The following is a 57,671-nucleotide window of genomic DNA, read 5'->3' on the forward strand; positions in this document are numbered from 1 at the left end:
ATGTGGTTTGTTCTCATCATCTAATTTCATCAACCGTTGTGCTTCGCTTCGTATTTGTTTGATCAGATCTTGTATCGGCACTTTACTGGTTACATTTATATAAATAGTATGCGATGGAAAACTTCCGTAATCTTTCAATTCAATTTTTACGGGATGAAACCCCATGGCAATTGTTTTCAACCGATTGACGATCCGCTCTTCCAGCATACCGTATTGCGTAAAAGTTACCAATGTGAGATGCGGCTTACCGCCTACAGCTGATGCTGATTTATATTTATCATGAAAGGCTTGTTTTACATGCTGTATCTTATTCCTTAATTCTTCGTGAGGATTGAGTACCAACAGATATTCGTACACCCTGTAACCGGGCATGCTATTGATCGTATTTTTCATAACAAAGGTTTTGTGTTAAAAAATTTTTTCGCCAATATATTTAGCATAAATTTACTAAATAATTTAGTTAATTCAAAATATTTTTTATGGAGATAGAACAATTTTTTACCAATAATTATAGTGGTAGCAAAAAATTTACTCAGCAACAGGTGCCTACCGCTAATGCCACCGGATTCGGTGCTGCTGCAGATGATTACATGGAACGTGGTATAGACCTGAATGAACAATTGATCAAGAACAAAGCAGCTACTTTTTTTATGAGGGTAAGCGGCTCCAGCATGATCAATGCAGGTATTGGCGATGGCGATATTGTGATCGTTGATAGAAGCATAAAACCTGTGAACGGAAAAATTGTGATCGCTGTTATTGATGGCGAAATGCTGATCCGTCGGTATGAGCAAACATTCAACAAATTAAGATTGGTTCCGGAAACACATAACCTTTCTCCGATTGAGGTGAGTGAGTTTATGGATTTTAAGGTGTGGGGAGTTGTTATTTATGTTATTAGATCCCTGGGTTGAAACCCAGGGTAAGTCATGCGGAGTTCATAAATTATTTATGGATTTTGAATTACGGGATTTCAATCCTGAAACATGTAAAATAAAAATTGATTTCTATGCCAATGATTAAAATTTGGATTCATTTGGTTTGGTCAACAAAAAATAGAGCACCTTTTCTAACGAAAGATATTAGGCAGAAGGTGTTTACGCATATCAGAGAAAATGCCAAAGAAAAAAAAATCCATATAGATTTTGTGAATGGATACGTTGATCATGTCCATTGTCTGATTTCTTTGGAACAAGATCAAACAATTTCAAAAATCGTACAATTAATAAAAGGCGAGAGTGCCTTTTGGATCAATAAGAATAATTTATGTAAAGATAAATTTGAATGGCAAGGTGAATATTTTGCTGTGTCTGTAAGTGAGTCAGGTCTAAATAAAGTAAGAGATTATATAAGGAATCAGGAGATACATCATAAAAAGAAAACATTTCTGCAAGAGTATGATGAATTTATGGAGAAATATGGATTTGAGATTATTAGGTCCTCGGGCTAAAGCCCAAGGCAAGTTATAGTGCCCTTAACAATTAAAGACTCTGAATGAATTGCTCGGGGCTTCAGCCCCGAGATAATAAAAAAATCATGAAAGCCATTGTAGATTGTAACAGTTTTTATTGCAGTTGCGAACGATTATTTAAACCGCATTTAGATGATCAGCCGGTTGTTGTGCTCAGCAATAATGATGGTTGTATCATATCCAGAAGTGATGAAGCAAAAGCTTTTGGTGTTGAAATGGCCGGGCCTTATTTTAAAGCAAAGCCTTTGATTGAAAAACATAATGTCGCTACGTTTTCATCTAATTACAATTTATATGGTGATCTGAGTTGGCGTGTGATGGAAACATTACGGGTGATATTGGGAAAAGAAAATGTAGAAGTATATTCTGTTGATGAAGCATTTTTAGATCTCAGTGGATTTAAAGAACATGACTTGTATAAAGTTGGACTAGATATAAAAGATACGGTAGAACAATGGACCGGCATAAAAGTTTCTGTAGGGGTGGCTCCTACCAAAGTGCTGGCTAAAGTTGCCAATCATTTAGCAAAGAAAAATAAAATTGCTACCAACTGTGTAGTGGTACTGGATAATAAGGAAAAAATAGATCAGGTATTGATGGCCACTCCTGTAAAAGAAGTGTGGGGTATCGGCTATCAGTCAGCACAAAAATTAACAGAGATGAACGCAGTGTTTACTGCCTATGACCTCACAAAAAAAACAGAAGAGTGGGCACGTAAATATTTAGGAGGTGTAGTAGGCGTGCGTTTGTTGAAAGAATTAAAAGGTGAAGCGGCTAAGGATATTGAGAAAGAATTGACCGTAAAAAAAATGATTGCGACTACAAGAATGTTCGGCAGTGCTGTGAATGATATAAAAGATATTAAAGAAGCAGTAGCCACTTACACATCAAAAGCTGCTGAAAAATTACGCCGGCAAAATAGTGCTGCAAACATTATTAGTGTTTTTGTGGTTGCAAAAGAACAGAATCATAATGTGAGTTTTAATCGTGGGGCTACTATCAGTTCTTATACCACTTTGCCCATTGCAACTGCATCTACCAACGAATTGATAAAACCTGCGGTCAAACTGGTTGATAAATTATATGAAAAAGGAAGATGGTATAAAAAGGCCGGTGTAATGCTCAGCGGATTGGTACCCGATGAAACCATACAAGGTAATTTATTTGAAGAGCAAAAAAACAATAACCGTTCATTGATGAGTATGGTTGACAATGTAAACTTTGCCATGAGAGATGACATCATAAAATTTGCAGCATCCGGCACCACAAGAGATTGGAAGATGAGGATGGAAATGAGGAGCCCAAGATATACTACAAGATGGGAGGAATTGTTTGTAGTGAAATAAAATACCCTCCGCCCCCTAAAGAGGGAACCGGAAGAGTCGAATTCTTCAGAGAGATTTTTTTACTCATCGATAAAACTTTATGCTCAGATTTTAAAAGAGCTCTAAAGTTCCCCCTTTAGGGGGCGGAGGGGGTAAAAATGTCGGCTTGATCAAATTCAATCCTAATTCTTTATTCATTTTATCAACCAAATAGACAGTCAACTCAGGCGAAGTAGCTTCATCATGCATGTGCATGAAAAAATAAATTTCTTCCATGCCATTTTTTAGCCACCCTTTCATTCTTTCGAGCCAGGCATCGCATCTTGTATAATCTGTCGGATGTAAACTATTTCCAACATAACGAATAAATGCTTTTGGAACAGTAAGATGCATATGTGCACAATCTCTTCTACCTGCAGTATCAGTGATTACTGCTCCCATATTCATTTCCTTTAGTTTGATGAACATCTCTTCTGTTATATCATCTTTTTTAAACCAATCGGGGTGACGTACTTCTAAAAAAAATTGCAGATCGGTAGGCAATGTTTTCAAGTAATCAAACAATTCATCTTTTCTTTTTGGAGAAAATGCATCGCTAACCTGAATAAAAATTGGTCCGAGAAATTCTTCAAATGCAACTATTCCTCGGAAAAATTCATTCGTAATAAATTGTTTATTAGTAAGGCTTCCACGATGTGTTACCCCTTGATACATTTTGGGGCAAAATTTAAAATCCTTGCCTTTAGCTTTCTCAGCCCATTTACGAATGCCGGCATCGCCATATACCTTATAATGTGTAGCATTTAATTCTATGCTATTGTAATGATCCACATAATAATTCAGGAAATCTTTTTCTTTTGCTTTGGGTGGATATATCTTTCCGACCCATTCTGTTCTGCCCCATTTAGCACAACCGAGATATACTTTAGGATCTTTTGCAGGTTTACCTTTCAATGTGTTTTTATTGAAAGCTGGTTCTGCAGGTAATGAAAAATCAATGCTGTTCAATTCCGTTTCTGCTACTCTTCCGAATTCCATACACTATTTTTTAGTCCTTCGTAAATTACAATATTCAGCAATATCAACAGCATTCCATAAAATGTGTCTTCAAAAGGAATCGAAAGAATTCGGATGCCTAAGTTTTCTGCATTATTATAAATAACTACAGGAATAGAAGTTAAAAATCCATTTACAATTAAAAAAGGAATCAACATTACTGAATAAGAAACTAAAAACGAAGCAGCATTAAATATTTTAAAGTATTTTTTTGAAAAACTTACAATAGCAATAAAAAAGGCTGAAAATATGAATGTCCATGCTGTATATGCATGATCATAAAAAACAATTCCTATAATCAGCAAGAGCGCAGCAAGAAGTTTCAAAACCTTATTGCCCCAATGCATATTTTTTATTTGCGGAAAATATGCTTGCATACATTCATAAATGAACACACAACAATAAGGCACAATAAAAAAGAATAAAATCTCTTCAATTGGAAGGTTCTGAATTTTTATTCCGATTATATAATCTTCATTAAAACTCCAGACTCCCTTTGCTGTAAAATAAATATCCCATACAATGTATATAAAAGCAGGAAGCAGCATTGCCGGGAAAAGATATTTCCACTTTTTATAGAATGCTACTTTTTTATCAAAACTTAAGCATAGCGGGCCAATCAACGAAGCTGCTAAGATCAGGAAATAGGTATAATGACTATTCATCAGGATTTCATATTAATGGATAGCTTATCCTTTTTTACTTTATCCCAATATTTTTTTGCAACAAACAACATTCCGAAACTCTCTCCTTCGTGTTTATCTAAATGCTTGTGATGCATTTTGTGTGCCCAGCGAATGGTTCGTATATAAACATTATTACTTCTTGTAAACCATTTGAATCGCTGATGAATGATCACTTCATGCACAATAAAATATGCCAGGCCATATAGCGCAATACCAAAGCCGATTGCAGCAACCCAGTAAATTTTGTTTTGCAACCCCAACATAATACATAACCAACTAGGAATAGCAAATATTAAAAAGAAAGCATCGTTTTTTTCGATTTTGTGCCCTGTTGGCTTATGATGATCTTCGTGCAGGTACCAGAGAAACCCATGCATGACAAAACGGTGTGTAAGCCAGGTTATCCCTTCCATTAGAAAGAATGTTACAAGAGTAATTAATATGAAGATCAACCAATGCATTATTTCATAAATGTTCTGAGTATAAGAAAAAACATAGCTTGTATCAATAACAGATGAACGGCGAATTTGTTTTGCTTGTCAAATTTACAAAATTGAAAAATCGTAAGCAACAAACAACTTATGAGAAACCAACTTAAATAATTAAAAAAAGGGACGGTCCCATCTCCTCCCCATTTCCACATTCCTAATTTTATGGCTACGGGCTCTATCAATATGTCGAGTAAAATTGCCAAGGTAGCTCCATCAATAATAGTTGACAAAACTCTCAGTTTACCTGTGCCTTGCGTCGAATTTGGTCGATACTTATTTAATAAATTTTTCAGGAACATATCCAGGCATACTCCACAACAATAAATAATGATAAACCAATTAATACCTATGATCAGCGGAACATTCAGAACCTTTGGGCCTAACACTGTTCCGTATGTATAGTTGCCAAATAATTTGCCTGTATTCACTCCAATAGCTTCTACAGTAAATCCTATTGTTATTGTTATTATTAAAAAGGTCCAGAAAAAAACATTCCTTTCCTTTTGTGTCCAGATGAGCAGTACAAGGGATAACAAAAGATTGATCGGAGTAGCATTCGCAAAAAATGAATTATTTGAAAACAAAATACCTACAACTCCAATTGCATGAAAAAGAATCGCTGTAGCAGTAGCGATCTGGTATTTGGAAAATTTTTCTATCATTTTTGATCTTGTATTAACGCACTCACAATTTTTGCACTTTTTAAACAAAGTGGAATACCTCCCCCGGGATGGACGCTTCCTCCACAAAAATACAACCCTTTAATAGCATTACTAAAATTTGCATGCCGAAGAAATGCCGCAAATTTTGAATTGGAACTTGTACCATACAGAGAACCCATATAAGAAGCAGACTGTTTTTCTATCAATACGGGATCTAATGTATGCTCTACTTCGATCAAGGGCTCTATATCTTCACCCAACATCTTACTTAGCTTTAGTAAAACGTTTTTTTTGAGTTGCTTTTTTAATGTATCCCAATTCTGACCAATATTTGTCGGAGCATTAACCATCACAAACCAATTATCTTTTCCTTCAGGAGCTTGTGTCGATTCTACTTTTGAGGTGATATTGATATAAACCGTAGGATCGTTTGATAATGTTTTTGCCTTAAAAATATTATCGAATTCGTTTTCATAATCATCACTAAAAAAAATATTGTGCAATTGCAGTTGAGGAAATTGCTTTTTTATCCCCCAATAAAAAATAACAGCACTGCTGCTGCGTTCTTGCTTTAAAAGCTTTTGAGCCTTTAAATCTTGTTTCAATAAATTTTTATAGGTGAAATAAATATCTCCATTACTTACAACTATATCTGCGTTAAGTGTTTCTCCATTTACAACCACTCCGATAATTTTTTTTTGATCATGAATGATCTTTTCAACAGGTTTGTCAAAATAAAATCGAACTCCCTTTGATACAGCAAGCCGATACAAAGCATTTGTAATACTTATCATCCCCCCTTGCGGATAATAGGTTCCCAGGTTTTGTTCCAGATGAGGGATCAAACTAAGCATAGCCGGCGCTTTGTAAGGACTGCTACCATTATAAGTTGCAAATCGATTAAATATTTGAACCGTTTTAGGAGATGAAAAACTTTTAACATTGAAACGATTCAATGATTTAAATAAATACGAAAGACGTGTAGCTCCTAAAGCTCTTAAAATGCGTTTATGAAGCCAGGTATTCCAATTATGCAATGAATGATTCAGAAAAACTTTACCGATGTTATTATATGTCTTTTCAGAATTATTGAGATATCTAATAACATTCAATGGATCTTCATTGAATTGCTCTTTTAGTTCCTCGGCAAATTTATTTTTATCTGTAAAAGCATTTACCGTTTTTCCATTCTCAAAAAAATATTTACAGGCAATTTCTATCGGTTTATAAGATAAATATTTCTCAATTGGCTCGCCTGCCAATTCAAATAATTCTTCAATATTTTCAGGTTGCGTAAAAAGTGAGGGGCCTGCGTCAAAGCGATATCCATTCATTTCAAAAGCAGTAAGTTTACCACCCGGCACCGGATTCTTTTCGTATATCGCTACGTCAAATCCCTCTGAAGCAAGGCGTATAGCCGTTGCCATACCGCCAACACCACTACCTATGATGATGACCGTTTTGTTATTTGATAAAACTGTCTGCATTAAAACTATGTAGCAACTTTGAAAAGAGGAGTAAGATAATGCTCTAATTTGGGAAAAGCTATTTTAAACCACTCAGTATATGAAGCCGGATAATTATTTAATGCTTCATTAATTTCTTCCATTGTCTTGTAAGAATAATCACCTACTTCCATACAATCCGGTATAACCGGACCATCATATTTTCCGATGAATACATGATCAAATTCATGTTCAGTAAGCCCATTATCAAACGAAGCTTTATATATAAAATCGAATATCTTCTCCAATGGTGTTTCAAAACCCATTTCTTCTTTCAATCTTTTTGTAGCCGAATATAAAAGATCGTTTCCGGGTTGTGGGTGGCTGCAGCAGGCATTAGACCATAGTCCGGGACTGTGATACTTAGAGTCGGCTCGTTTCTGCAGCAGCATTTCTCCTTTACTATTAAAAATAAAAACACTAAAAGCCCTGTGCAGCAGTGCTTTTTGATGAGCTTCTATTTTTTCCATAGTGCCGATCTGTACATCATTTTCATCAACCAATATTACCTGCATATATTTTTTTTATAAAATATTCAATTGACTTCTTAATCCTGCCTTTGCAACAATAAATAGTTTACTAAAATTAGGAATACGTATTCTTTGTTCGAGTATTTTTTCGGCATTTGTTTTTTGTATTTTCTTAAACAGCGACCAATAGTATTTGTAAGCAACATATACTCCAAATCTGGCTTTTACAGGTAATTGTATAATTCCTTTGTAGGCTTTTTCAAAATCATTTTTAATATCATCTTCAATCTGTCTTTTCATAGAGGGTGTAAAGTTTGTAAAATCTACCCCCGGGAAATAAGTACGACTTAACAATTGATAATCGGCTTTCGCATCTCTTAAAAAATTCACTTTCTGAAATGCAGATCCAAGTAACCGGGCATAAGGTTTTAATTGCTGATATTTTTCTTTATCGCTATCGCAAAAAACAAAGAGGCACATCAAACCCACAACTTCAGCACTACCGTAAATATATTCACAATACTCCTTATCATTGTAAGAAACTTTGTTAAGATCCATTTCCATGCTCCTGAAAAAAGCGTCAATAAGATCATGGGAAATCTGATACTCATTTACAGTTAACTGAAAACTGTTTAATATCGGATTAAGGCTAATACCTCTTTCAATTGCTACATAAGTTTCCCTTTTAAATTCAGCCAATAGTTCCGATTGGTTATATTGATGAAACGTATCAACAATCTCATCTGCCAAACGAACAAACCCATATATGTTATGTATAGGCTTTTGAATGGATCGATGCAATAAATTAACTGCACTATTAAAAGATGTGCTGTAGCGCTCTGTAGTAGCTCTGCTACAATTGTGACTTAATTCATTAAATAAGTTTATCATACTTATACTTTTTAATCAAATTGCTTTAAGACAAATTCTGCCACCACTTTACCGCTAATCAGGCTTGGTGGTACTCCCGGACCAGGCACTGTCAACTGTCCGGTGTAAAATAAATTTTTAATTTTTTTACTTTGACAAGATGGCTTTAAAATAGCCGTTTGTTTCAAAGTATTTGCTAACCCATAAGCATTCCCTTTAAAGGCATTATAATCATTTATGAAATTGCTTACGGAGTAAGATTTTTTATAAATGATCGATGATTTGATTTTTTCACCGGTCTTTGCTTCGAATCTACCTACTATTTTCTCAAAATAAGCATCTCTCAATTCCTCCGTATCTCCTTTTAATCCAGCTGCCACAGGTATTAGAAAAAAAAGATTTTCGCAACCTTCTGGTGCCACTGTACTATCTGTAACTGATGTTGCACTCACATAAAACAATGGCTCTGTCGGCCATTTAGGATCAGTATAAATTTCATTTCCATGTACTTCAAAATCTTTATCAAAGAATAAAGAATGATGCAACGTGTTTTTCAGTTTTTTATTTATACCAATATAGTATAACAAACAACTCGGCGCCATAGTTCTTTTACGCCAATACTCATCGGAGTAAGTTCTGCAATTTTCCGGCAATAATCTTGTTTCCGTAAAATGATAATCTGCCCCACTTATAACAACATCTGATTGATGCAGTATACCGTTTGCAACAACCCCTTTCGCAATACCATGTTCTATCTTTATTTCTTCAACGTTGTGATTAAAATAAAACTTTACGCCTAGGTCTTCTGCAAGGCATTGCATCGCTTTTACCACTTCGTACATTCCACCTTTAGGATACCATGTACCAAGTTTAATATCTGCATAATTCATCAAACTGTACAATGCCGGTGTGTTTTGCGGTAAGGCACCCAAAAATAAAACAGGAAATTCCATTAGCTCCTGTAGTTTTTTATTTTTGAAAAACTTACGAATGTGTTTTTTCATATCAGTTAACACATCTAGCTTAAACACACCCTTTATAATGTCCCAATCAATAAATTCGGTTAGCGATTGCCCTGGTTTATACACCAACTTATTTATACCAACCTCATATTTAAATGCAGCTTCTTTTAAAAATTGATCTAATTGTACGGCACTTCCGGGTTCTATGCTTTCGAAAGTTTTTTTCAATGCCTCATAATCAGCAGGTATATCTATATAATCATGTTGGTAATAAACTCTGTAAGAGGGGTCTAAACGCTGAAGTTTGTAAAATTCATCTACCCGTTTCCCGAACGATTGAAAAAAAGTTTCAAAAACTTCCGGCATCCAATACCAACTCGGGCCCATATCAAATGTGAACCCATTCTCCTTCAACTGCCTTGCTCTACCACCGGCTGTTTCATGTTTTTCTAAAACAACAACTTGCCACCCGGCCTTTGCCAAGTAACATGCTGCAGATATACCTGCAAAGCCACTGCCTATAATGATTGCTTTTTTCAATGCTTCAAGATACAACTATTGCAAACTAAAATCTCGTTAATTGCTCTTTCAATAATTTTCTTGCAAAATGTATCCTGCTTTTAACGGTTCCAAGTGGCTCATTTAAAATTTTAGCAATTTCGTGATATTTATATCCTTCAAAATATAACACAAAGGGTTGTTTAAAAATTACAGGTAGCTTATGAATTGCTTGTTGAATATCTTTTTGCTTTAAAATATTTTCTGCCTCATTTGTAACAGCCGATTGTTGATGATTCAGCAAAAATTCATTAGGCGTTTTATCCAACACCGTTTGCTGTTTTACTTTTTTCCTGTAATTATTTATAAAAATATTACGCATGATGGTGTGTAACCATGCTTTGATATTTGTGCCTACATTATATTTATCTCTGTTCTTTAAAGCCCTGTAAACAGTTTCCTGTATCAGATCCTTTGCTACCTCGCTATCTCTTGTAAGAGAAACCGCAAATGGCTTTAACAGTTCTGTATTGGTTAACAACAACTCATCAAACTCAAAAACTGACATAATATTTTGTTTAATTTTTTATACAGTAAAATTAAACAAAATATTTAAATACACAAACTTCCACAGTCATTTTTGCATCATTTTTTTGTTAAAGCAATTCTATGAACTCCATCATGGCCGAAAACGATCTTTTAAGGGAAATTTTGGGGGGTATTTTCTTTGTATAGGAACTAGTAAGCCTACCGGATATTACAGTTGGCGTTTGAGATATTTTACTAGATAATGCAGACAGAAACTTGTCGAAGTTGAAATTTTTGCTAATTGCTGTAAGGTGACAATAAATAAGATCTGGTTTTTTTAATTTTATAACGTATTCAACATCTACCACAGGTATATTACTACCGAGGTAGATGGTATTTATTCCTTTTCGTTTCAATAGATAAGTTACAAAGAGCAATCCCAATTCATGATGCTCACCCTCTGGTAGAAAAAGTAAAACTGTTTTACCCTTTTGTGTTGGCATTGATATTTGATCTATTCCAACTATTAATTTTTGTCGAATAATATTGGAAACCAAATGTTCTTGTGCCGGGTTGATATTATTGGTTACCCAAAGGATTCCAATTTTTTCAAGAAATGGAAATACAATTTGAGTAATCGCCTTTTCGATTCCGTATGAGTGAATGTATTTATTCAATAACAATTCAAATTTGTCAATATTCAGATCTATCAAATGCCCTATGGCTTCATTGATAAGCCTTTCCTGTTTGGCTTCTGTTTGCGGAAGTGACAATATTTTTTCATTCACTTCATGCAAGTTCATCTTATCTATTTGAGATATTTTGAACCCGTATTTATTCAATAAAGCAATATTCAGGATTTTCTTAAGTTCATTGTTACTGTAATATCTGATATTGGTTTCGGTACGTTCAGGTTTTAAAAAATTATAGCGTTGCTCCCATATACGTATAGTATGGGCTTTTATTCCAGATAAATTTTCCAGATCCTTTATTGTAAAACTATTCATTGACTATATTTTCTTTTATACAAAAAACAACAAGGTTTTGTTTAATCACAAAAATATAAATACATGGAAAAAAGTGAACGAAAGTAAAAATGTCTACCCGATCTTACGGATAACATCAATGTATTGTTGATGATTATTCTTTTCATCAAACTCCTGTATAGCTTTTTGGCGACTATATTTTCCCATTTCAATACGCTGTTCGGGAGAAAGGTTGATGATCTTTTCCATTGCAGAAACAAGTGCATCAACACTTTTAACAGGTATTAGAAAACCGTTCTTGCCGTCATCGACCGTTTCTTTACAACCTACATTATCGGTTGTTATTACAGGCAAACCCTTAGATAATGCTTCTATCAAAACCTTAGGAATCCCTTCCCTATAGTAGGATGGCAGCACCATTACGTCAACTTTATCAAAAGTTACACTCATATTATCTGTTGAGCCCCAGTATTCAATTATGCCTTCGGCATTTAATTGTTTAACTATTTCTATTGGTATTGCGGAAGGATTATCGGCAACAACACCTAACAATGCAAAATTTGCATTCGGATATTTTTGTTTGATGATCTTTGCTGCTTCCAGATACTCGCCGATACCTTTTTCCTTTATTAACCTGGCTGATAACAAGAAAGTGATCTGCGATGTAGAAGTGAAATTTGTTTTTTGATAAAATTCCGCCAGATTAACACCCGATCCTCTTACCACATAAACCTGTTGATTGCTTTTGATGATCTTGGATTGAATAAAAAATTCTTTATCATCTTCATTTTGAAAGAAGACAGCCGGCAAACCACTGAAAGCAAAGCCGTATAATTTTTTTACAATGCCTTGCAACAGTTTTGATTGCCCTTCATTAAACACAAAACCCAATCCATTAATGGTTGCAATACCTTTGGTTTTGGAAAATTTGGTAGCAATGCTTCCAAAAATATTTATTTTAGGCGTGTAGAATAATGCAAAGTTGATCTTGTTCTTTTTGAAATATTTTTTCAATTCCAGCGTAAGCAACATTTCCTGAAAAGGGTTTTTCCCTTTGTTCTGTATTTGTTTAAGTTCAATAAAAGTGCAGCCAATCTCTTCTATCTCTTTTACGAACTTATCTTTAGGAGCAATTACAAAAACGCCATAGCCCAATTGTATCAATTCGCTAAGGAAGCCTTTGCGAAAATTATACACATACCAGGATGTGTTGGATACTATGGCTATATTTTTCATTGTGCGGTTAACCAATTTTTAAAGTTAACGATTCCTTCTTTAAAATTGGTTTTGGGCATATAGTTCAGCAGTTGTTCTGCTTTAGATATATCAGCAAAGGTAATGGGAACATCTCCCATTTGTTCAGGCAAATGCTGAATTATTGCTTTTTTTCCCAGCACATCTTCTATTGTTGTTATCATTTCCGATAATGAAACGGTATGGTGATTTCCAAGATTGAATACTTCAAATGGCGTTCGGGTATAATGAATGGCATTGAAAATGCCTTGAACCGTATCTGCCACATAGGTATAATCTCTACGAGTACTTCCGTTACCGAAAAGTGTGATTTTTTCGTTGTTCAATATTTTCTTGCTGAATAAATGTATGGCAAGATCTGGTCGCTGTCTGGGACCAAAAACCGTAAAAAATCGTAACGCAATGAATCTGATGCCAAATAAATGGCTGTACACATGCCCTAAAAGCTCTCCCGAAATTTTCGTGCTGGCATAGGGGCTGATAGGATTCAATACTGCATCGCTTTCTTTCCATGGAAAGTTTTTATTGATACCATAAACACTGCTAGAAGATGCAAAAACAAACTGTTTGATATTTTTACGCCTGGCAAACTCCAAAAGATTTTGGGTACCTTTTACATTTACATCCTGATAAGCGATGGGATTTTCAATGGACGGACGAACACCGGCTTTGGCTGCCAGATGTACAATTACTTCATAGTTTCCTAAAAGTTTTTGATGAAAGGCCTCCTCATCTAAAATATCTACCTCAACAAATGTAACTAGCGGATTATCAATGAAAGCAGAGATATTTTTTTGCTTTATTTCCTTTGAGTAGAAAGGATCGAAATTATCAATAACTGTTACAGCGTAATTATTTTGAATCAATTTCTCTACCAAATGACTTCCTATAAAACCTGCCCCTCCCGTTACCAGTATTTCAACTCTTTTTTCTTGCATAAAATAACCTTACCCTTAAATTGCCCCAAAAGTAAATAAATAAACAGTACAATTACTATTGGTTGCTCCTTTAGTTGTTTTATAATAGTAAAAGGTTGCGTGGGTCCCAAAAAATCATGTGTTTTTTCCACCAATATTGAAAAACGATCAGTTGCCAGATAACGGCATGGCTATCTTCAGGGTTAGATGAAAATAACTGCTTCTTTATTTTTTGGATAGATGAAACTTCAAAAATACCTTGTTCGGCTATAAAGTCATCGTTCAGAAGATTATCATTAATAAGTGACTGTAACTCATTTCTAAACCAATTTAATAACGGGACTTCAAAGCCTTTCTTAGGTCGGTTATATAATTCTTCCGGAAGTATACCACGGAAAGCATCCTGCACAACCCTTTTCTTTAAACTATTATCAATTTTGTAAGATGCCGGTAAAGTAAATGCATAATCAACCACATCGGCATCCAGGAAAGGACTTCGTACTTCAAGACTGTTTGCCATACTCATCATGTCTACTTTAAAAAGCATATTACTTACAAGCATCCCATTCATATCGGCTTGTAATAGTTGATTAAAGTCTTTATCATTTTGGATATACCCGGTAATGAGATTCTTTCTTTTTATAAAATTATTGAGATCGATATTTTGCTGAAATGCCGGAGAAAACATTTGCATTGCTTCATCGGGTGTACTGATACTACACCAACGATAATACCTGTCTTGTTCATTTAATTTACCACCCTCTGCAAAACGATGTAACTGACGAAAAAGATTAGATAATTTTCCGTTACGGGATTTTGGCAATAACTGCCACAGCCAATCACTATTTTTAACGATGCTGTTAACCAACGATTGTTGACGCATTTTATGTTCTGCAGCATGTTTGTTGTAACCGGCAAAAACCTCATCACCTCCATCGCCACTTAACGCAACGGTTGCCTTTTTTCGGGTATGCTTGCATAAAATATAGGTAGGTAGGCAACTACTATCAGCAAAAGGCTCATCAATATAATCCAGCACTTCAAATAAGTGCTGTAAAAAATCATCATTCGACAAAGCAAAAACAGTATGGTTGGTATTGCATTTTTTTGCTACCAGATTAGCATACTTCGTTTCATCAAAAAAGGGTTCATCTTTATACCCAATAGAAAATGTATTCAGATGGTTTGTGTGCCGAGATGCTAAGGCAACTACCACACTGCTATCTATACCGCCACTTAAAAAAGCTCCTAAAGGAACATCTGACAATAATCTTCTTTGTACAGCCACATCCATCAATTCCGTCAACTTCGTTTGTGCTGCTTCGTAGCTGATCTGTTCATTTATTGAAGGTTCAATAGAATAATAAGCCGCTATGCTGAAAATATTTTTTTTGATGGTAAGATAATATCCTTGCGGAAGCTTGCTTACATTCAAAAAAATACTAGCAGGCGACGGCACATAATTCAATTGAAAATACTGATATACCGAAGCATGATCTATTTGTCTAGGGATATCAAAAGCCAGTATTGCTTTCATCTCCGAAGCAAAAATAAACTTATCGGCATCTTTATAATAGACCAAAGGTTTTTTCCCAAATCTGTCTCTTGCAATAAACAATTCATCTTCCGCTTTATCATATATAGCTAATGCAAAAAATCCTTTTAACCATTTCAAACACGCTGCCCCATATTGAATATAAAGTTGTAACAATATCTCTGTATCGGAACTTGTTGAAGCTTTATAATCGGGAAGTTTGTTTTCTTTAAGTTCTTTGTAATTAAAAATTTCGCCATTATAAATAATATGATACCTGCCCGATGCATCTATCATTGGCTGGTTGGCCGCTGCCGATGTATCAATTACAGAAAGCCGGCGGTGTGCAAAGCCAACATGCTCGTGATAAAAGAACCCTTCGGAATCGGGGCCACGGCTGCTTATTGCACGGGATGAGAGCGGAAGTTTATTGATGTATTGTTTACCGTTATCATTAAAAGCATAAATGCCCGAAATTCCACACATTGAGGTTGTATTATCCGATGTAAAAACCAAAGTTACTACATTTGTCAAATGGTGTTCTTAAACCTTCCAAATTTTACGGATTTAGACTATAACTTCCAGCGAAACATGCTGGAATATTATGAGCTGATATTGGTACCGATATACTGGATCTTGCTCACAAAGATCAGTATGGGTATTTTAAAAAGAAGAGGGGAAACAGAAATCAAACTTGCCAAAAGGAGTCTTCATTTAAAATTTATTGGAGCCATTGTAGGTACAACTCTTTTTAATATTTACTACCCGGGAGGAGATACAACTGCTTATTACAATGATGGCAGATTATTGAATTCTATTTTTTTGCATGACCCTGTTATAGGATTAAAAATGTTCTTCACAGGAGGAGACCCGGATACATGGTCTGAAAGCCTTCGCCCTATCATTGAAAACTTCAGGTTTGCCATTCCTGCCAATACTTGGCTGGTTTGTAAGTTTGCCGCTTTTTTAGAGTTCTTTTGTTTTAGAAGTATGCTGGTTACTACCATGCTTTTTGCAAATATTTCTTTCTTTTGTTTGTGGAGATTTTATAAAAAAATAAATGAGATATTTCCGCAAATAAAAAAATACTCACCCTGGGCAATTTTTTATGTGCCGAGTTTAGTGTTATGGGGCTCCGGAATACTAAAAGACACTATTTGTATTTCGGCTCTATCGCTTTTGTTTGTAAGCATCCATCAAATACTGTTTAAAAAAGAAAAGGTTTTAAAATGGTTGATCATTGGCTTATACAGTGGTTATTTGCTGGCTGTTATCAAGTCTTATATACTACTTAGTTTTGGGGGCTCAATAATGATCTGGGTATTGTTTTCTCTTGTTGAAAAAAACAAAAATGTATTTGCACAATTATTTGCAAAAGCATTGATCTCAATAGGTATACTAGCCATTTTTGCAATTGGTATAAGTCAGGTAGGTGCGGATATTATAAAAACAGAAGTTGAAGACGTTTTAATAGAAAGTACGATGACGGGTAAATACCTGAAATGGGTAGCCGAAAAAAATGATGGGTCGGCCTACGATATAGGGAATGTTGACGCCACCATATCGTCGTTTGTATCAACAATGCCGGCAGCATTGAATGTTACATTCTTCAGGCCATATTTATGGGAATCTCGTAAACCGATCATGCTGTTTTCTGCACTGGAGAGTACAGCAGTATTTATTTTATTTCTTTATGTATTATTCAAAGCAAGGATATACCGTTTTTTTTCAATGGTAATCAGAAATTCTTTCATTACATTTTGTTTTGTGTACTGCGTAATTTTCGGAACGTTTGTGGGTATCTCTTCTTTTAATTTCGGAACACTGGTACGATACAAGATCCCATGTTTCCCATTTTTTTTACTGATGTTGTTTTTGATACTGGCAGAATGTAAAAAGAAGAAATTACCTACGTCTGAGCTTGTTCAATAGTTTTTTTGATGGGTTTTCCACCAACAGGTACATGAGGTAAGAAACTCCCAGGCAAATAAATACAGCGGGCATCCACAAGAAGAAATTATTAAGATCGGGAGGTGTTAGTTTTACTACAGAAAACAAAAACCACACGATGGCTGTAATTACACTGAAGTGCACAACATAAAGCGTATAACTGTACTGTCCTATTTTTTGAAGAAATTTGATCTGGATGTTTTTCTTCAGAAAAACTACCATCATGGTAACACAACAAACAGCAGCTATAATAAAAGATAAATTGAATCTTTCTTTTATCAAAGACTCTACTCCAATCATAGCAGCATACATGATCAGCAAGGCCGGTATCCAGTAACTACTATTCATTATTTTCATTTCTTTTAGTCTTTCCAGATTATGATAAGTATAAATACCTATCATAAAATAAAAATTATATCTAAGAATAAATTTCAGAAAGATACTGTTGAGTTGCAATTGAGGCATGGTTATTTCTATCACTATCCCTGCGATAAAAAAAATGACACTTGCCCAATAATACCATTTTAGGTTTCTTACAAAGAAAATTGCAGCTACATAAAATATCACTTCGTACACCAACGACCAATATGGCGTAATAACTGTGCCAAGTAGGGGCTGATATAATAGCGTGTTAATAATAGTTTGAGGTTCAAATAACACTACGCTGTTTTTAAAAAGATCGAATGTATGTGTTTCGTATCTTCCTGATAAATACAGATCATAATTAGTTTTCAATAATACCACAGAAAGCAGTGCCAGCAGGAACCCCAAGAGATATGGCGGGTAAAGGCGAATAAACCTTTTGAGTAGGAACAACTTAACCGATGGCTGCGATTGCAGACTATGTGCAATAGAAAAACCCGAAAGCACGAAGAAAAAAATAACGGCTTCGCCGCTTAATTTTGTGAGAGACATAGATAACATCACGATCCAATCTTGTATATTCCACGTATTGAAAGGATGTTGCTGAAGATACTTTTCACCTCCTATCCAAAGGTTACCCCGGCAATGGGCTATACAAACATACAAAGAAGCTAACCCCCGCAATGAATCGAGAATGGCGAAATTGATTGCTGTTTTGCGAAGTGGTAATTGCGTCAAAATATTTTTTTTGAATGCAAATATTAATCTAAATACCCCTGATAATAATTATCGATATATTCTTTTAAACAGGTCTTCCAATCCCTGATAATATTGCATTTCCTTAAAATAAGTTTTGCATTGATCAAACGCTCACTTGCCGGACGATGAGAAAAGAATTCTTTTTTAAAATAATCGGAATCTACGGCAGTCAATTTTATTTCGTTTTCCTTTCCTAACAATTTTAATAATTCTTCGGCTACCTCAAACCTTCCGGTTTCTCCTCCACAAACTAAATTATACAAACCCCAGTATTCATTTTCTAAAAGCAATTTTACATTTCTGGCAAAATCATGTGTATAGGTTGGGGTTCCTAATTTATCATTTACAACAAATAATTCCTTTTTCCCTTCCTTAAGCTGTGCCATTAATTTCTGAACAAATTTTTTGTCTTTTTTCGGACCGGCCCCCATCATCCATCCTGCACGGCAGATAATGTGTTTCCCTTTGTTCTCTTTCACATACAACTCCCCCATGTATTTGCTTCTTGCATAGTGGCCAAGCGGATTAGGTAGGTCCCAATCATCATAAGTTTCCTGCTTACCATCAAAAATACCTGCTGTACTAATGTATAACAATGGAATGTTTAATTCATTACTTATATGTACTGCATTCTCTACAGCCAATGTATTGGTTTCGTAAGCGTCGTCCGGGTTCTTGTCGCAGTATTCAAGACTTGTATGTGCTCCAAGGTGAAATAAAAAATCGGCCTTATATTCTTTTACCTGTTTTTTATACTCATTAGCATCTCTAAAATCTAAATATGATATCCAGGGCTCATTTGTATCGATATCTGTAATTAGAAGATCGTATTCGTCCTTAAACACCTGATAGAATCCTTCTCCAAGCATCCCTCCGCCTCCGGCAATAAATATCTTCTTTTTCATTCAAAAATTTTTGCAAAGATAAAGCACAATTAATTAACAGAAAACCACTGATTTATGGTGGAAATATCACGTAGAAATAGTGTTTCTAAGCACCGCTAAATATTGTTTTTTTACAACATCAGTAGAGAATTTCTCCAAAACTGTTCTTCTGGCATTTTCGCCAACCCGTTTTCTGGTATCGGGGTTATCTATTAAGTTAACCAATGCCGCAACCCATTCTTCATCTGTTGTTACTAAAAATCCGTTTTCATTATTTCTTATAAATCGTTGTACGGTGCTTACGTCGGTTGAAATACAAGGCAATCCGAAAGACATATACTGAATAGCTTTCAATCCGCTTTTTCCCATTACCCAACTATCGGTTGGCAGCGGGTAAACTCCAATATCCATTTTTTGCAGATCTTCTACCTCTGTTTCGGCAGACCATTGTAGTACTTCGATATCCATTTCCGGGAAAGAATATTCAAAATTACCTATCACTAATAATTTAAAATCACGGATTTTTTTTAATTCAATAAAAACCGGTCTTAATAGATCGAGGTAGGGCCTTGTACTAAAAGTACCAGTCCAACCAATAGTTATTTTTCGATCATTAGAATAAGTATTATTGGGAACAAATCTTTCTGTATTGATGGAGGATGAAATGTAGGTACATTTTCTTTTTCTGTTCAGCTCCAAACAAAAATCATTCAAAGCAGGAGAGCTGGTAATTACATGATCTGATTTTCGAACAAGATAACTGGTCTTTGCAATACTCCTCAGCAATTGTGCAATACCGCTGGTTTCTTTACTTGCACCTAAAAATCGATTATCTTCCAGATCAAAAATCATTTTTTTTGATAATACCCGATATATACGTTCAAAGAAAGAAGTGCCAATAGGCGTAACATACATATGAACATATATCAGATCGTACTTTCTTAATTTGAATATTTCAAAAGCTCTTTTGAATATTCCTTCAACCGTATATAAAATCTTAGAGAAATGATTGCCGCTTTTGTGAACAATATTCCACATGGGCATACGCATGTATGGCGAAATATCTATCTGATAGCCATTGGCCTGCCAGTCGCCGATGTACTGCTCGTATTTTAACCTTTGCCCGGCGGCTACCCCTACCGGATAAGGACATATAATAAGTATTCGCTTATTCTTTTCCAATTAAGCTGATAGTAAAATTTTGTAAATAGAATTATATTTAGTTATACCTTTTGATAAGTCAAAGTAATCCAATGCTCCTTCTCTGATCTTATTATGGTCAAAGCTACGGTTTAAGTAGTTTAAAATTGCATTTTTGTACGCTTCGGTAGAAAAATCGTTAACAACAATACCCGAATCATACTTTTCTACAATTGAAGCCGTATCTCCCCGATCTAAATTTGTAATGGCCGGAATACCCATTGCCATAATTTCTCCTTGTTTTGTAAGACTGCTACTCATTTTACTATAAGTAGGTTTTATAAAATAGATGGTCAATGTGCTTAATGACACATAAAGCGGCACTTCCTTTCTCAAAGCCTTACGCACTACTATTCTTTCTGCAGGAATATTTTTTTCTGCTGCCGCATCCCATATCTGTTTGTTATCATTTGCCGTAACAATTAAAAATTTGGCATCGGGTTTAAATTCCAGCAGTACTTTAAAAAAGTCAAGCATTTCACTCAACATGTACCATAATCCAAGTCCACCAAGGTAAGATAACACAAATTCATTTTGTTGTATTCCCAGTGCATGTTGAAGTTGTTGCTTTTGTTGTGGATCGATCTTTGCCGGGTCAAAATGTGCTGCATCTGCACAGCAGGGTATTACAGCAATATCCAGCGGATCTTTTTCAATGTGCTTCCATTTGAACATCTCTTCTCTTGCAGCATAGGTAAGACAAATGGTATGATCTGCATTTTCTAGAAATTGCTTTTCTTTCTTTTTAAAATAGCGGTAAACAATTTTGTAAATGGGATTTTTAAAGTTCCATTGATTTCCATCCAGCCGTTCATCTATCCAAAACCCACGCATATCAAACAAAAATTTTACTCCGAATTTTTGTTTGAGTTTTAATCCTATTAATGATGCCAGGTAACTTCTGCAATGTACCATTGCAAACTGCTTTTGGTTATGTAACTGAAAGGCTTTTTTAGAAAGTGCCCTGATATCCTTTATGGTAGAAAGCACCGGTGGTTTTTTGGTATAAAAAGCAGGTTGCCAATCTATATTATTCTGTTTGCATATTGTTTCAATCACTTCTTTATTTATTTTATATGCCTCGGGTTTTTCACAACTGAGCAATGTAAATTGATAGCCATGTTTTGATAACCCAGCTATATAAGGCAATACCTGGCTTTGTCCTAAAGGGTCAGTCATGCCATCGTAAGAAATGTATAATATCTGTTTTGTGTTACTCATAGTTCCGAACTGTAATTTTTATACAATCGCACTAATGCATTTGTGGTATTTTGAACTGAAAATTTTTTTGCATAGTTAAATGCATTTGTTTTCATTTCCTCTAAATTTTTCGGGTCATATAGAATAGCATTGAGCTTATTTGTAAAATCTCCAACAGATCTTGATTTAAAAAAAGTTGCATAACCGGTATACAGTTCTTTGAAAGCAGGGATGTCACTCAACAAAACAGGCACTCCGCAAGCCATTGCTTCTAATACAGATATTCCGAAAGACTCGTATCTACTTGATGATATAAACAAATCGTACAGAGGCATTAATTCGGCTATATCAGCGCCGGGTCCTTTCAAATGTACATTATGCACCCCTTCTTGTTTCAATTGAGATTGATAATTGATCGATGTACGATTAGCACCCCAAACATCCAATTCAACATTTTGTTGATGTTTAAATTTACTTTTGAAAGCATCAAAGATCAGGTCAAAATTTTTTTCTACTCGAATATTGCCTACACAAATAATTTTGAAGACATTATTTTTTTTAGATGAGGCAAGCCTGGATTGAAAAAATTTTTTATCGATGAAATTATGTACAGTGTGAATGTCTTCATTTACTCCGAATTTCTTTTTCAGCTCATCTAACACAGCATTACTAACACCGATAGATACCTGATTTTTTTTATGGCTTAATAAATGTGCCAGATATGGAAGTGTTGGTATTGGCCCCCATTTATATTTTTGAAAAATAATAGAATGATAGGTTATAAAAACAGGAATTGATTTAAGCCTTGCAAACTTTGTGATTATGATCGATTGAGTGAGATGAGCATGAACAATATCTATCTTATTATCCGCCACAACTTTCTTTACATAATAAGCGGCTTTTACCATATCCAACTTTCCATTAACCGGATAGAAAATAATATTTACTGGAGCAGTAAGTTTGCGAAGAAGGCCGTCCGGTTTATTAAAATACAGCAAATAATTTTCGTAGCCCTTTAAATTATTTAGTGTACCAAGTAATATATGTTCCGCTCCTGCGCCTTCGCCAAAATTATCAATGATATGTAGTATCTTCTTCAACACTTTTTACTTAGCTGAAAATTTTCGTATTATTAAATTTTTAGCTCGTTCAAAGATATTTAGTTTTTTATAGCGACGCAGTAAAATATAATCATCTGTTAGTAAAGGAAATTCCTTTTGCATAAACAAATGTCTCTCCTGCCTGTTTGAGTCGATCGACACAGTACTCATTCCTCCGGGTTCTATTATTGCAACATCGATATTTGCATGCTTATATGTTGCATTATATTTTGCCAGAAATAAGATTAATTTACAATGATCGGCAGTGACTTTATATGCAGTGTCATAATACCCATACTTTTCAAACAGTAATTTCTTCAAAAATTGTGTTTGGTGGCACATTCCCATGTTTAGTATATAATAAAGGCTTAGTTCATCTTTATATTTGATCGGTCTATTATTATAAATAACATTGCCGTACACAAAATCATAGTCTCCCGTTGACATACAATCGGCAATCCCTTTCAAAACATTTGCGTCTGTAAAACAATCTCCCGAGTTCAAAAAAAACAAATATTTCCCTTTTGCCTGTCCAATTCCTTTATTCATTGCATCATAAACACCGGCATCTTTTTCTGAAACCCAATAAGCAATACGTGATTGATTTTGCTCAATTAACTCTTTACTCCCATCAGTAGAATGGCCGTCAATAATTATTAGTTCATAATCAAGAAATTGTTGACTAAAAATGCTGTTTATAGTCTTTAATAAACCCGCTTTATTGTTCAGGTTAATTGTGATTATGCTGATAAGATTTGCCATATTTGTTTTGAATATATTTATAACATCCCCAATACCATATTGATCTCAGAAGATGTATGCCCCTTGAATTGAAGCGGATAAAAAATTTTAAACCATACACCGTACTGATGCTTTTTTCCTGACACGAAATAGATCCTTTCAAATGCTTTTGAAAAAAATCTTTTTTTCCTTTTTCTCAGCTTTTGATATAAAGATAATTTTTCAGGAATGTATTTTTCATAAACAGTCGCTATTTCATCTAACTTTTTTTCTCCACCATTAGATGATTTGTGTTTTTCGTGAATTCTATAAAGTGATAAGCACAAATTAATGCTTTTAATTTCCACTTTTTCCGATTGGGCCCTAAGGTACCATTCCCAATCGAATACAAAATGCAGTTTTTCATCAAGCGGACCAACTTTATTCCAAACTGCTTTTGTCCAAAAACTGGAGGGTTGTATGATATAGTCTATCAATGCCAGTTGAAGATTAACACATTTTGTCGGTACGCTACTACCCCATGATCTTAAAACCCCTGAATCTTGTTCATGAAAATGAATACAATTACCAACAAATAATTTATCTCCTTCATTCACTGCAACAGTAGCAATTGTATTTAACACATTCGGCATTAACATATCATCACTATTGAGCCACATTAAAATATCTCCCGTTGCTTTTTTAAATCCTGCATTGATGGCAGCAGCTTGTCCCTCATCTTTTTCGCTTCGCCAATAATATAAATGTTGCTGATATTTTTTTATGATCTCCACCGAATTGTCGGTGCTACCCCCATCCATTATAATATATTCTATATTCGGATAGTTTTGACCCAATACGGATAGTATGGTTGCTTCCAAATAGGCTCCTTGATTATAGCTAGGTGTAACAATAGATATTTTTGGGAAATTCACTCCTTGTTGAATATTTATAGAGGGCCGCTGCATGATAAATATACCTTTTAGTATTTTCTTATTATTATCTGTTCACGGCTTTTCAAAAAGAGAATTGGTTTTAAAGAGAAATCATTTGATTATTTTTTTATACAAATGATAATGTTCATCGGCGCATTTTTGCCAACTGAATTTTTTTAATTGTTCGTAGCCCTTTGTACGCATCTCTTGTTGTAAAGAAGGGCTTTCAATTATTTTTTTTACTGTATTGTATATACTTTCTCTACTCGACGGATCTATGTACATTGCTGCATCGCCGCCAACTTCGGGCATTGAACTTGTATTGCTCAACACCACCGGGCAACCGCATGCAAAAGCTTCTAATGTTGGAATACCAAAACCCTCATACAATGAAGGGAATACAAAACAGATTGCATTTTGATACAGCCAGGCAAGTAATTTATCATCAAAATTCATTTGCAATACTCTGCTTTGAAGATCGAAAGACTCTATATTAGCTATTTCGGCTTCTGAAAATTTTTTCCCCCCGGCACATATTATATGCAGATCCTTATCTTCTTTTAATAAAGATGATACCGATTGAAAAAACAACTCAAAATTTTTATAGCTCCTTCTGTTACCTACGAATAAAATATATTTCTCAGGTATTTTTATTGACGGGCTGTACTCTTTGACGGGTTGCAATGAACTCGATAAATAGATCACTTCTATCTTATCGGGATCAGTCCCATATATTTCAATAATATCTTTTTTTGTACTTTCAGATATTGCAATGATCTTGTCTGCTCTTTCTACTAATATTTTTTTATTTGTAACAACCTCCAGGTTTGCTTTTGTATTATCTGTTACAACCAGCCTTTTCTCATGTATCATATCATAAATAGTAAGCAGGAAACGGGCTTTGCCTAAACTATTTAAATAATAAGTATCAAAATAAGTAGGGTGAAAAACATCTACACCTTTAGCTAATCTTTTTTTTATGACTACTCGGTTATAACGGGCCATAAGATGCTGTATTCTCCACCCACCTTTTATTTTTTTGAGAATGGGTTTTGTAGGGTTCATTTGCTTCTCGATCAAATGTTCGTTGTGAGAATACAGCAATGGCAGATCAATATCTGCAGGATATTTTTGTTTTAATGCACTTATTACCTCTATAAAATATCTTGAAATGCCGCCGTAATTCTGATAAATAAATGTTTGATGATCGAACAATACTTTCATTGATTATTTCAATTTTTCAGCCCAGTGATCGAGCATCTTAGATAAACTTTCTTCGATTGCTATTTCGGGTTGCCAATTACACTCTTCCTTTATTTTTTTATTACTGCCGATAATGATCGGATTATCTGAAGGTCTTATCAGTTTTGCATTTATATTGTAGCCCGAATTCACACCAGCCAATTTCATCATGATCTCTATTAACTCTTTCAACGAATACCCTTTACCACTGCAAACATTATAAACCTCGCCTTTTTTCCCTTTTTCAAGGAGACAAATGTACGCTTTTACAACATCAGTAACATCCAGAAAATCTCTTACTATATCAACATTCCCTACTTCAATGGATGCTCTTTTACCAAGCTTTAGTTCTATTATTTGTTTTGCAAATGATGAAATAACAAAAGCTTCTCTTTGCCCAGATCCAATATGATTGAAAGAACGGGTCATAACAATATCTAATCCGTAACCATTGGCATAAACACTACTCAACATTTCCTGTGATACTCTTGCAACGGCATAGGGACTAACAGGATTAAGCGGAGATGATTCAGTCAAAGGCAGTGCATCTTGCGTTACTACTCCATACTCTTCCGATGAACCGATGGACAATATTCTGCATTTTACATTAAGCAACCTTACAGCTTCTACTAAATGCAGAAATATATTTGTGTTGTTTTGAAAACTTTCGATGGGTTTTTGCCAACTGTAAGCCACACTACTGTCCGATGCAAGATGTATGATCGTATCCGGCTGTACAGATTCGATTATATCTCTAAGCAATAATGAGTTTTGCAGATCTGCATCAAAAAGCTTTATCTGTAAATTTTTGTATTCAGGGAAATCGATCCTGTTTCTTGTAATGCCATATATCTCATAAATGCCATCAAGTGATGACAAATACTTAAGCAAGTATTGGCTTACAAAACCCGAAACTCCTGTAACTAATATTTTTCTCATTTTATTATACCAATTTTATCAAGTATAGAATACCAATTTACAAAACCGGTATTATTTCTTTATCCATTCTGTTTTATATGTATCAATTGCATTTTTTACTACTAAATAATTCTTTTTTGTGACTGCCAGTACATCAACATAATAAATCGTTCGTGTACACTCATTCTTCTTCATACTGTATATGTATGTATTGATATTTTTTAACGTTTCAAAGTCATGCTCTTCTGTTATCAAGTTACCGAAATTATCAAAAACATAAATATAGCAATACCCATGTTTGGCTAAGAATACATAAAGCTCATCAAACCCTTTATACTGAAAATTTTCAGCTATTTCATTTTCCCAATATAAAATTGGTTCTGATGCAGACAATATTTTTTGGGCGGATCGGATCACGTCAAAATCAAATCCGTCAGTATCTACCTTTAACAAAATAACATTCGCTATGTCTGTAATCAGATCATCTAAAGGCGTATGCGTATTAGCACCTTCAACTATTCTTACATGAGCAGTGCTGCCGTTTGTGTGTGTTAATTCTCCGGATATAGATCCCGTTCCAACTAGCTTTTTTATAATCGCCGTTTTCTGTTGATCCTCAAAAGGTAGTTTTGATAGATTTTTTTCTAAAAAGGGCAGAAAAACCAAAGAAGGTTCAATACAGATTATACGATTTTTACACTTCTGTATCATTGCAATTGTTGTATCACCAACATTTGCCCCTACATCTATAATAGTTTTTTCCGGTTCAAACTTAGAAACCAGAACGGGCAAAAACCTATCGTATAGTTTAAATTTTTTTTGGAAACCCGGCAAGGCAAAATTAGGTGGAATTTCAATTCGGTATTTTCCGATTTTATACTTCGTGTTCTTTGAAGATATAAGCCTTTGATAAACATCAAAAATGATAGGCGGAATAAATTGTTTAAAATTCATTTTTGCATGTGTTTTTACCCGTTATTAAGATGTTATTGCCCTTAGCCTATGTTACCTTTAGTTTCTTCATTTCGTTATAGAACTGTAAGTAAGATACTATAGACCCTAAGAGCAGCGATAAAATATTTGCTATCACAATTGATACCACGGTATGAATAACATGACTTAATAAAATTGCCAACGGTATATTTATTACTGCAGCCCAAATGGCCAATCCCATTTGCAAATTTAATTTACCCATTGCGTTTAGCGGCAATACAAAAATATTATTCCATACTGTTTGCAATGTATATACTCCAACAACAAATACAAATAACATGGTAGAGTTATAGGATTTTCCTAACCATATATGCATTATGAAATCAGAAAGTAAAGTCATTAATATTACTCCAAAAACGGCAACAACAAAGAGTTTTAATAAACGTTTGATATTGTTCTCCATCCAGACAATATCATTTTTCTTATACGCATCGGTGTACATTGTCCACAAAGGGGTTGCAATAATTCCGAAGAATAAAGAGATCACCGAGAAGTATTTATAAACGAAGTTATACGACGCAACTTCTTCGGGAAGATAAAGTTGAGTAATCAGAATATTATCCGTAGAAAAAATAATTAAGACCGCAACCTGTATCACAAAAAATTTAAGTCCGATTGACATTACCTCTTTAAGATATGATCTATCGTACTGCTTAATACTTGGAGCAATTGTTTTAAATCTACCCTTGAAAAAAATTATTGAGGCCGTGATATTTACAAATAAAGGTGCGATAGAAAGAATAATGCCTATAAATAAAAATGCATTATCAGGATGAAGATATTTAATTAGCAAGGTTGACAACAATATCAATACCTGATTGTAAAGTGAGAGCATATTCCCTTTTCCGGAGAGATGATTCGCTGCTAAAATGGTTTGTATCAAATTAGCAACAAAGTTTACAATGGCGCAGATAAAACAGCAATACACCAAAATTTGCAAATCTGTTTCTGAAATCGCCGTTGTATTGAGCACTTTAGTCCAAGGGATGAACGGAATGATGGCTGCAAATAAAATAATGACAAATAGAAAAAGGGTAGAAAGTGCTACATATGCAGTACTGACCAACTTTTTAGCCTTGATCAAATTCTCTTCAGCAAGCGTTTCTGTAAGTTTATTCCTAAGTCCGTTCCCTAATCCGAGATCAAAGTAGGCTAACCACCCGGCTATTGAAAAAAGTGTGAGCCAGACACCATATTCCGCCTTTGATAAAATACTTAGTGTAATGGGAATTTGTAAAAAACTGATAAAAATACTCAGCCCTTTAGATGCAAAGCCAATACCAACATTTTTAAAAACACTTTTATCACGGTGATGTGTGTTTGCAAAAAACTTGTCAGAGATAATTCCTTTTGCTCTTGTAAATATATTTGTTGGTCCTGACATTAAATTGATATGATTCTTAAGACCGGTATTAATTAAAAGTACTATTTATTCAACAGTCTTTTTAAATATTCGCCATACCCGCTTTTACTTAATTGTTGAGCAAGCTCTAAAAGACTTTGTTTATCGATAAAATTCATGCGGTATGCAATTTCCTCCGGGCACCCGATCTTAAGCCCTTGTCTTTTTTCTATTACTCTAACATATTCGGTAGCATCGCTCAAAGAATCAAAAGTTCCGGTATCTAACCATGCAAAACCCCTATCGAGTACAGCAACTTTTAATTTTTTGTTTTTTAAGTATATCTCGTTCACTGTAGTGATCTCGTATTCACCTCTTGCGCTTGGTTTAATGTTCTTTGCAATTTCCACTACATCGTTATTATAAAAATACAAACCGGGTACTGCGTAATTACTTTTTGGTTCAGAAGGTTTTTCTTCAATACTGATAGCATTGAATTTATCGTCAAACTCAACCACGCCATATCTTTCAGGGTCGCTAACAGGATAAGCAAAGATCACAGCACCTTCGGCCTTTGCAGATTCCTGCAATAATTTACTAAACCCGCTACCATAAAAAATATTATCTCCCAATACAAGCGCTACGCTATCTTTTCCAATAAATTTTTCTCCAATAACAAAAGCCTGAGCAAGTCCGTTTGGAACCTCCTGCACTGCATACTCTATCTTGCATCCCCACTGACCACCATCTTTTAATAATCTTTTAAACTGATCCTGATCTTCAGGTGTAGTAATAATGAGAATTTCTTTTATACCTGCAAGCATTAATGTGCTTAATGGATAATAGATCATCGGCTTATCATAGATGGGCATCAATTGTTTGCTAATTCCCATTGTAATAGGATACAATCTTGTACCGGAGCCGCCTGCTAATATTATTCCTTTCATTTTTTATTTAGATGGTTTAGGGAGTTTAGCGAGTTTAGAGGGTTTAGGAACTTAATTGCTGCGATTTTCTCAATCGGGCAATCAAAAACGTTTGTCTCTCTATTAACTCTCTACCCTCAAAATATATTTCTTCAGTTAAAAAATCCAAATCTTTTGATACTATCAAATCGTTCAATAATTCTATTGTGCTACTATATGCTATTACACTAAAGTGAGCCTGATCTTTTTTTGTTTTACGTGATGTTCCCTCTGCTACATTTGATGCAATCGAAATTGCAGCTCTTCGCATTTGGCTTATCAATCCAAAGCGTTCATCCTTCGGAAAATTTCTTGTTAGCTTATATACCCATACTGCCAGTTTTCTTGCATGTTGCCAACATTCTAATTTTTCAAAAGAGTATATTTTCATTTTAGTTCGGATTTTAACAGATCAAATGATTATCTAATCTATTAAGACCTTTGCTTTAACATTTAGGTTGCATCTAAACTTCCTAAACCCTCTAAACTCCCTAAACTAATTAACTATACTGCTTATTATAATACTCCAAATATGCTCCGCTGGTAACATCATTCAACCATTCTGTATTAGCAAGATACCAATCAATGGTTTTAGAAATCCCTTCTTCAAATTGAAGTGATGGCAACCATCCCAATTCATTTTTTAATTTGGTGGCATCTATGGCATAACGTAAATCGTGACCTGCTCTGTCTTTCACATAAGTGATCAATTTTTCAGACGTCCCTTTTTCTCTACCCAACTTTTCGTCCATTTGTCTGCACAATTCTTTTACCAATGCAATATTGGTCCATTCATTGTGCCCACCTATATTATAGGTTTCTCCAATTTTTCCTGTGTGATAAATTACGTCGATTGCTCTAACATGATCTTCAACAAAAAGCCAGTCTCTCACATTTTCTCCTTTGCCATAAATTGGCAATGATTTATTGTTGATGATATTATGAATACAAAGCGGAATTAATTTTTCTGGAAAGTGAAATGGACCATAGTTATTAGAACAATTAGAAATTTTTACCGGGAAATGATACGTATGGTAAAATGCTCTTACCATATGATCGGATGATGCTTTTGAAGCTGAGTACGGACTACGTGGATCGTAAGCCGTTTCTTCTATGAAGAAGCCTTCTTCTCCCAAAGAGCCATAAACTTCATCTGTTGAAATATGATAAAATACTTTTCCATCATAAACACCGTCCCATGCTTCTTTTGCGGCTAGCAATAAGGTGGCTGTTCCTAAAACATTAGTGGTAACAAAAGCCAAGGGGTCGGTAATTGATCTATCAACATGACTTTCGGCGGCACAGTGCAAAACTCCTGAAAACTTATGCTCTGCAAACAAATTTCTAAGTAATTGCAGGTCGGTTATATCGCCTTTTACAAAAGAGTAATTCGGCCTATTCTCTATATCTTTTAAATTTTCGAGATTACCTGCATAAGTAAGCTTATCCAGATTTACGATATTATATTGAGGGTACTTGGTTACAAACAATCTAACTAAATGAGAACCAATAAAACCGGCGCCGCCTGTAATTAAAATACTACTTGACATCTATTTATGCTATTAGGGGGCGAAAATAGGCATTATTTGGCTAAAAAACAGAGCATTGGGGCTTAAAGCCACTGTAAAAACTATTCAAATAAGGAAAGAAAGTTGGCTCTGTTAGATGCTTCACTATACTCCGCTTCTACTTTTTTACGGCCAGCCTCACCCATTGATTTGCGTAGTTCAGCATCGGACAAAAGTTTTTCCAACGCTTCCAGCCATTCGTGTTTAGATTGACATAGATAGCCATTTACTTGTTCATCAATTATCTGTGCGTTTACACCAATAGGCGATGCAACCACCGGAATACCAAGAGACATGAACTGGATTATTTTAAAACCGCATTTGCCTCTTGTAAACTCATTATTATACAAAGGCATAATGCCGATATTACAATGAATAAGATCTGCTACTTCAGTTTTTTCATTCCACTCTAAAAACCTGAAGCTTTTTAGTGGCAGGTTAGGATTCTGATCTGCAATTACCAGAAATTCAAACTCGTGATGCTTTTCAAGCTCTTGCAAAACATATATTATCTCATTTAGGTAATGCAATGTTGAAAATGAACCCGTCCATCCAATAACGATCTTGTCTGTATGCTGTTCTTTAACAACATTATGTTTATTAACCGTATCCACACAAGTAGGGTTGATGATCACATTGTGGTTGTACTGAATGGCGTAACTATATAAAAAACTATTACCTACCGATACCTTATATGCCCATTGGCAATTTCTTCTCACTTTCCAAAAAGCTTTGGCAGATTTCACCCAGGAATTACTGGCTGATATTTGAGGTATCCAGATTGCATCATCAAAATCGTAGATCAATTTTTTTCTGAAAACTTTTGCGTAGAGCCATTCAAATATTGGCGGGCCAATTGGAGATGCTTCTCTAAGAATAAAAACGTAATCGTATTGATTGACAAAAAAAAGTGTTTTAAATCTTCGATAAAACCCTTTAGCCACCCCCCACATTTTTTGAAAAACCCGCCCTTCATTATAAAGGATATTTCTTGCATGATTATCCCAAAAAAAAACTGTTTTAAAATCAAAATTGTTTTGACGCAAAGTATTTTCGTAAAGCTCAATCCTGAACCGTTCCGAGGGATATATTTTTTTAGGAAAAGGAACTACAAAAAGAATTTTTTTCATCCGAAAGTATTTGCTTACGATTTGGCAGCTATAACTGGTATAGTCTAAAGTATTTTAGTGTAAATGGTATAACCTGCTATATAAATTTCGGCCAAAGATAAGGGGTTTGGGATATATTTCACTATTTTCCATTCGTTTATGTGGCACTAATAAAATACTCAGTTTTAAAAAATGTGAGTTACTAAAAAACTATGAAGGCAGAATTATTACATATTGACAACGTTACCCATTATTTTTATATTACCTTACACAATTATAGTAATTTCAAAAAATAGTTGTCCGTTAATTCATGAAAGATTATTTAGACATTTTCGTCTGCCCAAAATGTAAATCATCAGTAAATAAAATAAATGCAGCAATCGTTTGCACTAATTCCATATGCAAGTCAACCTATCCTGTATATAACAACACGCCGATCTTAATTAATGAGGACAATAGTCTTTTTACTATACAATCTTTCGAAACAACAGAAGAAACAACATTTTCCATGTCGGAAGAACGAAAGGGCAGTTTTGGAAAATGGATGAAAAAACTGGTTCCATCTATCAGCCACAATCTTGCTGCTGAAAAAAATTATGCCTATTTATTAAATGAATTGATCAAAGCGAATAATGGTGACGGCTCTGTAAAAAAAGTGCTCATTATCGGTGGGGGTATTGCGGGCAGGGGTATGGATAAATTTCTTTCGTCCAAACAAATTGAAATTATTGAAACGGATGTATCCTACGGACCAAGGACTCAAATAATTTGTGATAGTCACGATCTTCCCTTTGCAGACAAAACCTTTGATTTAGTTATAGCGCAGGCAGTTTTAGAACATGTAGTTGATCCAATAAGATGTGTATCCGAAATACATCGTGTACTTGCCACAGACGCTATGGTGTATGCAGAAACACCTTTTATGCAACAGGTTCATATGCGTCAATACGATTTTACCAGATATACACACCTTGGACACAGACGGCTTTTTAGAAATTTTACAGAAATGAAATCGGGTTGTGTTGCTGGGCCGGGCACAAGCCTTGCATGGGCATATAGCTATTTTATTATGAGTTTTGCCAGCAATCGTTTGATGAAAAATATTTTAAAAACATTTGCTTATTCCACCTCATTTTTTCTAAAATATTTCGACTACCTATTAAAAGATAAACCTGGAGGTTATGACGCAGCTTCTATTTTTTATTTCATGGGTAAAAAGAGTAATACCGCATTAGACGACAAAGAGTTGATCAAAGCTTTTAAGGGCATTTAAAACAATGTCAATTTTTATGTAGTTGCTTTTACCGTTTTAGGGAAATCAATTTTTGTAAGGATGAAACAAAAAGCCAAAATTAGCCATACTGCCGGCGTGGTTACTTTAGGAACAAAAAATGCAATAAAATTTATAAAGCACAATGTTGAAATTGCGATGATTGATGCAGGTGAAATTCTGTTCATAAAATACATCGCTATTTTGTCAAACAGAAAAGTGTGCAAGATGATACCAAACGCTAAAAAAAGTCTTCCTCCATCTTGATAAAATGGTTCTAAAAAAGTGCCCACATTCGTTAAAAGTGGTACAGTAAAAAATTCCAATATGGGGTTAGGGGGCTTTTCTGCCAATCCAAATTTCGACATCAGCTTTGTTACGGGGTAAGCAATACGTACCGGTAAATAGTCGTTTGGTGCATCGTAATAAAACAGTCTTCCTAAATAGGCAAATGAAGAAGTGAGGTATAAAAAAAATGGTTGCACTTCTTTTGGCAAATTGAATTTGGTGTAGCTTTCATCCGAAGAGCCTTTTCCCAACAAGCTTCCGATCAATATAAAAAGTCCAACGAAAGATGCTATCATACCGGAAATAAAATACACGATTTTTTTTCTGGAATACAATTGATAGGTAGTAATAAAATAGCATAAAGCACATGTAAATATTATCCAGATCGGTCTTGTTCTATCTAAAAAAATAGAGTTTAGCAGTATGATAAAAAAAACAAGGAATAAATATTTTTTACTGATATTCTTTGCAGCTACATCCACAGTTATAATGAATGCTGCCAGCCATGAAAAATAGGACAACTGAGTACCAACACTCTCGACATTTTCTGCCAACGTACGCAACTGACCGGTATCTTCCATAAAAATGCTGTAAAACACCCCGAATGCACCTAAAAATTTTGAATAGTCTAAAACATATTTTGCTACCCCTAACAATCCTATTATTAATATCCCTGCTAAAAAAAGCTTTCGGGTATTGTCGGTTAGAAATGGAGTACTGATATTATTTCTGAAAGTATTTTCATTAATAATCGTATTAACTTTTTTTGAGTGAACAAGGGAGCTTAGTAGTGCAGATAATACTGTGATGATACTCCAGTAATGTAATTCAACCGGAGGTTGCTCCCAATTGATAACATCACTCAAATAAAAAACATAGGCTATTGTGAAAGTGACCAATAGATAAAAACTCGGTAAAAAAAACAAATGCCTAAGTCTAAACATTTTTTACTGATTTGTAGTAGTTACTAATTATCATAAATGCCACCAATTGAACAGGAACAATGAATGCAAATAAGAGCGGCAGTTTAAAAATCACATTAATAAGTATAAATATACAAGCAATAAAAAAGCAAAAAATATTTATTTTGCTACTAAGTTTAACATGATCATTTCGGTAAAAATTATAGGTAATCATATTAACCGGAACTATTAAAAAAGTAGTAATAGCAAACGGTATCAACATGAGTATATGTAATGTATCAATATTTCTTAACAGTAAAAGAGAAGCAACTAATTGAACCACTAAAAATAGTGAAACGATTCCCAGATAATATTTATTTTTTATGATCGACGCCCCGCCATTTTCTCCCAGCTTTTTCTGAGCTAAAACAGGAGCCAGCGAAGTAGTAATGCCTGTATAAATTTCTGTGAACCTTGTATAAAAAAAATAATCGTTTGGCAATGTAAAAGAAAAGAGTGAGGTACTCATTAAATTTGAAGACAGTATCAGATAATCTGCCTTGAACAACCAATAATTAGTAACCTGTTGAACGGGCACATAATTAGATAAGATATAAACCCCTTGCTGTTTTTCTCTGTTTCGTCGAACTAAAAAAGCTACTAAAAACCGGATACATGAAGTTCCAAGGAAAATCAATAGAATATGGTCTATCCCTAAAGTATAATGTAATGAGAGCAGGATATAGAGAGCAAAAATCAATGGGTATCCAAGTAAATTCAACCCCAAAGAGTGATAGTATTTTTTTGAAACATTTAATTCCAGTATCGTAATGATCACATACACTTCCATCGGAATCCCTAGTAAAAAAGTAAGAGAACTAAGGTTTCTATAATTAAAAATAAAGAATACACAAAATGCCAATGACAAAGGGAAAACTCTTTTGATGAAAAAATCTTTCAACATCGAAATATGCCCGGGTACTAAACGGGTAAGTATCATTTGATCTGCCCCGTACCTAGCAATGGTTATACCCAAACTTTGCATTTGTACAATACTAAGTAGAAGAAAGGTGCTACTAACTTTGTCGGGAAAAAGACGATTACTTGCTATTAATAAAGAGAGGGCCGAATTAATAAATCCGGGAATTAACAACAAAGACAAATTAAAGAACTTTGCTCGTCTGGTTTTTTTATCCTTCAACTTTAGCGTAAATATTTTTTTTAATTGCCATTACAATTGCGGTTAACAACACTGCAATACATGCGTAGTAAATTGCATATTTAAGTTTCCCGGTTTTTACTACCTGCATTGGATACTCTACATTATCAATGATCTGCAAAAGAGGTATCTCTTTCAGAAACTGATATCTTGCCAATTCCAGGTTTTTATATAGCTCTCCGTAAGCGCCTCCATATACCTGAATATTTACTTGTTGCTTTTGTAATGGCGCTTGTGAGGCAGCAAAGGCAGGATTTAAATTTGCATCCTGTGTAGATGCTCTTGCAGATATACTGCTATTTAAATTACCTTTCAAACTTGCTACTCTTTGCTCTAAAACATCCAGCGTTTGTTTGCTTTTGTTAGTTCTCAATTCAATATAAAACTGCGATGTTTCCTGAACTATTCTATCCGTGAATATTTTTGTAAACCTTTCGTTGGGACTTTTAAAATTCACTTCAAATATGTTGAGCTTTTTATCTGGTCTCGTAGCAGACAATGACCCCTTAACTATACTGTTGTACATACAGAACAAAATACTATCCTGTAAGTAATTCAATTTTTCTTTTGTGATGCCTGCCGGGTAGGTAATATTTAATATTGTTCCTGCTTTGTTTTTCCACGTTTTACCAAAAACAGCTGTATAAGTATCGGCAAGTGTTGTGGCCTTACTATTAAATGTATCAACACTTAGTAAAACTCTTTCAACCATTCGCCTGCTTTTCATTATTTCAGCAATATTATCTCCACCGAAAACATCATTGCTTGTTCCGCCAATACTCAATCCAAATTGAGCAGCAATGCCGGCAATGCCCCCTGAACTACCGCTACCGCTTCCTCCTTCGTCTAGAGCAAATGTTAGTTTGCTTTGATAGTTTATCTTTTCAAACATCCCATAAATAAATCCTCCAACACCTCCTATCAAACCGGCTATTGCATAAATAAGGCAAATCTTTATCAAAGCTTTTACCCGTGAATTCTTAAGTATACTCATTCGGCAAAAAATTTAAAGCAGCAAATTACGGAATCTTAATTTAGTTGGGATAAGTATTCCTGAACACTTCGTCCCCAACCAGATATTGTGGCCAGATTATTGGATCAGTGTATTTTAACCATATTGTTTCTATGTTTGTAACCTATTGCAATTTAACAAAAAGCAGTCACGATGAGAATTAAAATATCTTCAGTATTAAGCCTCGGTAAAATAAATAGATGCTGTAAAATTTTAGTTGCATGGCTTGGATTGATGGCATTTACAGGTAAGGTTCTTTCTCAAAATAAATGGGTAGATATTGGAGACTTTGGTATTGTAGCAGACAATGGACAGGTTGACAACTACGCCTTTTTTGATGCAGCTTTTGATCATGCAGAAAAAAATAATATAAAAAACATAAGGATCCCTGCAGGTGTATTCTATATCTCCAGAGGTTTCCTTTTAAATGATAGCATCACAATTACAGGAGCAGGAATTGATAAAACCATTTTGCGATTGATCAATAATTTACCGGCAAGAACAGATGAAGCCAGGCAAACGGCCATCTTTACCGGAAAAAGATCTTACAGTCTTAATCAATCGGCAGCTACAAAAAATATTACCATCCAATCGCTGAGTATCGATCTGCAAAAACCGGAAAAAGAATTTAACATAGAAAACTTTGCAATGCTTGGAGGCATCAGATTGATCAATGCAATGAATTGTATAATTGATTCTGTAAAAATTATTAACCCCCAAAAATTTGGCATCGGACTGTTTGCTACAAAAACCGGGAAAGCTTGTAGTTTGAATATTGTAAAGAACTGTGTTGTTGAAATGCAGGGTGGTTGGTATTTACAAATGGAACCTTTCATTATTCCGCGATCTAATGAAACCTGTATCGGCATTCAAGTTGCTTCATATGAAGGCTATAAGAATAATGGTGCCGCTACTACTTTAAACAGAAAAAACAAGCATTACGTTGCTTCTAAAACAAAGAAGAATATCATAATGAATAATACGATCACGGGTGGATCTCATGGCATTTCGTTACCTAACAGTTGCAACAATAGTATTTTAAATAATAGAATTGAAGGCTGCAGTAACAGGGGGATAATAATCATTTCCTGCTCGGATAATAATTTAATTGAACGAAATACAATTATTAATTCAGGTTCTACAGCCATACACCTGGCGTTTAATTGCAACTACAATAAGATCAAAAGAAATACCATTGATGGCATATTAGGTGTAGAAGGTGATGGCATAAAATCATACATCAACTGCAACAATAATATCATAACCGAGAATATTGTAAAAAACTTTGCACTTACCGGCATACGTGTATCGCATGGAGCGAATAACAATACTATCAAGAAAAATTACATAACAGGTAATGCAAAAGACAATCAGACAGGCATTAAAGTGATAGCAAATAATAAGAATTTTTATGCTGATGGCATGAAATTCAACAACAAACTTACTGCCAAGGGTAATATTTGCATAGATAATACTATTTCAAATGTGGGAACAGGAATAACTGTAGGTGATGAAATGAACCTATCTAATAGCATTCAAAATAATACTGTTAGTGGGAATACATTTAAAAAAGTATCCTTACTTTATAAAAAGAAAAAGTAAACGAAAAAAACGCTAAGTCGTGCTTTAGTTTCTCGAAGTTATTATAACATTGGCCACAATCCCTAACGCAGATACTATCAGAGCCCATTCGCCTGTAGATATCTTTCCTTTGTTTTTAGCAATTCTTTCGGGCACAAAAATTTCAGATCGTGGAGTGATCTTCGGATAGCTCTTGAAAAATAAAAATCTTTTTACCGTTTTAACTCTTCCGTCAGGATATATTACCATGGTTCTGATCTTTCTGGCCCTTCCTGTATAATTGCCCGAACGTTTTATATAATAACGAAGATTTACATTGCCATCATATGGTACTAAAGTTGGAAAATAAACCTCCCCCGACACTTTCACCAAATTATTATTTCTATTAATTGTTATAACATCCCCATCTTCTAGAATCAAATTTTCTGGGCTTTCGGGATGTTTAAGAGCCTGGCTAAGATCGATACTTATCATCACATAAGTTTTGTATATCTCTCCTTTTAATCTATCGTCGGTTGTAATGGTATCGAGATTTACATTTAAAACTCTTTTAAATATTCTTTCTCTTTCTTCTGTGCTTAATTCGGAACGAACATATCGTCTGATTGTAACAGCTGATGTATCTGCAGCAGCTTTAAATCCGCCTACTCTTTTAAAAACATCACTCACTCTATCGCCACTTTTGCTCAAACTGTACTGACCCGGACTCAAAATTTCTCCTTGTATCAATACTTTACGTTGATATGAATAACCCGGAAGATTTTTTACAAGCACAATATCATATGGTTGTAAGGACACATCTTTGCCGGCAGTAAGGTCTACAACAAAAACTTCTGTCTGCTCATGATTAACTTTACGCACATCGGCATTCTTAATCCTTCTTGAAATTTCAATATTCGTAGAATCACCAAAATCCGTCAAGCCACCAATTGACATTAATAAATCTCTAACTGTCAGATTTTCTCTCCATTTAAAATCTCCTCCTTTTTTAACCTGCCCCTCTACTCTTACAGTATACTTTTCTTTAAAATCAAAAATAGAATGTATTGCAATTGAGTCATCCTTCAACAAATAAACATTTTGATTGAACCTTAAAACAGAATCAAGGCTAACAGATAAAGTAGTAGGGGTTTTGTCTATATTACTTCTGAAGATTGTAGCTCTGGATGTATAAGCATCTTCAGTGATTCCGCCGGCTTTTTCAATAAGGTTTTTCACTGTCATACCTGAAGTTAATTGATAAGGGCCGGGCCTGAATACAGAACCTGATATAGTGATTCTGTTTTCAAACCTATCTAATAATTTACCTATAGTATATACATCGCTTCCTTTAGCTTTAAAATCTTTAAAATGATCCGCTGTCAAATCTATCATTGTTCTTTCTTTCTCTGCAATTCTTTCTACACTTACAATACCTCTATAAGCATTATCGGTAAACCCTCCGCAAAATTCCAATAGATCGCTAAAATTTTCCTTGTCCAACATTTCAAATTTGCCCTTGCGGTTTACCTCTCCTTTGATGCTTACTCTATTTTTAGAATAGGGTATTCTTATGATATCTCCTTCTTGCAACAAAAGATTGTCTTTTTGATTTCCTTTTAATAAAAAAGAATATAGGTCAGCTGTTCTTTTTATTTCATTACCACGTATCAATTGAATTTCTCTGTACGACCCTTTATTTGAAGGACCACCACATAGATATAACACATTGTACAATGTTGTAAGTGAGGAAACCGTAAATGTTCCCGGCTTTTTAGCTTCACCGATCACAGTAACTCTTATGCTCCGAATTTTACCAAGGGTTAACTGCACTTTGGTTTGGCCTGAATTAATGGCACGATAAATTGTAGAAGCAAGCTTTGCTTTTATCTTTTCACTTGCTTGATCCATACTTAGCCCGTTAACATAAATCGGCCCAACATTTTGAATATATACGAAGCCCTCTTCATTAACTTTTAGATTGTATGATTTTTCACTAACGCCATATACATTTAATAGAATCTCATCATCGGGGCCTAAAATATAACCGGCCGGCGTTGGAATACGAAGGTTGGGTTCAAATGCTGTGCTATTTGTTGTGAAAAGCTCAGAGCCGAATATTTCCGTATCATTTTCAAAACTTTGATAAGGCAGGCTTTTTTTGATGGTATCGTATTCATGCTGAAAATCAGTTTTTCTGGTATCGGTTAGCTGGTTATCATCCGTGGTTTTTATACTGGTCGATTTTTTTACTGTGGCAATATTTTGCAGCCTGTTACGCAATTTTATCAATTCGGCATCAGAAAGGCCTTTTTCGGTTGCCAGTTTGTACAATTGAGCCTCTGTTAAACCCGACTCTATTGCTTTTACATAAAAAGCCCTTAATTCGTCATCGCTATATGAATCGATCTTTGCACTGCTCATATCTCCAAAATCGAGCAACGTTTGTGCTTGGCATTGTGTAGCGCTAAGTAGAATACTTATAAAAATGAATAACCCCAATCGTATTATCTGCATAACCAGTTAGTTTTATACCCCTTTATTTAATTGAAAATCAAGGTGCAAAATTGCTGACGAAGTTACTAACATTTTACTGATATTTTACCCATTTTGTTAGCCAGCACCATTTTTAAGACTTCAATGATTTGATAGCTTATTAATAGTCAAATTAGTATAAACAACCCTTTTGAGGTTACCTTTGCGGCCATGCATTACGCTTCAATAGAAAATATCAGTAAATCTTTCGGGGTAAGAACCCTTTTTCAAAATATCACTTTAAATATAGAAGAAGGAGATAAAATAGCCCTTGTTGCCCGAAACGGCAGTGGAAAAAGTACTCTTTTAAAGATCATTACGGGTTTGGATACGCCTGATACGGGTACTGTATGGGTACATAAGGACATTAAAGTGGTAATGCTGCAACAGGATAACGACTTTGACAGTAACAAAACCATCTGGGACAATGTGCTTCGTTTAGACAACCCGGTTGTAAAAGTGGTGAAAGAATATGAACAATTTTTAGAAGAAGGGTCTGAAGACATAGACAAACTCAGCGAACTAATGGCAAAATTAGATGACCTGAATGCCTGGAGTTTTGAAAGTGACTTGAAACAGATATTAGGAAAGTTGAACCTTCATCACCTGAATGAGAAAGTAGGCAATCTGAGTGGCGGGCAAAAAAAGAGAGTTGCATTAGCCCAAGCATTAATCGAAGCCGATCTTCATCAAGGAAGATGTTTATTGATACTAGATGAACCAACTAACCACCTGGATGTAAGCATGATCGAATGGCTGGAAGATTATCTTTCGGCATCAAAACTTACTTTGTTATTGGTTACACATGACCGTTATTTTTTAGATGCTGTGTGCAATGAAATAGTTGAAATCGACGAAGAAAAAGTATATGTGTACAAAGGCGATTATGATAATTTTTTAGAGCAAAAAAGTTTACGCATTGAAGTGCAGCAAAGCGAACTGCAAAAAGATAAAAATATTTTCAGAAAAGAACTGGAGTGGATGCGTAAGCAACCAAAAGCCCGTACTACAAAAAGCAAAAGCAGACAGGATGCGTTTGCCGAAGTGGAAGACAGAGTAAAACAACAGAAAGAAGTAGAAGAAGTTAGTCTGCAAGTAAAGATGACAAGGCTTGGTGGAAAAATTCTTGAACTGAAAAAAGTTTATAAGAGTTACGGCGACCTGCACATTATGAAAGGCTTTGATTATACATTTAAACGTGGCGAACGTATCGGTGTAGTTGGAAAGAACGGTGTAGGCAAATCAACTTTTTTAAAAATTGCTTTACAGTTGGAAGAACCTGACAGCGGCAAAATCAATCATGGTGATACTGTAGTTTTTGGAAATTTCAGTCAGGAAGGGTTGGTATATAAAGAAGATAAACGTGCTATTGAATATGTAAAAGACATGGCCGAGTTTTTTCCGCTGGCAGATGGTTCTAAAATAAGTGCCAGTCAGTTCATGGAGAAATTTGGTTTTTCGGCAGAGCAACAATTTACACCACTGAGCAAATTAAGTGGTGGTGAAAAACGCAGACTGCATTTAATGAGTGTACTTTTTCTAAATCCTAATTTTTTAGTGTTGGATGAACCAACCAATGACCTTGATCTGCAAACATTGCGTACACTGGAAGAATTCTTGATGGATTACCCGGGATGCATTTTAATTGTAAGTCATGATAGATATTTTATGGATAGAATGGTGGATCATCTTTTTGCTTTTGAAGGTAACGCTGTTATCAGAGACTATCCGGGCAACTATACTCAATACCGGGCCGCTATTGCAAGTGGCAGTCTTACAGATGAAAGACAGATCATCAAACAAGCACCTAAAGTTGAAGAAGTAATTGAAGCTCCGGTAAAACAAACAAAAGCTCCTTCACAAAAATTATCTTTTAAAGAAAAATTTGAATTTGAATCGATTGAAAAGGAAATACCATTGTTGCAAAAAGAGAAAGCTGATTTAGAAGCTGCAATGAACGAGGGCAAATTGGGTTTTGAAGAATTACAGAAAGCTGCTGAAAGGATCGGGAATATTGTTCAATTACTCGATGAGAAAGAAATGAGGTGGTTGGAGCTGAGTGAAAAAATATAAGTCAAACTACTTTTTCTCGTAATTAATGATCATCACCAATTCTTTGGACCCGGTTTGTTTTAATCCGTGAGAACTACCGGCATGTGTAAGAATGGCATCACCTTCTTCTACATTAAAAGTTTCTCCGTTCATCATCATCTCTCCTTTTCCACTTATGATATAGTATATCTCTTCTTCTTTTTGTAAATGGTATCCGATTGCTGCTCCGGGCCTTAGGATACGCTTTGTAAACTGAAGTTTTGAATTCTGTTCTTTTTTAAAAAATTTATAGGCCTTAGTACTACCTCCACCGCTGTGTGGACCGGCTTCGGTAACTACAATGTCTTTTTCATGTTCAAGCGTATAACCAGATTGCTGATTTTGTTTGCCAATAACAGAGGAGATCAGCAACAATGTAAGGCCACAAAACATTATAGCGGGCGCTAGCTTTTTCATATCTTAATATTTAAAATAAAGAAAGATCTATTTTATTTCGCTTGTTCCATTACCTGTTTGCATTACATAGGCTTCGAGGTTTCTGTTGAATTTGTGCAAATAGGCTCCACTAGCTTTAGCAATAAAATCATCTACTGCATTTTCAGCAACCAGATTGATCGTACAGCCCCCAAAACCACCTCCCATCAGCCTTGAGCCAATAACAGCATCATTGCTTAAGGTCTGTTCAACTAAAAAATCCAGCTCTTCGCAACTTACCTGGTATAATTTACTCAACCCTTCGTGAGTAGCATACATAAGTTTGCCGAATGCAATTAGATCATTTTGCTGCAGGCATGTTGCAGCCTTTTTGGTTCTTCCTATTTCTTCAATTACATACTTGCAGCAATCATATACTTCCGGTTTCATCTCCGGTTTATATGGCAGTATGTTATCTGCATTATGTATATCTCTGAAAGACTGTATGTTTAGTTTCGTTTTAAAAAAACTCATCCCTTCTTCACATCTCTGTCTGCGTATATTGTACTCACCGCTTGCTAAAGAATGATGCACCCCTGAATTAAGTAATACAATCTTATAGCCATCGAGTTGCAACGGAAAATATTGATGCTCCAAACTTTTACAATCCAATAGTAACACATTATCCTGCTTACCCATCATATTGGCAAACTGATCCATGATACCACACTTAACATTAGGAAAATTATGTTCCGCTCTCTGACACAATCTTGCCAACTCAACCCTATCCAGTCCACAATCAAAAACTTCATTCAGCGCAAATGCCAGTCCTCCCTCTACAGCTGCAGACGAACTTATACCGGAACCCCGTGGAATATCGCCACTGAATACACAGTTGAATCCTTTTATCTTTTTATTGAGCAATAGAAACTCATTCACTACACTTAGTAAATAATTTTTCCAACCCGATTGTTTTGAAATTGATAGAATAGCTACAGAAAACCACTCATCAAAATCCACAGCATAAAAATGACATTCGTCGGTTTCATTTTTTTCCAGTGCATAATATACCCCTTTATCAATGGCAGCAGGCATTACAAAGCCATCATTGTAATCTACATGTTCGCCAATGAGATTGATTCGTCCCGGTGAAAAAAACAATCTTGGCTCTGCAGAAAAACTCTCAGAAAAAATTTTGTGAACTCGGTTGGCAATAGCATTCATGGAATCAGGTTAGTAAGGTGATCTTATAAGCGGTTGTAAAATTGATCTTTTCATTCGGTTCAATCACTTTTAAATCTATAGCATTATTAAAAGTATCCGGAGGTGCACTCAAATTTTCAATAGCAATGCTATTGCGATGATCCGGTGTGTAAATTTGTAGATAGGGATAACTCTGCTCAGGAATTATTTCTATTTGCATCTTCCTTTCTTTATCCCTTAATACACACATGGGTTGACACTCGGCAAAGTTCAACGCAAAACAATCATCAAATTTTGTGTTGCCAATCTTTTCAAGAGAGCCAAATGTTTGATAAGGAATCTTCTCCCCGGTAGGTATCATTGTTTCATCAAAGATCATTTGTTCTTTACTCTGAAATTCAAGTAAAAGATCATCCACCTTGCTACCAAATGTAAAATACGGATGCCAGCCATCCTGTATCGGCATTAAGTTATTTCCGGTGTTGATAATATCGGTAGAGATAGTAAGTAAATTATTTTTTTGCAGCTTATAGGTTATGATACAACAATAAGAGAAAGGATACCCAGCATCCGTACCTTCATAATCATATTGCATTGAAACCGTAGCATGTTCGTCTCCTGACCCCTGAGCAACAACTTCATACGCTGCATCATACAATAATCCATGCAATGCATGCTCACCTAACAAGAATTTTTGGATTGTATATTTTGTATCCCCAAAAACATAGGTTGCATTTTTTACCCTGCAGGCAAATGGCGAAAGTTTACAACTTTTAAATCCCTTAGCAGCTACATTTGCTTCAAAATCTGCTGCATGATCATAATGATCTATTACATTTATTATTTGATCATTATTCAACACCTTGAAAGCATGTAAAATTGCTCCGTATGCAGGAATTACTTCAACAGATGTATCACTGTTGTTATCCTGTAAAATAATCTTAGCGAAGCCGTCTTCAATTCTATTTTCAATTGTAAAACTCATATCGTTCTGTGAAAATACTAAATACTTCTTATCAAATCACTAAAACATAGCTCGTTTGATAGTGTTACGAATTGAGTAATATTAGTTCGCTACAACATTGTTATTGCCGTTTCACGAAAGATAGTTTTTATATTGCAGAGAATTATATCCTTAATGACATTCATCAACGATAATAAAAAGGCTTATTTATTTTTAGCAGTCTGTGGATTGGTGTATTTCTTTCCGTTTTTTATTTATGGCAAGAACACCATCTTCCCGATCGTTGACAACCTTGATTGTTATTACGTATGGAATAAAATTGTAGCACAATCACAATATGCCTGGGGTAAACCTTCTACCATCATTGCAGAATACATGAATGGATTACCAAGATTTACTTTGGTCAACAGCTATTCATTGTTCTTCGTACTGAACCTGATCTTTTCTTCTTTTTATGCTGCTGCTATCCACATATTTCTAATTCACATGGTTGGTTGTTTTGCCATGTATGCATTTGCAATTAAATATCTCACAAAGGGAAACATAGCAGCAGCTGTTCTTGCTGCCGTTGTTTTTGGATTTCGAGAATACACTTATGCATTTGGCCTTAGCTTATCATTATTACCATTATTGATAATGGTTTGTATTCATTTCGTACAAGAAAAAGAAACCAAAAAGGATTGGATATTTTTAATCGCTTATCCCTTTTTATCAAATTTTCAATCGGTCGGTATTTTTATACTTAGTGCCTGGGGTTTGTTATCTGTATATTTTATTTTCAAGAACAAAAAGACCGGCATCAAATTATTGACTGCGATAGTAGTAATGACAGGTCTTTACTACCTGAACAATTTTCCAACGATCAATAATCTGTTATTCGACAGTTACTTTATATCTCATAGAAAAGGGTTTGTATTGAACGGTGTGGCGCATCAAATGGGAAATATAGCAATAGCGGACGAACCACACAATCTTGCATTTTTTGCAAAACATATTTTTGCCCGTAAGATATTCATCGTATGTGCAATTGTACTGTACTCAATGTATAGATCGAAATCCTCTCAGTTTAAATTGTTGTTATTTATCACATTGGGCATCGTGTTTTTTCAATGCAGGGTTATTATTCTTAATAGCGATACTTTAAAATTTTTACAAGAGAAATTCATGCTTTTTCGGATGTATCATTTTTATAAAATGTTTGTCTTTGAAATTTTCTTTCAGGCAATGGCCTATGCTATCATGGCTGCATTCGTATTATCCATATTCAAACAAAAATGGATCAGTTATATTTTATTGCTAACGATGTTTCCTTTTGCAGTACGACTATCACCACTTTGGAAACCTTTATTAGGACTGCAATGGCAGAAAGCGTACAGGCCCTTTAACGGATATTATTCTCCGGATCTGTTTGAAAAAATAAAACAAACCATTGCATTACCGGTTAACCAATATAAAGTTGCATCATTCGGCATTGACCCGGCTGTTGCATCTTATAATGGATTATATACAGTAGATGGATACATCAATAATTATCCACTCGACTATAGAAATAAATTCAAAGAAGTGATCAAAGATGATCTTGTGTTGATCAATCAACGATTTGGATCGAATGAATTTGAAACAAGAGGGCATTTTTGTTATTTGCAAACAGTTGGTCTTATAGAAAAAGGCGATTTTCAAATTCCAGCCGATAAATTAAACCCGATGAAAAGCCCACAGGAAGTGCATTGGAATTTTATGGCACTCAAAAATCTTGAATGCGATTTTATTATTTCTTCAGCAGAAATTTCTGACCAATCAAATTCACTTGTATTAATGAATCATTTTGAAAATGCATTTTACAAGCTCTATTTGTATAAAATGAAGTAAATTCGTGTAACCTTAAACCTCTATTGAGAACCGGATGTCGATCATAAAGTCTCCTATACAGTATTATAATAATATTCAGCTTGAGTATTTCAGTCAGAAAATAAAAAAGACGATGGTGCCGGCTAATACGCCTTATGTAAATCGGCATGTGGATGAGCTGATCAATTACGGTAAGATCACCAAAACAGACAGAGTACTGGATGTAGGTTGCGGCATGGGTAAGTACACATTGAATATGCTGGCAAAGGGGTACAAAGTAGAAGGACTTGACCTTAATGCTTTTTTATTGCAACAATTTCTAAGATATAACGATAACCGTTTCCCTGTAAAACTTCATTTAGCGGACATCATTGAAGCACCGGAAGAATTAAACGAGCAGTTTGATTATGTGATCGGATTTATGGTGTTACACCATCTTCACATCTTACATACCTGTTTTCAATCGATGTACAGATTGTTGAAACCGGGAGGAAAAATAATTTTTCTAGAACCCAATCCCTACAATCCTTTATTTCATATGCAGATTTGGTTTACACCGGGCATGAGCTACGAAGGAGAGAAAGGATTAAAAGATATGACAAGAAAAAATATAACAAAGGCTTTGAATTTTGCTGAATTTGAAAATGTAGGTATTCATCGCTTTGGTGCGTTTCCTCCGGCTATCTATAATAAAAAAATTGGTGGCAAGCTAGATCATATGCTATCAAAGGCAGCAGTATTATCACCTGTTATGGCATTTCAATTAATATCTGCCACCAAACCTCTGAACGTTTAATGAACACTGTACAAGTATCATATCCGGTAGAGGCACATCATCTTACTAAAAAAATAGAAGATGATTCATTCTGGTATCAACACAGAACATCCGTTATCCTTAAAGCAATAAAGAAAAACATTAGTGGCACTCCAACAATTTATGATCTTGGTGGTGGCAACGGGCCAATTTCAAAAGCGCTGATCAACAACGGATATAACTGTGTATTGGTAGAAGCTTTACCCGATGCCGTTACAATCGCTAAGGAAAGAGGTATTCAATCAACCATATTATCAACCATACAGGATTTTAAAAAAACAGAACTATCGGTTGTTTTGTTGGCCGATGTACTGGAACATATAGAAGATGACTTATCAATGCTTAAACAACTGTATCAACAGATTGCACCGGGAGGCGGCATTGTTATTACAGTTCCTGCATTCAGTCATATCACAACTTCTATTGATAGAGAGATAGGGCATTTCAGAAGATATACAACAAGCAACATGTCTGCTAAACTTACTGAGGCAGGATTTGTAGTTCAACAAAGATCATATTTTTTTTCTTTGCTTTATCTACCGTTTGTTTTATTGAGAGTGCTGCCTGAAAAGCTTGGTTTTACCAAAAATAAAAAAGATAATAGGAGAAATAAAGAGCATTTATCTAATTCACCCCGGCTTAATAAATTAGCCGGAAAATTTTTACAGTGGGAATGCAGATGCATACAATCGGGCATTCGTATTCCTTTTGGAACCAGTTGCATTGTAGTGGCAACAAAATCTTAACCTAAAAACTAATAATGAAATTTAATAAAGATAGTTTTGAACTCTTATTATTTACAACAAATATAAACATAGCAAAAGAGTGTCTTCAGGCTGGTGTTGATGCAATTATAATTGATTGGGAAAACAAGGGAAAGAACGAAAGACAGAGTGGCTATCCTACTCAGATAAATTATGACACTGTTGATGATCTTATCAATATGCGAAAAAATATTTCCGGGAAAATAATCTGCCGTATCAATAAATTTAACCACGAATATTCTGCTGCTGAAATTGACCTTGCAATAAACAGCGGTGCCGACGAAATATTTTTACCGATGGTAGAAGATAAAAGTGAGGTGAATAATGCGTTAGAGCTAGTTAACAACAGATGCAAAATGGGCATACTCATTGAAACGGATAGTGCTGTACAAAAAGTAGAAACATTTAATAATCTACCCCTGTCAAGGGTTTATGTAGGATTAAACGATCTTCAGATAAGTCGTAAATCTGCAAACATGTTTTTACCATTGGTGGATGATACAGTACGGACAGTCAAATCAACCTTCAAAAATATTCCGGTAGGTGTAGGTGGTATGACTCATCCGGATGAAGGATATCCTATTCCTGCAAAACTCCTAATTCAACAGTATATAAATCTTGATATAAATTTTAGTTTTTTAAGAAGAGCATTTTTAAAGGACCTTCAAATTTATGGAGCTGACAAATTGGTAAGTGAAATAAGGAATAGTCTACAGCAAATAAAGCCAACGACTGTATCAGAAACAAACGAACAATTAAGATCATTCTTAGATTAATCTATAACTATAATGAAGAGAACGCTACTTCTCTTATATAAAGTCAGTCAGCAACACCTAAGCAATCTTCAAAACATTGCCCCTGATTGGAATATTGTGCATACCACAGATAAAACTGTTGCTGCACAATTAATCGAAAATGCCGAGGTGGTAATGGGCAATCATCATCTTTGCGAAAGTCTCCCACTCAATAAACAAAAGATAAAGTGGTTACAAACCAACTCGGTTGGTATTGATTATATTTTGAAAAGATGCGGCACTCTTCTTGAAAACATAATTGTTACAAATGCAAGAGGTGTTTATAATGATGAGATCTGTGAACATACGATCGGACTTGTTCTTACGCTTCATAGAAACCTTCATCTGATAAGAGATGCTCAGCATTTGCATCAATGGGAGAGACCGATACAACTACCATTACTTTCGCAAAAAAATGCAATGATCATCGGTTATGGCAGTTTAGGAAAAGTGATCGGTGAAAAATTATCAATGTTTGGAACGAAGATATATGGAGTAAATACTGAAGTGCAGTTTTTTATTGATGAGAAAGGAACAAAAAAACATTGGAAGGAAATACTTCCGACAATTGATATTGTAATCCTTGCACTGCCATATACAAATGAAACGATCAATTATTTTAGCGCAACCGAAATACAGCAGCTCCCTGCAAATGCAATACTCATCAATATCGGCAGAGCCGGCACCATTGATGAAAAAGCTTTGTACGAACACTTAAATACCAATAAAATTCATGCAGCCGCATTGGATGTATTCGACGATGAGCCATTGAATCCAGAGCATACTGCATGGACAATCAAGAATCTTTTTGTTTCGCCACATATGGCGAGGACAAGAGAACTAAAGCCTCCTTTCCAATACGAACAATTCTTTGAAGAAAATTTTAAACGATACATCAACAATGAGTCGCTGCAAAATATTGTTGATATTACTAAAGGTTATTAAATGAAAGTAAGTTATGTGATACCGGTTTTTAATAATGCTGCAACACTTGTAGCGCTGGCAAATCAATTAGCAGATTGCAGCTTTAAAAATAACTGGGAACATGAGATCGTTTTTGTTGACGATTGCAGTAGAGATAACTCTTTAGAAGTTTTATCGTCAATTAAAAAAAACACGACGGTAATAAAATTAAAAGAAAATAATGGACAGAGTACTGCCGTGTTGCTTGGTTTAAAATATGCGTCAGGAGATATTGCCGTAGCAATGGATGCCGATCTTCAAGACAGGCCGGACTTTATTCCCAAACTTGTTGAGAAAATAAATGATTCAGTCGATGTAGCTTTCAGCGGCAGAAGCGGACGGTATGAAAATAGTTCCAAACTTTTTTCAGCCAAAACATTTAAATACATATTGCATTTATTAAGCAAAAAAAGATTGCCTGCCGACGCATGCATGTTTTTTGCCATTAAAAAAGAATCTATTAGTCCCCTATTGGCCTATACGGGATCTAAGCCTTACCTGCTCTCAATTATTGCTCGAAAAAAATTGAATTGTATAAGCGTCCCATACATTAGAGCTGCAAATAATTTATCAAAAAGTAATTACACTTTTACAAAAAGATGGAAAGTTGGTATGAAAGGCATTATGAATTTTTTCTTCCTGCACGAGAAAATATTACCTGAAAACGCATACAGCATTGTTCAACATTAATTCAATAAAAAAACGCTCCAGAAATTTCTGAAGCGTTTTAATAGCAAGCAATCATGAACAACTATAAATTATCTAAATAACTTTTCAACTCCTCTAAACTAACTCTTGCAGGATTTATATTTATATTTTGGTAATCGGCAGATGATTTACTGGTAACAAAACCATTATGACCAAGGTAATAGAAGTTTCCTTCTTTGGTTAAAGTCACAATTCTAACAGATTTCCCTGAAGGTAACGCCGTACTTATAAATTTTTTCAACGCAACACTTCCTTTCATTTTAATCACTGTTGAAATATCATTGAACACTACAAAAGACAATGTATTCGCATTTGTAAAATTTGTTGGCAGCATTAAGCTTATTTTCACAGAATCATCTGTTGCAATATCATAAAAATAATTACAGTTCATCCAACGCAAACGATTTGTATAAAATTCATACCCGGCTGAAGTAAAAAGCACTCTGTTAAAATTGTTTGATATCGTATCGCCACATTGTTTCCAATTAAACATATATGGATCTGTGTTATCACCATCGAACAACTTCATTGCCTGGGAAACATAATTATTTTCAAACTGAATTTTAATTTTTTTATCGTTAGCCAGTTTCAACACTTCTCCTTCTTTTTTCCCTTGAATAAATACTGCTCCTCCATTAACTAACATTCTGTTGTCAGAAATTGTTGGTCTTGACATTTTAATAAGATCTCCTTTCTTCTTTAAAAGATAGGCTTCTACTGCAATTCTGCCATCTACTGTAGCCCCTGCTGATGTAACAAATGCATTTGCAGGAAAAGTACAAACTAAGCCGGAAGGAAAAGCAACCGTATGAACAGCATTGTCCATATCAATACTGTCTCTATCTGCTGCAAAGACCAATGCATTCTGCAATTTAGATGCAAACATATTTTCATTCATATCACCATACCAGGTATCGCTGGGCCCTGTAACCTGTCCGGGATCAATTACAAATACATCAGAATCTTTAGTGCAGCCGATGAAAACAAATCCGCAAACTAATACCGTAAATAAATTAATAAATTTTCTCATTGTCTATACTATGTCCTTCTTTCAGATACTTTGTGTTTTGATTGTGCTGCCTGTTATTTTAAATCTACTCTAATTCCTAAACGCAGTCCGATGGTATTATACTTCTGCTCCAGCGTAAGAGTTTCTTTGCTCATAGGATTTAAGTTATACCTGAAATATGGCTCTGCTAAAACATGCATTTGATCTGTCAATTTATAATACACACCTATACCTCCTGTTAAACCAACACCAACATTGGTTCGGAACTGATAAGGAGATGTTGTTGACTTGCCTGTTGTTATGGAAACAGGCAGGTAGTTGGTATCCAACACTTCTCCTCTTTGCCAGCTATAAACATTTATCATTGCACCTGCACTAATATTTACATGCAGTCTGCCATTACCTATTTCATAGCCTGCCATCAGAGGAATATCTATTGTTTTGTATTTATTGTAGGTTGTCTTTTTTCGTGTGCCCGTTACCGTGTAGCTTCCGGTAGTATCTCCTGTATTAGGATCAATGATATAGGTAACTTGTACCAAATTATTTTGTACGAAAGTGAATTTTTCATTTATCTGGCTATAGTTCAATCCGGCTTTTACACTCACCCCATTTTTGAACACTTTCCCTATTCTTATTCCGGCACTGTAGGCAGAAGAAACTTTTGTACTTGCTTTACGTTTTGCCAGATACTCGGACTGTGTTGTATCTGTAAAATTTCTGATGGTAAAATCCGGGCCGGCGTAAACTTCTATGTAAGTTTTATCACCTGCGGCGCCATCTTCAACTGTGGGGCAAGGCACTGTTACGTTGGGAAATTTTCTGTTTTGTAAAAAAGTCGTTGCTCTTTCGGGGAATTCGATCAGCAGTAATTTATTGGACAAAATATTTCTTGTTGCTATTTTTTTCTGCAGATCGAGTGCATCATCATTTACCACAAGATCATTATAATCGGCAAGAGGAAAGTAGACCTGATCTTTATTTAATCCTATCCGGTTATTGCCTGATGAAAACTTAGCCGATTGAGCATTGATGCTATTACTATTTTCTGTGTTTACAATTTTAGAATCAGTTGCTTGTTGTTGATTAGAAATATGTTGATCTCTTGATTGAACTTTACTATCGTCACTTTGATGACCTTTAACAGCAGCCACTGTATTTACTTTTTGTGGATCGTTTGAATTATTGCCACCTGATAATAACCATGCAGCCAATGATGCAACAATCACCCCTCCTACCAACACTGCAACATTTTTGGTATTAAAAAAATTATACCAAAAGCCGGCGGGCTTTCTATTTTTTCTTGCCGCCACAATGTTATCCCATACATGCGGAGACACAGTGGTTGAAAATCCACTGAGTTCATTTTTTATATAGTTATCAAAATTCCTTTCTTCGCTCATACAGCAATTTTTTGCATTTCGGTTATTTGTCTTTGTAACATCATTCTTGCTTTTACCAACTGACTTCTGCTTGTTCCGGGTTGAATGCCCAGCATTTCAGCAATCTCATCGTGTTGATATCCTTCGATCACATACAGGTTAAAAACTATCCTGTATCCATCGGGTAAATTATTTATAAGTTCCATCAGATCCTTTTGGGTTAGATGAGCATACACCGATGGATCCAAAACGCTTTCATCTCTATCCCTTATTTCATAGCCCGATAATTCTTTTGAATAACGGGTTAATGTATATTTTTTTAAGGCCGTGTTAACCACGATCTTTCTTATCCAACCTTCAAAAGAACCTTCAAATTTGAACTGATGCATTTTGTCGAAAACCTTTATAAAGGCATCCTGCAAAATATCCTCAGCATCGGCTGCATTACGGGCATACCGTTGGCACACGCCCAACATACGGCCGCTATAACGGTTGAATACCTCTTTTTGGCAAGCGGCATCTTCCTTAATACAGGCTCTTATCAATTGCTCTTCGGTCAAATTCCTTTCTTTTTTATCAAGCCGTTTTTTTACAGATACTATACGCAGATAATACGCTGCCCGGCAGGATTTATTGCTATTAAGTTACAAAAAACGGGCTAAATTTTACGGTTTATTCAAAAAAAACTAATTTCAGGACACTGATATGACAAATTAAAAAATATAACCTGTAAAATATCAGTTGGTTATAAAAATTCAGCCAGCAAATGGACGCCGATTTTAACAAAGAAGAACTTTTTAAAGAACTTACCAGATTGATGGCTCAAAATGAGAGCCTGAAAGAGCAATTGCAGGATTGCGAACAGGTATTGGCTATGCGTAAGAATAAGATAGAAAGTCTTGAAAAAAAACTGGCAGAATCTGCAGCCTACCAAAGCAGCTTAGATAGCTATCTGGCAGAAGTTCAGCAACTGGAAAATAATATTGATACTTTACAACATAATATCGAGGGAACAAAAACCATTCAATCTGATCTTGAAAAGCAGGTAACCGATTCCGTTAGTGTTGAACATCGGTTAGAAGATGTACAACAACAATACACTTATCTTCAAACACAACTCGAAGATCTACAAAATCAATTGCAGGAACTAAACGATCGAAATCTTATTCTTGTGCAACAAAACTCAAAAATTGCTGAGCTGGAAAGTCTTTTGGCTAATTATGAGTCTGCATCCAATATCGAAGAAGAATAATCCTGCTTAAGTTGGGTAAAAATATTTCAGGCAAGAGTTGTATTCATCAAATCCTTTTTTTACATTACATATCTAAAACTTAACGCATATGAATCTAATTGAAAGAGTAAAGAATATTATCATTACTCCCAAAACTGAATGGGATGTTATTAATGGAGAATCAACTACTCCTCCAATGCTACTTACAAGCTATGTTATTCCAATGGCTTTAATTCCGGCAGTTGCAACCTTCATTGGAATGGGATTAATAGGGGTTGATGTTTTTGGAATAAAAGTAGGCGGAATAAAATATGGATTGGCTTTAGGCATCATGTCTTTTTTGGGCTCAATTGTTAGCTATTATGTTTCTACTTATGTTATTGATGCATTGGCTCCAACTTTTAAGTCGGAAAAAGACATCAATAAATCTGCACAACTGGTGGCCTATTCATCAACAGCAGCTTATGTTGCAGGTATTTTCAGTATTTTACCGGCTTTGTCTTTTTTAGGTATCCTTGCATTGTATGCTATTTACCTTTTTTACATTGGCTTACCTAAGTTAAAGAAAACACCCCAGGATCAGGTTGTAGTATATATGGTGGTGGGAGCCCTGATTATTATTGTGGTTTCGGTTGTTGTAAATCTTATTCTTACCAAAGTGGTATATAGTATTGTAGGTAATCCATTTGCAATGGGAATGGATGATCTGTTTAAGTTCAAGTAGCATTCATCATCATTCTATATACAATAAAGCATTCTGATTTTTCAGGATGCTTTTTTATTTACCTAAATTTGTATTCAACATGAGTACAATTGCAGCAATAAGAAAAGATTATCAACAGCACACACTTACCGAAAAGGATGTGTCGCAAGACCCTTTACAACAGTTTGGACAATGGTGGGACGATGCCATTAAAAGTGAAATAGATGAAGTGAATGCAATGACACTTGCAACAGTAAAGAGTGACGGCACGCCATCTGCCAGGATAGTTTTATTAAAAGGATTTGATGAAAGAGGGTTTACTTTTTACACCAATTACAACAGCAATAAAGGAAAAGAATTAGATGAAGGGAAAAAAGCTTGTCTGGTTTTTTTCTGGAAAGAATTAGAACGACAAATAAGAATAACAGGAATTACTGAAAGGGTGAGTGAAAAAGAAAGTGATGCATATTTCAATTCAAGACCTGAAGCCAGTAAGATCGGGGCATGGTCATCGCCACAAAGTTTACCGATATTTAACAGAGATGTAATTGAAGAAAATGTGGTAAAATTTAAGGAACAATTTAGTAATGATCCTATTCCTCGTCCGCCGCATTGGGGGGGATATATAGTAAAACCAACTACGGTAGAATTTTGGCAAGGCCGGCCTAGTCGCTTGCACGACAGGATCTTATATACCTTGCAGGAAGATGGAGGCTGGAAGATAGAAAGGCTAGCCCCCTAGATAATTACGATGTGAGATTTACGATTTACGATTTGATCCGATATTAAAAGTACATCGTAAATCTAAAATCGTAAATCGTAAATAGAATTATGCTTTTTTCTTAGCTGCTTTCTTCACTTTAGCAGGTCTGCTTTTTCCGAAAGAACCTTTAGTGATCTTTCCTTTTTTTGTTTTGATATCGCCACGTCCCATAATAATATATTTTTATAAATGAATGTAGATGAAAAGAGCAAGACATAAGTAATTACATCTTGCTCTTTTAATTTGTTTGCTCAAGCATTACAATTTAGCTGATAATTCTTTACCGGCTTTAAATTTAGCAACTTTTTTAGCTTTGATTTTGATAACAGCACCTGTTTGAGGGTTGCGACCATTACGTGCAGCTCTTTTAGATACTGAGAAAGTACCAAAACCTACTAAAGTAACTTTACCACCACCTTTTAAAGTTTTTGTAACAGCTTCTACAAAAGAGTCTAAAGCGGCGTTTGCTTGTGTTTTTGTAACACCTGCATCATCTGCAAGTTTTGCAATTAATTCTGCTTTGTTCATGATATTTTTTTTAAAAATTTTTAACTGTAACAAATATAGAAGGTTTTTAATTGCAACAAAATTTTTTTATCAAAAAAGATTTTTAACAATTCGCTGCAAACCGCAAGGAATAAGGGGTTTGTTGAATTAAAAATGAAAAATGAAAAATGAAAAATACAAGAGCATCTCTTAAAACCCTTTGCCAGTAAGCATTTCAGAAGAACCGGGGCGAAATCCTTTATCCATGCGGTTTTTGGGGAATATACAAACCTTTTTTATTAAACAAAATGTATTTTTTTGTTT

57 protein-coding genes (1 of these 57 cut by a window edge) are annotated in these 57,671 nt (G+C 35.0%); 16 read left to right on the forward strand and 41 right to left on the reverse strand.

Translation table 11 applies throughout. The annotated features are described in order from the left end of the window. Positions 1–393: the 5' portion of a 2'-5' RNA ligase family protein gene (locus ACQ33O_RS02240; protein ID WP_430993923.1), read on the reverse strand. It extends 231 nt beyond the left edge of the window; only the first 393 of its 624 coding nucleotides appear in the window; the start codon lies at positions 391–393; its stop codon lies off the left edge, out of view. Positions 394–479: 86 nt separating this feature from the next. On the opposite strand from ACQ33O_RS02240, the gene ACQ33O_RS02245 reads away from it, so the two are divergent. The 3 genes from ACQ33O_RS02245 (at position 480) to ACQ33O_RS02255 (ending at position 2,817) form a co-directional block, all read left to right on the forward strand. After that, positions 480–914, forward strand: coding sequence for a LexA family protein (locus ACQ33O_RS02245; protein WP_430993924.1), 435 nt, complete (start codon positions 480–482; stop codon positions 912–914). 95 nt (positions 915–1,009) lie between these two features. Then, positions 1,010–1,450 carry an IS200/IS605 family transposase gene (gene tnpA, locus ACQ33O_RS02250; protein ID WP_430993925.1) on the forward strand — a complete coding sequence of 147 codons (441 nt, stop codon included), beginning with the start codon at positions 1,010–1,012 and terminating at the stop codon, positions 1,448–1,450. Positions 1,451–1,536: 86 nt separating this feature from the next. Continuing rightward, on the forward strand, positions 1,537–2,817 hold the full coding sequence (locus tag ACQ33O_RS02255) for a Y-family DNA polymerase (RefSeq protein ID WP_430993926.1): 1,281 nt from the start codon (positions 1,537–1,539) through the stop codon (positions 2,815–2,817). A gap of 90 nt (positions 2,818–2,907) precedes the next feature. Here ACQ33O_RS02255 and ACQ33O_RS02260 read toward each other — a convergent pair whose 3' ends face one another. The 13 genes from ACQ33O_RS02260 to asnB form a co-directional block, all read right to left on the reverse strand. Further along, the gene (locus ACQ33O_RS02260; protein ID WP_430993927.1) at positions 2,908–3,834 is read right to left on the reverse strand and encodes a DUF72 domain-containing protein; all 927 of its coding nucleotides are present in this window, start codon (positions 3,832–3,834) and stop codon (positions 2,908–2,910) included. Next, positions 3,816–4,517, reverse strand: coding sequence for a lycopene cyclase domain-containing protein (locus tag ACQ33O_RS02265; protein ID WP_430993928.1), 702 nt, complete (start codon positions 4,515–4,517; stop codon positions 3,816–3,818). The genes ACQ33O_RS02260 and ACQ33O_RS02265 overlap by 19 nt, the downstream gene beginning before the upstream one ends. Further along, positions 4,517–4,951, reverse strand: coding sequence for a beta-carotene hydroxylase (locus tag ACQ33O_RS02270; protein WP_430993929.1), 435 nt, complete (start codon positions 4,949–4,951; stop codon positions 4,517–4,519). Before ACQ33O_RS02270 ends, ACQ33O_RS02265 begins: the two co-directional genes overlap by 1 nt. Before the next feature lie 47 nt (positions 4,952–4,998). Beyond that, positions 4,999–5,691, reverse strand: a complete 693-nt coding sequence (locus ACQ33O_RS02275) for a carotenoid biosynthesis protein (RefSeq protein WP_430993930.1) — start codon at positions 5,689–5,691, stop codon at positions 4,999–5,001. Further along, positions 5,688–7,178, reverse strand: coding sequence for a 1-hydroxycarotenoid 3,4-desaturase CrtD (gene crtD / locus ACQ33O_RS02280; RefSeq protein ID WP_430993931.1), 1,491 nt, complete (start codon positions 7,176–7,178; stop codon positions 5,688–5,690). The genes ACQ33O_RS02275 and crtD overlap by 4 nt, the downstream gene beginning before the upstream one ends. 5 nt (positions 7,179–7,183) lie before the next feature. Next, positions 7,184–7,711, reverse strand: a complete 528-nt coding sequence (idi, locus tag ACQ33O_RS02285) for an isopentenyl-diphosphate Delta-isomerase (protein ID WP_430993932.1) — start codon at positions 7,709–7,711, stop codon at positions 7,184–7,186. Positions 7,712–7,720: 9 nt separating this feature from the next. Beyond that, positions 7,721–8,557, reverse strand: a complete 837-nt coding sequence (locus tag ACQ33O_RS02290; RefSeq protein WP_430993933.1) for a phytoene/squalene synthase family protein — start codon at positions 8,555–8,557, stop codon at positions 7,721–7,723. Between the two features lie 11 nt (positions 8,558–8,568). After that, on the reverse strand, positions 8,569–10,038 hold the full coding sequence (locus ACQ33O_RS02295) for a phytoene desaturase family protein (protein WP_430993934.1): 1,470 nt from the start codon (positions 10,036–10,038) through the stop codon (positions 8,569–8,571). A 25-nt stretch (positions 10,039–10,063) separates the two neighbouring features. Next, a complete protein-coding gene (locus ACQ33O_RS02300) occupies positions 10,064–10,564 on the reverse strand; it encodes an RNA polymerase sigma factor (protein ID WP_430993935.1) in 501 nt (166 codons plus the stop codon). A gap of 88 nt (positions 10,565–10,652) precedes the next feature. Beyond that, positions 10,653–11,531, reverse strand: coding sequence for a MerR family transcriptional regulator (locus ACQ33O_RS02305; protein WP_430993936.1), 879 nt, complete (start codon positions 11,529–11,531; stop codon positions 10,653–10,655). A gap of 93 nt (positions 11,532–11,624) precedes the next feature. Next, positions 11,625–12,746: a glycosyltransferase family 4 protein gene (locus ACQ33O_RS02310; RefSeq protein WP_430993937.1), complete on the reverse strand. Its 1,122-nt coding sequence runs from the start codon at positions 12,744–12,746 to the stop codon at positions 11,625–11,627. Further along, positions 12,743–13,702, reverse strand: a complete 960-nt coding sequence (locus ACQ33O_RS02315) for an NAD-dependent epimerase/dehydratase family protein (RefSeq protein ID WP_430993938.1) — start codon at positions 13,700–13,702, stop codon at positions 12,743–12,745. Before ACQ33O_RS02315 ends, ACQ33O_RS02310 begins: the two co-directional genes overlap by 4 nt. Before the next feature lie 79 nt (positions 13,703–13,781). Then, positions 13,782–15,701, reverse strand: coding sequence for an asparagine synthase (glutamine-hydrolyzing) (asnB, locus tag ACQ33O_RS02320; RefSeq protein ID WP_430993939.1), 1,920 nt, complete (start codon positions 15,699–15,701; stop codon positions 13,782–13,784). Positions 15,702–15,806: 105 nt separating this feature from the next. Between asnB and ACQ33O_RS02325 the strand changes: the two genes are divergently transcribed. After that, the gene (locus ACQ33O_RS02325; RefSeq protein WP_430993940.1) at positions 15,807–17,147 is read left to right on the forward strand and encodes a hypothetical protein; all 1,341 of its coding nucleotides are present in this window, start codon (positions 15,807–15,809) and stop codon (positions 17,145–17,147) included. Here the strand turns inward: ACQ33O_RS02325 and ACQ33O_RS02330 are convergent. From ACQ33O_RS02330 to ACQ33O_RS02400, 15 genes are all read right to left on the reverse strand, one after another. Further along, entirely contained in the window at positions 17,121–18,266 is a 1,146-nt protein-coding gene (locus tag ACQ33O_RS02330) for an acyltransferase family protein (protein WP_430993941.1), read from the reverse strand. The genes ACQ33O_RS02325 and ACQ33O_RS02330 overlap by 27 nt on opposite strands. Positions 18,267–18,289: 23 nt before the next feature. After that, complete coding sequence (locus ACQ33O_RS02335) at positions 18,290–19,192, reverse strand: SDR family oxidoreductase (protein ID WP_430993942.1); 903 nt, start codon at positions 19,190–19,192, stop codon at positions 18,290–18,292. Positions 19,193–19,258: 66 nt separating this feature from the next. Continuing rightward, complete coding sequence (locus ACQ33O_RS02340) at positions 19,259–20,353, reverse strand: glycosyltransferase family 4 protein (protein ID WP_430993943.1); 1,095 nt, start codon at positions 20,351–20,353, stop codon at positions 19,259–19,261. Beyond that, entirely contained in the window at positions 20,354–21,592 is a 1,239-nt protein-coding gene (locus ACQ33O_RS02345; protein ID WP_430993944.1) for a glycosyltransferase, read from the reverse strand. Then, positions 21,589–22,671 carry a glycosyltransferase family 4 protein gene (locus tag ACQ33O_RS02350; protein ID WP_430993945.1) on the reverse strand — a complete coding sequence of 361 codons (1,083 nt, stop codon included), beginning with the start codon at positions 22,669–22,671 and terminating at the stop codon, positions 21,589–21,591. The genes ACQ33O_RS02345 and ACQ33O_RS02350 overlap by 4 nt, the downstream gene beginning before the upstream one ends. A 6-nt stretch (positions 22,672–22,677) precedes the next feature. Next, positions 22,678–23,433: a glycosyltransferase family 2 protein gene (locus ACQ33O_RS02355; RefSeq protein WP_430993946.1), complete on the reverse strand. Its 756-nt coding sequence runs from the start codon at positions 23,431–23,433 to the stop codon at positions 22,678–22,680. Positions 23,434–23,450: 17 nt separating this feature from the next. Then, complete coding sequence (locus ACQ33O_RS02360; RefSeq protein ID WP_430993947.1) at positions 23,451–24,359, reverse strand: glycosyltransferase family 2 protein; 909 nt, start codon at positions 24,357–24,359, stop codon at positions 23,451–23,453. A 78-nt stretch (positions 24,360–24,437) separates the two neighbouring features. Then, positions 24,438–25,550 (reverse strand): glycosyltransferase family 4 protein, encoded by a 1,113-nt coding sequence (locus tag ACQ33O_RS02365; RefSeq protein ID WP_430993948.1) that lies wholly within the window; start codon positions 25,548–25,550, stop codon positions 24,438–24,440. Between the two features lie 3 nt (positions 25,551–25,553). Next, positions 25,554–26,507 carry a GDP-mannose 4,6-dehydratase gene (locus ACQ33O_RS02370; RefSeq protein ID WP_430993949.1) on the reverse strand — a complete coding sequence of 318 codons (954 nt, stop codon included), beginning with the start codon at positions 26,505–26,507 and terminating at the stop codon, positions 25,554–25,556. Positions 26,508–26,558: 51 nt separating this feature from the next. Next, on the reverse strand, positions 26,559–27,440 hold the full coding sequence (locus ACQ33O_RS02375) for an FkbM family methyltransferase (RefSeq protein WP_430993950.1): 882 nt from the start codon (positions 27,438–27,440) through the stop codon (positions 26,559–26,561). 46 nt (positions 27,441–27,486) lie between these two features. Beyond that, positions 27,487–28,863 carry a lipopolysaccharide biosynthesis protein gene (locus tag ACQ33O_RS02380; protein ID WP_430993951.1) on the reverse strand — a complete coding sequence of 459 codons (1,377 nt, stop codon included), beginning with the start codon at positions 28,861–28,863 and terminating at the stop codon, positions 27,487–27,489. A 41-nt stretch (positions 28,864–28,904) separates the two neighbouring features. After that, positions 28,905–29,768, reverse strand: a complete 864-nt coding sequence (gene rfbA / locus ACQ33O_RS02385; protein ID WP_430993952.1) for a glucose-1-phosphate thymidylyltransferase RfbA — start codon at positions 29,766–29,768, stop codon at positions 28,905–28,907. Between the two features lie 43 nt (positions 29,769–29,811). Continuing rightward, positions 29,812–30,177, reverse strand: a complete 366-nt coding sequence (locus tag ACQ33O_RS02390; protein WP_430993953.1) for a four helix bundle protein — start codon at positions 30,175–30,177, stop codon at positions 29,812–29,814. A 109-nt stretch (positions 30,178–30,286) separates the two neighbouring features. Beyond that, complete coding sequence (rfbB, locus tag ACQ33O_RS02395; protein WP_430993954.1) at positions 30,287–31,336, reverse strand: dTDP-glucose 4,6-dehydratase; 1,050 nt, start codon at positions 31,334–31,336, stop codon at positions 30,287–30,289. Positions 31,337–31,416: 80 nt separating this feature from the next. Continuing rightward, on the reverse strand, positions 31,417–32,484 hold the full coding sequence (locus tag ACQ33O_RS02400; RefSeq protein ID WP_430993955.1) for a glycosyltransferase: 1,068 nt from the start codon (positions 32,482–32,484) through the stop codon (positions 31,417–31,419). Between the two features lie 289 nt (positions 32,485–32,773). On the opposite strand from ACQ33O_RS02400, the gene ACQ33O_RS02405 reads away from it, so the two are divergent. Beyond that, positions 32,774–33,736, forward strand: a complete 963-nt coding sequence (locus ACQ33O_RS02405) for a methyltransferase domain-containing protein (RefSeq protein WP_430993956.1) — start codon at positions 32,774–32,776, stop codon at positions 33,734–33,736. 14 nt (positions 33,737–33,750) lie between these two features. Here the strand turns inward: ACQ33O_RS02405 and ACQ33O_RS02410 are convergent, their stop codons facing one another. The 3 genes from ACQ33O_RS02410 to ACQ33O_RS02420 form a co-directional block, all read right to left on the reverse strand. Next, on the reverse strand, positions 33,751–34,965 hold the full coding sequence (locus tag ACQ33O_RS02410) for an O-antigen polymerase (RefSeq protein WP_430993957.1): 1,215 nt from the start codon (positions 34,963–34,965) through the stop codon (positions 33,751–33,753). Next, positions 34,958–35,968: a hypothetical protein gene (locus tag ACQ33O_RS02415; RefSeq protein WP_430993958.1), complete on the reverse strand. Its 1,011-nt coding sequence runs from the start codon at positions 35,966–35,968 to the stop codon at positions 34,958–34,960. The genes ACQ33O_RS02410 and ACQ33O_RS02415 overlap by 8 nt, the downstream gene beginning before the upstream one ends. A 145-nt stretch (positions 35,969–36,113) precedes the next feature. Next, entirely contained in the window at positions 36,114–37,136 is a 1,023-nt protein-coding gene (locus ACQ33O_RS02420) for a hypothetical protein (protein ID WP_430993959.1), read from the reverse strand. A 171-nt stretch (positions 37,137–37,307) separates the two neighbouring features. Here ACQ33O_RS02420 and ACQ33O_RS02425 point away from each other — a divergent pair, with 171 nt between their 5' ends. Next, positions 37,308–38,756, forward strand: coding sequence for a right-handed parallel beta-helix repeat-containing protein (locus ACQ33O_RS02425; RefSeq protein WP_430993960.1), 1,449 nt, complete (start codon positions 37,308–37,310; stop codon positions 38,754–38,756). A gap of 24 nt (positions 38,757–38,780) precedes the next feature. Here ACQ33O_RS02425 and ACQ33O_RS02430 read toward each other — a convergent pair whose 3' ends face one another. After that, complete coding sequence (locus ACQ33O_RS02430; RefSeq protein WP_430993961.1) at positions 38,781–41,231, reverse strand: SLBB domain-containing protein; 2,451 nt, start codon at positions 41,229–41,231, stop codon at positions 38,781–38,783. Positions 41,232–41,420: 189 nt separating this feature from the next. Here ACQ33O_RS02430 and ACQ33O_RS02435 point away from each other — a divergent pair, with 189 nt between their 5' ends. After that, positions 41,421–43,322, forward strand: a complete 1,902-nt coding sequence (locus tag ACQ33O_RS02435; RefSeq protein WP_430993962.1) for an ABC-F family ATP-binding cassette domain-containing protein — start codon at positions 41,421–41,423, stop codon at positions 43,320–43,322. Between the two features lie 6 nt (positions 43,323–43,328). On the opposite strand, the gene ACQ33O_RS02440 is transcribed toward ACQ33O_RS02435, so the two are convergent. From ACQ33O_RS02440 to ACQ33O_RS02450, 3 genes are read right to left on the reverse strand one after another with little or no spacing between them, the layout of a single operon-like run. Beyond that, positions 43,329–43,757 (reverse strand): cupin domain-containing protein, encoded by a 429-nt coding sequence (locus ACQ33O_RS02440; RefSeq protein ID WP_430993963.1) that lies wholly within the window; start codon positions 43,755–43,757, stop codon positions 43,329–43,331. A gap of 27 nt (positions 43,758–43,784) precedes the next feature. Continuing rightward, positions 43,785–44,939: a galactokinase gene (galK, locus tag ACQ33O_RS02445; protein WP_430993964.1), complete on the reverse strand. Its 1,155-nt coding sequence runs from the start codon at positions 44,937–44,939 to the stop codon at positions 43,785–43,787. 4 nt (positions 44,940–44,943) lie between these two features. Then, positions 44,944–45,903: an aldose 1-epimerase gene (locus ACQ33O_RS02450; protein WP_430993965.1), complete on the reverse strand. Its 960-nt coding sequence runs from the start codon at positions 45,901–45,903 to the stop codon at positions 44,944–44,946. Positions 45,904–46,056: 153 nt separating this feature from the next. On the opposite strand from ACQ33O_RS02450, the gene ACQ33O_RS02455 reads away from it, so the two are divergent. Genes ACQ33O_RS02455 through ACQ33O_RS02480 form a run of 6 tightly spaced genes read left to right on the forward strand, consistent with a single transcriptional unit; the run spans position 46,057 to position 51,755 of the window. Next, a complete protein-coding gene (locus tag ACQ33O_RS02455; RefSeq protein WP_430993966.1) occupies positions 46,057–47,751 on the forward strand; it encodes a DUF6044 family protein in 1,695 nt (564 codons plus the stop codon). A gap of 34 nt (positions 47,752–47,785) precedes the next feature. Then, positions 47,786–48,526: a class I SAM-dependent methyltransferase gene (locus ACQ33O_RS02460; RefSeq protein ID WP_430993967.1), complete on the forward strand. Its 741-nt coding sequence runs from the start codon at positions 47,786–47,788 to the stop codon at positions 48,524–48,526. After that, positions 48,526–49,290 (forward strand): class I SAM-dependent methyltransferase, encoded by a 765-nt coding sequence (locus ACQ33O_RS02465; RefSeq protein WP_430993968.1) that lies wholly within the window; start codon positions 48,526–48,528, stop codon positions 49,288–49,290. Before ACQ33O_RS02460 ends, ACQ33O_RS02465 begins: the two co-directional genes overlap by 1 nt. 14 nt (positions 49,291–49,304) lie before the next feature. Next, the gene (locus ACQ33O_RS02470; protein WP_430993969.1) at positions 49,305–50,084 is read left to right on the forward strand and encodes an aldolase/citrate lyase family protein; all 780 of its coding nucleotides are present in this window, start codon (positions 49,305–49,307) and stop codon (positions 50,082–50,084) included. Positions 50,085–50,096: 12 nt separating this feature from the next. Beyond that, complete coding sequence (locus ACQ33O_RS02475) at positions 50,097–51,047, forward strand: D-2-hydroxyacid dehydrogenase (RefSeq protein ID WP_430993970.1); 951 nt, start codon at positions 50,097–50,099, stop codon at positions 51,045–51,047. Continuing rightward, positions 51,048–51,755, forward strand: coding sequence for a glycosyltransferase family 2 protein (locus tag ACQ33O_RS02480; RefSeq protein WP_430993971.1), 708 nt, complete (start codon positions 51,048–51,050; stop codon positions 51,753–51,755). Between the two features lie 61 nt (positions 51,756–51,816). On the opposite strand, the gene ACQ33O_RS02485 is transcribed toward ACQ33O_RS02480, so the two are convergent. Genes ACQ33O_RS02485 through ACQ33O_RS02495 form a run of 3 tightly spaced genes read right to left on the reverse strand, consistent with a single transcriptional unit; the run spans position 51,817 to position 54,724 of the window. Next, complete coding sequence (locus tag ACQ33O_RS02485) at positions 51,817–52,803, reverse strand: hypothetical protein (RefSeq protein ID WP_430993972.1); 987 nt, start codon at positions 52,801–52,803, stop codon at positions 51,817–51,819. A 53-nt stretch (positions 52,804–52,856) separates the two neighbouring features. After that, positions 52,857–54,185, reverse strand: coding sequence for an outer membrane beta-barrel protein (locus ACQ33O_RS02490; RefSeq protein WP_430993973.1), 1,329 nt, complete (start codon positions 54,183–54,185; stop codon positions 52,857–52,859). After that, positions 54,182–54,724 carry an RNA polymerase sigma factor gene (locus tag ACQ33O_RS02495; protein ID WP_430993974.1) on the reverse strand — a complete coding sequence of 181 codons (543 nt, stop codon included), beginning with the start codon at positions 54,722–54,724 and terminating at the stop codon, positions 54,182–54,184. The genes ACQ33O_RS02490 and ACQ33O_RS02495 overlap by 4 nt, the downstream gene beginning before the upstream one ends. 206 nt (positions 54,725–54,930) lie before the next feature. Here ACQ33O_RS02495 and ACQ33O_RS02500 point away from each other — a divergent pair, with 206 nt between their 5' ends. The 3 genes from ACQ33O_RS02500 to pdxH all read left to right on the forward strand — a co-directional run bounded on the left by ACQ33O_RS02500 (position 54,931) and on the right by pdxH (position 56,840). After that, a complete protein-coding gene (locus tag ACQ33O_RS02500; protein WP_430993975.1) occupies positions 54,931–55,416 on the forward strand; it encodes a hypothetical protein in 486 nt (161 codons plus the stop codon). A gap of 88 nt (positions 55,417–55,504) precedes the next feature. Further along, positions 55,505–56,119, forward strand: a complete 615-nt coding sequence (locus tag ACQ33O_RS02505) for a Yip1 family protein (RefSeq protein WP_430993976.1) — start codon at positions 55,505–55,507, stop codon at positions 56,117–56,119. A 79-nt stretch (positions 56,120–56,198) separates the two neighbouring features. Then, a complete protein-coding gene (gene pdxH, locus ACQ33O_RS02510; protein WP_430993977.1) occupies positions 56,199–56,840 on the forward strand; it encodes a pyridoxamine 5'-phosphate oxidase in 642 nt (213 codons plus the stop codon). A gap of 87 nt (positions 56,841–56,927) precedes the next feature. Here the strand turns inward: pdxH and ACQ33O_RS02515 are convergent, their stop codons facing one another. Further along, positions 56,928–57,032 (reverse strand): 30S ribosomal protein THX, encoded by a 105-nt coding sequence (locus ACQ33O_RS02515; RefSeq protein WP_430993978.1) that lies wholly within the window; start codon positions 57,030–57,032, stop codon positions 56,928–56,930. Positions 57,033–57,119: 87 nt separating this feature from the next. Continuing rightward, entirely contained in the window at positions 57,120–57,422 is a 303-nt protein-coding gene (locus tag ACQ33O_RS02520) for an HU family DNA-binding protein (protein ID WP_430993979.1), read from the reverse strand. Between the last annotated feature and the right edge of the window lie 249 nt (positions 57,423–57,671).

This window comes from Ferruginibacter sp. SUN002, assembly GCF_050611725.1.
GTDB lineage: Bacteria > Bacteroidota > Bacteroidia > Chitinophagales > Chitinophagaceae > Ferruginibacter.

What these genes read in the sequence shown, in the direction of transcription:
- ACQ33O_RS02245 (WP_430993924.1), top strand. Translation starts at nt 480, where the DNA reads ATGGAGATAGAACAATTTTTTACCAATAATTATAGTGGTAGCAAAAAA.
- tnpA (WP_430993925.1), top strand. Translation starts at nt 1,010, where the DNA reads ATGCCAATGATTAAAATTTGGATTCATTTGGTTTGGTCAACAAAAAAT.
- ACQ33O_RS02255 (WP_430993926.1), top strand. Translation starts at nt 1,537, where the DNA reads ATGAAAGCCATTGTAGATTGTAACAGTTTTTATTGCAGTTGCGAACGA.
- ACQ33O_RS02260 (WP_430993927.1), bottom strand. Translation starts at nt 3,834, where the DNA reads ATGGAATTCGGAAGAGTAGCAGAAACGGAATTGAACAGCATTGATTTT.
- ACQ33O_RS02265 (WP_430993928.1), bottom strand. Translation starts at nt 4,517, where the DNA reads ATGAATAGTCATTATACCTATTTCCTGATCTTAGCAGCTTCGTTGATT.
- ACQ33O_RS02270 (WP_430993929.1), bottom strand. Translation starts at nt 4,951, where the DNA reads ATGGAAGGGATAACCTGGCTTACACACCGTTTTGTCATGCATGGGTTT.
- ACQ33O_RS02275 (WP_430993930.1), bottom strand. Translation starts at nt 5,691, where the DNA reads ATGATAGAAAAATTTTCCAAATACCAGATCGCTACTGCTACAGCGATT.
- crtD (WP_430993931.1), bottom strand. Translation starts at nt 7,178, where the DNA reads ATGCAGACAGTTTTATCAAATAACAAAACGGTCATCATCATAGGTAGT.
- idi (WP_430993932.1), bottom strand. Translation starts at nt 7,711, where the DNA reads ATGCAGGTAATATTGGTTGATGAAAATGATGTACAGATCGGCACTATG.
- ACQ33O_RS02290 (WP_430993933.1), bottom strand. Translation starts at nt 8,557, where the DNA reads ATGATAAACTTATTTAATGAATTAAGTCACAATTGTAGCAGAGCTACT.
- ACQ33O_RS02300 (WP_430993935.1), bottom strand. Translation starts at nt 10,564, where the DNA reads ATGTCAGTTTTTGAGTTTGATGAGTTGTTGTTAACCAATACAGAACTG.
- ACQ33O_RS02305 (WP_430993936.1), bottom strand. Translation starts at nt 11,531, where the DNA reads ATGAATAGTTTTACAATAAAGGATCTGGAAAATTTATCTGGAATAAAA.
- ACQ33O_RS02310 (WP_430993937.1), bottom strand. Translation starts at nt 12,746, where the DNA reads ATGAAAAATATAGCCATAGTATCCAACACATCCTGGTATGTGTATAAT.
- ACQ33O_RS02315 (WP_430993938.1), bottom strand. Translation starts at nt 13,702, where the DNA reads ATGCAAGAAAAAAGAGTTGAAATACTGGTAACGGGAGGGGCAGGTTTT.
- asnB (WP_430993939.1), bottom strand. Translation starts at nt 15,701, where the DNA reads ATGTGTGGAATTTCGGGCATTTATGCTTTTAATGATAACGGTAAACAA.
- ACQ33O_RS02325 (WP_430993940.1), top strand. Translation starts at nt 15,807, where the DNA reads ATGCTGGAATATTATGAGCTGATATTGGTACCGATATACTGGATCTTG.
- ACQ33O_RS02335 (WP_430993942.1), bottom strand. Translation starts at nt 19,192, where the DNA reads ATGAAAAAGAAGATATTTATTGCCGGAGGCGGAGGGATGCTTGGAGAA.
- ACQ33O_RS02345 (WP_430993944.1), bottom strand. Translation starts at nt 21,592, where the DNA reads ATGAGTAACACAAAACAGATATTATACATTTCTTACGATGGCATGACT.
- ACQ33O_RS02355 (WP_430993946.1), bottom strand. Translation starts at nt 23,433, where the DNA reads ATGGCAAATCTTATCAGCATAATCACAATTAACCTGAACAATAAAGCG.
- ACQ33O_RS02360 (WP_430993947.1), bottom strand. Translation starts at nt 24,359, where the DNA reads ATGCAGCGGCCCTCTATAAATATTCAACAAGGAGTGAATTTCCCAAAA.
- ACQ33O_RS02365 (WP_430993948.1), bottom strand. Translation starts at nt 25,550, where the DNA reads ATGAAAGTATTGTTCGATCATCAAACATTTATTTATCAGAATTACGGC.
- ACQ33O_RS02370 (WP_430993949.1), bottom strand. Translation starts at nt 26,507, where the DNA reads ATGAGAAAAATATTAGTTACAGGAGTTTCGGGTTTTGTAAGCCAATAC.
- ACQ33O_RS02375 (WP_430993950.1), bottom strand. Translation starts at nt 27,440, where the DNA reads ATGAATTTTAAACAATTTATTCCGCCTATCATTTTTGATGTTTATCAA.
- ACQ33O_RS02380 (WP_430993951.1), bottom strand. Translation starts at nt 28,863, where the DNA reads ATGTCAGGACCAACAAATATATTTACAAGAGCAAAAGGAATTATCTCT.
- rfbA (WP_430993952.1), bottom strand. Translation starts at nt 29,768, where the DNA reads ATGAAAGGAATAATATTAGCAGGCGGCTCCGGTACAAGATTGTATCCT.
- ACQ33O_RS02390 (WP_430993953.1), bottom strand. Translation starts at nt 30,177, where the DNA reads ATGAAAATATACTCTTTTGAAAAATTAGAATGTTGGCAACATGCAAGA.
- rfbB (WP_430993954.1), bottom strand. Translation starts at nt 31,336, where the DNA reads ATGTCAAGTAGTATTTTAATTACAGGCGGCGCCGGTTTTATTGGTTCT.
- ACQ33O_RS02400 (WP_430993955.1), bottom strand. Translation starts at nt 32,484, where the DNA reads ATGAAAAAAATTCTTTTTGTAGTTCCTTTTCCTAAAAAAATATATCCC.
- ACQ33O_RS02405 (WP_430993956.1), top strand. Translation starts at nt 32,774, where the DNA reads ATGAAAGATTATTTAGACATTTTCGTCTGCCCAAAATGTAAATCATCA.
- ACQ33O_RS02410 (WP_430993957.1), bottom strand. Translation starts at nt 34,965, where the DNA reads ATGTTTAGACTTAGGCATTTGTTTTTTTTACCGAGTTTTTATCTATTG.
- ACQ33O_RS02415 (WP_430993958.1), bottom strand. Translation starts at nt 35,968, where the DNA reads ATGCAAAGTTTGGGTATAACCATTGCTAGGTACGGGGCAGATCAAATG.
- ACQ33O_RS02420 (WP_430993959.1), bottom strand. Translation starts at nt 37,136, where the DNA reads ATGAGTATACTTAAGAATTCACGGGTAAAAGCTTTGATAAAGATTTGC.
- ACQ33O_RS02425 (WP_430993960.1), top strand. Translation starts at nt 37,308, where the DNA reads ATGAGAATTAAAATATCTTCAGTATTAAGCCTCGGTAAAATAAATAGA.
- ACQ33O_RS02430 (WP_430993961.1), bottom strand. Translation starts at nt 41,231, where the DNA reads ATGCAGATAATACGATTGGGGTTATTCATTTTTATAAGTATTCTACTT.
- ACQ33O_RS02435 (WP_430993962.1), top strand. Translation starts at nt 41,421, where the DNA reads ATGCATTACGCTTCAATAGAAAATATCAGTAAATCTTTCGGGGTAAGA.
- ACQ33O_RS02440 (WP_430993963.1), bottom strand. Translation starts at nt 43,757, where the DNA reads ATGAAAAAGCTAGCGCCCGCTATAATGTTTTGTGGCCTTACATTGTTG.
- galK (WP_430993964.1), bottom strand. Translation starts at nt 44,939, where the DNA reads ATGAATGCTATTGCCAACCGAGTTCACAAAATTTTTTCTGAGAGTTTT.
- ACQ33O_RS02450 (WP_430993965.1), bottom strand. Translation starts at nt 45,903, where the DNA reads ATGAGTTTTACAATTGAAAATAGAATTGAAGACGGCTTCGCTAAGATT.
- ACQ33O_RS02455 (WP_430993966.1), top strand. Translation starts at nt 46,057, where the DNA reads ATGACATTCATCAACGATAATAAAAAGGCTTATTTATTTTTAGCAGTC.
- ACQ33O_RS02460 (WP_430993967.1), top strand. Translation starts at nt 47,786, where the DNA reads ATGTCGATCATAAAGTCTCCTATACAGTATTATAATAATATTCAGCTT.
- ACQ33O_RS02465 (WP_430993968.1), top strand. Translation starts at nt 48,526, where the DNA reads ATGAACACTGTACAAGTATCATATCCGGTAGAGGCACATCATCTTACT.
- ACQ33O_RS02470 (WP_430993969.1), top strand. Translation starts at nt 49,305, where the DNA reads ATGAAATTTAATAAAGATAGTTTTGAACTCTTATTATTTACAACAAAT.
- ACQ33O_RS02475 (WP_430993970.1), top strand. Translation starts at nt 50,097, where the DNA reads ATGAAGAGAACGCTACTTCTCTTATATAAAGTCAGTCAGCAACACCTA.
- ACQ33O_RS02480 (WP_430993971.1), top strand. Translation starts at nt 51,048, where the DNA reads ATGAAAGTAAGTTATGTGATACCGGTTTTTAATAATGCTGCAACACTT.
- ACQ33O_RS02485 (WP_430993972.1), bottom strand. Translation starts at nt 52,803, where the DNA reads ATGAGAAAATTTATTAATTTATTTACGGTATTAGTTTGCGGATTTGTT.
- ACQ33O_RS02490 (WP_430993973.1), bottom strand. Translation starts at nt 54,185, where the DNA reads ATGAGCGAAGAAAGGAATTTTGATAACTATATAAAAAATGAACTCAGT.
- ACQ33O_RS02500 (WP_430993975.1), top strand. Translation starts at nt 54,931, where the DNA reads ATGGACGCCGATTTTAACAAAGAAGAACTTTTTAAAGAACTTACCAGA.
- ACQ33O_RS02505 (WP_430993976.1), top strand. Translation starts at nt 55,505, where the DNA reads ATGAATCTAATTGAAAGAGTAAAGAATATTATCATTACTCCCAAAACT.
- pdxH (WP_430993977.1), top strand. Translation starts at nt 56,199, where the DNA reads ATGAGTACAATTGCAGCAATAAGAAAAGATTATCAACAGCACACACTT.
- ACQ33O_RS02515 (WP_430993978.1), bottom strand. Translation starts at nt 57,032, where the DNA reads ATGGGACGTGGCGATATCAAAACAAAAAAAGGAAAGATCACTAAAGGT.